We start from the raw sequence: 43835 nt of genomic DNA, 5'->3' as shown, positions 1-43835 counted from the left end.
GCAGACCAGATCCTTCACCGCCTAGCCAGTTATCTGAACAGAATTCCTGACTCAGGACACTAGCTCTGGTTGCGGTGGCGGCGGGCGGTTTCCTCGACCACGTCGAGCACGGGGTCCAGGTCGTCCGCGGGCAGGCCCATCGCCAGGTGGGAGACGAGGCCTTCGAGCACCAGCTCCAGGAACGCGGTCAGCACCTTCACGTCGACGTCGTCGCGGAGGTTGCCCGCGTCGCGCTGGCGTTGCAACCGCGCGGTGGTGGCCTGGGTGAGCTGGTGCGAGCGCTCGGCCCAGCGGGCGCGGAAGTCGGGGTCGGTGCGCAGCCGGCGCGTCACTTCCAGGCGTGTGGCCAGCGAGTGCACGGGGTGCTCGCCGCCGATGTCCTGCGGGGCCGCGAGCAGTTCGCGCATCACCTGCACGAGGCCCTGTTCGGCGACGACCTCGGCCATCCGCAGCGCGTCCTCCTCGGCGAGCGCGAGGAACAGCGATTCCTTGTCGCGAAAGTGGTGGAAGATCGCGCCCCGGGACAGCCCGGTGGCCTCCTCCAGCCTGCGCACGGTCGCGCCTTCGTAACCGTGGCGCGCGAAACAGCTCCGCGCGCCGTCCAGGATCTGGCGGCGGCGGGCGTCGAGGTGGTCCTGGCTGACCCTGGGCACGCGGAGATCGTGTCAGCCGGTGTGCGCCCTGTGCAATCCGTACGTACGTATTGGGCCTGACCTCACGCGACGGGGCGAACGGTACCGCCACGCGCCCCGGATGGACGAATCCGATCGGGGGGTGTCCGGCAAGCGCTTACCCCGTGCTCTTGCGCGGTGCGGGGATCTGGCCAACGATTAGGGAACTTCCTTCACTTTTATGAGGATCGCACGCCGCCGGACCGCCGCCGCACCCTGCACGCCCTCTTCGCTTTGGAGGCACTGTGGCTGTCCAACCCCGCTGGCGTCCCGCCCTGGCTGTAGCACTGGCGGCGACCACGATCGCGGCGATGCTGGCCGCGTCCGCGCACGCCGCGCCCACCGACTACGAGGCCGAGGACGCACTGGTCTCCCAGGGCGTCGTCGAGTCCAACCACGCCGGGTTCTCCGGACGGGGATTCGTCAACTACACCAACGTATCCGGCAGCTTCGTCGAGTGGACGGTGAACGCGGCGCAGGCGGGGACCTACGCGCTGACCCTGCGCTACGCCAACGGAACCGGCGTGAACCGTCCGGTCGACATCCGCGTCAACGGCGCGATCTCGGCGAGCGCGGTGGCTTTCCCAGGAACAGGCGCGTGGACGAACTGGCAGACGAAGTCCGTCACGGCGACGCTCACGGCCGGGCTGAACAAGATCCGCGCGACCGCGACGACGGCGGAGGGCGGCCCCAACGCGGACAAGCTCACCGTCGACGCCGCTGACGCTGAAAAGCCCACTGCGCCGGGAAATCTGCGCTCCAACGGCGCGGCGACCCCGACCGCCGTCGCGCTGGCGTGGGATGCCGCGCGCGACAACGTCGGTGTCGTGGGCTACGACGTTTACCAGCACGGCCAGCACATGAAGACGGTCACGGGGTTGTCCACGACGGTCGACGGGCTCACGCCGAACACCGAGTACCAGTGGACGGTCTTCGCGAAGGACGCCGCCGGCAACGTGTCCCCGGCGAGCAACGAGGTGGTCATCAAGACACCTCCCGCGCAGCAGGACACTGAAGCGCCGTCGGCTCCGACGAACCTCGCGCGCGGCACGGTCGGGCCGAACAGCGTTGCGCTGCAATGGAGTCCGTCGCGGGACAACATCGGCGTGACGGGCTACGAGATTCTGCGCGACGGGCAGGTCGCGGCCACGGCGACGGGAACCTCGGGCGAGGTCGGCGGGCTCAATCCCAGCACTGCCTACAGGTTCACGGTTCGCGCGCGGGACGCCGTCGGCAACAGATCCGCTGCCAGCAACGAGATCACCGTGACGACCGCTCCGCCCGGCGGCGGGGGAGGCGTGGAGCCGGGGCGCGTGACCACGATCGCGTCCAATGTGGACGTTCCGTGGGGTGTGGCGTTCCTGCCGGACGGATCGGCGTTGATCAGCGAGCGCAACAACTTCACCGTCTTCAAGCTGACGCAGAGCGGGCAGCGCACTCCGGCGGGCAAGGTGCCGAACGCGGTCACGACAGGCGGCGAGGGCGGCCTGCTCGGACTTGAGGTGTCGCCGAACTTCGCTGCCGACAAGTGGGTCTACGCCTACCACTCGTCCAACGAGGGCAACCGCGTCGTGCGGATGAAGTACGAGAACAACGCGCTCGTCCAGTCCAGCTACCAGGTTCTGCTCGGCAACATCCCGCAGAGCCGCTACCACAACGGCGGGCGGTTGCGCTTCGGGCCGGACGGCATGCTGTACGTGGCCACCGGTGACGCGCAGGCGCACCAGAACGCGCAGAACCTTGGCTCCACGGCAGGGAAGATCCTGCGGATCACGCCGGAGGGCAAGGTGCCGGGCGACAACCCGTTCGCCGGGAACCCGGTGTGGAGCTACGGCCACCGCAACGTCCAGGGCCTTGGCTTCGACTCGCGAGGTCGTTTGTGGGCGACGGAGTTCGGCAACAGCCAGATGGACGAGCTGAACCTGATCGTCAAGGGCGGCAACTACGGCTGGGCGGACTGCGAGGGCACCGCGACCGGGCTCGGCGGCGGTGGCTGCAACAAGCCCGGATTCATCCGGCCCGCAAGGACTTTCGCGCCGACGGGCTCGAACTCGCCCAGCGGTCTGACCATCGTCAACGACCACATCTTCATCGCGCAGACCACCGGGCAGCGCGTGTACCGCATGAAGATCAACGGTGACGGGGTCGAAGCGCCCAAGGCGTACTTCCAGGGCGCCTACGACCGGCTGCGCACCGTGGAGAAGTCACCGACGGGCGGGCTCTGGTTGACAACCACCACCGACAAGGACGGTGCGGCCAACAACGACCGAATCTTCCACGTCGAGCTGACCGGCTGAGCTGGTCGGCTGGGGTGTCTGACGCACGGGGGACGGCTCGGGGCTGAACGGGTGATGACGCACTGGTGAAACCCGCTGCTCCGGCCGTCCCCCGTGCGGCGGCGCCTCACTCGACGGGGTGCGGGTGTCAGGGGGCGTGTGTAGCTTCGGGAGGAGCCCAGTCACCAGGAGTGATCATCTTGACCACACGCACCGCGCCCCCGAGCGCGCAGGTCGTCAGCACGCGCGCGCACGCCGAGGCCTACATCGCCTCGATCTGTTTCAAGACAGGGCCTCCGCGTCTGGTGGGCGTCGAGCTGGAGTGGACCGTGCACCACGCCGACGACCCGCGAAGACCGCTGGAGCACGACCACCTCGTCGCCGCGCTCGGCGCCCACGCGCCAACGGAGCTCAGCGGCCCGCAACTCCCCCTGCCGAACGGTTCGCTGCTCACCGTGGAGCCCGGTGGCCAGGTCGAGGTCTCGACCGCACCGCAGCCCGAACTGAGCACCCTGATCTCCCTCGCTTCCGCCGACATCGCTTATGTCGCCGAACTCCTGCGCCAGTCCGGGCTCGTGCTCGGCGCCAACGGGACCGATCCGTTCCGGCCGCAGAAGCGCTTGCTGGACACGCCCCGCTACCGGGCGATGGAGCGCGCTTTCGAACCCATCGGGCCGCACGGCCGGATCATGATGTGCAGCACCGCGGGCCTTCAGGTCTGCCTCGACGCCGGGGAGCCGCACCGGGTTCCCGCGCGCTGGGCCGCGGTGCACGCGCTCGGTCCGGTGCTGTCGGCGGCCTTCGCGAACTCGCCGGAGCTGAGCGGCACGCACACCGGCTGGGCCTCCACCAGGATGCGCGCGGTCTCCGAGACCGATCCCGGGCGCACCTCGCCCGCGCCCGTCGGGGCCGATCCGGCGCTGCTGTGGGCGCGGCACGCGCTGGACACGCCGCTGGTGTGCTTGCGCAGACCCGGAGACGACTGGTCGCCGCCACCAGGTGTGACGCTCGGCGACTGGGCGGACGGCGCGCTCGACCCGCCGCCGACCACCGACGACATCGACTACCACCTGAGCACGATGTTCCCGCCGGTGCGGCCGCGCGGCTACATCGAGGTGCGCTACCTGGACACGCAGCGGCCGGGCGAGTGGGTGGTTCCGGTGGTGCTGCTCACGGCGCTGTTCCACAAGGAGTCCACTGTGGACGCTGTGCTGGACGTGACGGTGGACGCCGCCGACCGCTGGGAGCAGGCGGCGCGGTACGGGCTGGCCGATCCGGTGCTGGCCCAGGTCGCCGCGAAGGTCTTCGAGCTGGGCGTGCGCGCGATCCCCGCGCTGCGGCTGCCCGCCGAACTGGCCTCGCTGGTGATCGCATCCCTTGAGCGGGCGAGGGCGGGTGAACGGGCATGACGACCACGGAGCAGGAACAGCTGCGGGCGAAGGCCGCCGCCGAACTGGAACGGGCGCGGTTGCGCAGCGCGGCGCTGACCGACGTGCTGGACGACGACGAGCTGGTGCGCCAGCACTCCCCGCTGATGTCGCCGCTGATCTGGGACCTCGCGCACATCGGCAACCAGGAAGAGCTGTGGCTCGTGCGCGATGTCGGCGGCCTGCCCGCCATGCGCAGCGACATCGACGAGCTGTACGACGCCTTCAAGCACTCGCGCGCGTCGCGGCCCGCGCTGCCGCTGCTCAAGCCTGGTGAGGCGCGGCAGTACGTGGAGCAGGTGCGGCGCAAGACGATGGACGTCGTGGACCGCGTTCCCTTGCAGGGGCGCAGATTGGTCGAGAACGCCTTCGCCTTCGGCATGCTGGTGCAGCACGAGCAGCAGCACGACGAGACGATGCTGATCACGCACCAGACCCGCAAGAGCACGGCCGTGCTGCACGCGCCCGACCCTCCCAAGGCCGACGGAAACGTTCTGCCGCAGGAGGTTCTGGTGCCGGGCGGGCCGTTCACCATGGGCACGTCCACGGAGCCGTGGGCGTTGGACAACGAACGCCCAGCGCACCAGGTGCACGTTGACGCGTTCTTCATCGACACCACGCCGATCAGTTGCGGGCAGTACCGGGAGTTCATGGCCGACGGCGGCTACGAGCGCGCGGAGCTGTGGAGCGAGGCGGGCTGGGCGCACCGCAACAAGGCCAACCTGCGCGCGCCGCTGTACTGGCGCAAGGACGGGGATCGCTGGCTGCGCGACTGCTTCGGCGTGGTCGCACCGGTGCGCGACGCCGAGCCAGTTGTGCACGTCAGCTTCCACGAGGCGCAGGCGTACGCGCGATGGGCGGGCAAACGACTGCCGACGGAAGCGGAGTGGGAGAAGGCCGCGCGCTTCGACCCCTCGACCGGGCGTTCGCGCAGATTCCCTTGGGGGGATGACGATCCCGGGCCGGAGCACGCCAACCTCGGCCAGCGGCACCTGCGTCCGGCGGAGGTCGGCGCCTACCCGGCGGGCGCGTCGCCGCTGGGCGTCCGGCAGCTGATCGGCGACGTGTGGGAGTGGGTGGACACCGACCTCCACGGCTACCCGGGCTTCACCGCGTTCCCGTACCAGGAGTACTCCGAGGTCTTCTTCGGGCCGGACTACAAGATGCTGCGCGGCGGGTGCTTCGGCACGGACGCTGCGGCCTGCCGTGGCACGTTCCGCAACTGGGACTACCCGATCCGCAGGCAGATCTTCTCCGGCTTTCGTTGCGCCCGAACGCCAGGAGGTGGGGAGCTGGGGTAGCGCCATGTGCAGACACCTCGGCTATCTCGGCAGGGAAGTCCTGCTGGGCGACCTGCTGTTGCTGCCGCCGCATTCCCTGATGCGCCAGTCGTGGGCGCCGCAGGACATGCGCGGCGGCGGCACGATCAACGCGGACGGCTTCGGTGTCGGGTGGTACACCGCCACTCGACCCGAGCCGACGCGCTACCGGACCGTCCGTCCACTGTGGAGCGACGCGGCCTTCGCCTCGCTCGCCGGGACCACGAGCAGCGGTGCGGTGCTGGCCGCCGTGCGCTCGGCGACGGTCGGCATGCCCGTGGTGGAGACCGCGAACGCACCCTTCGCCGACGGCGAGTGGTTGTTCAGCCACAACGGCCGCGTCGACGGGTGGCCGGTGTCGCTGGCGGGGCTCGCCGCGCGGTTGCCGACCGTGGACCTGATCACGTTGGACGCGCCGACGGACTCGGCGGTGCTGTGGGCGCTCGTGCGAGACCGCCTGCGCGCCGGAGAGCCACCCGGGGTCGCGCTGGCCGAGGTGGTCGCCGCGGTCGACGAGGCGGCTCCGGGCTCGCGGCTGAACCTGATGCTCACCAACGGGCGGCAGCTCGCCGCGACCACGTGGGACCACGCGCTGTCGGTGCGCCACAACGCCGACGGAGTGCTGGTCTCCTCCGAGCCCATCGACGGCGAATCCGACTGGAAAGCGTTGTCGGACAAGCAACTCATCACGATTAGTGAATCCACTGTGGACATCGAGAGCCTTTAGGAGCTTCACCATGCCACAGCTCGTGCTCGACCTGCACCACACCGAGGCCGACGCCGCGCGCTCCCTGCGCGCCGACGTGCTCGCGGGCCTCGCGGCGACCCCGAAGTGGTTGCCGCCCAAGTGGTTCTACGACGCGCGGGGCAGCGCGCTGTTCGAGGAGATCACCCGGCTGCCCGAGTACTACCCGACCCGCGCCGAACGGGAGGTGCTGGAGCGCGAGGCCGACGAGATCGCCAGGGTGACCGGGGCGGAGACGCTGGTGGAGCTGGGCTCCGGCTCCTCGGAGAAGACCAGGCTGCTGCTGGACGCGCTGCACCGGCAGGGCCTGCTGAAGCGCTTCGTGCCGCTGGACGTCTCCACCAGCGCGCTGGCCATGGCCGCGTCCTCGATCGCCTCGGAGTACACCGACGTCGAGGTGCACGGGGTGGTCGGCGACTTCACCGCGCACCTCGACGCGATCCCCGCCGTGCCCAACCGCATGATCGCCTTCCTCGGCGGCACGATCGGCAACCTGGAGCCGCAGGAGCGCGCGGTGTTCCTGCGCTCGGTGCGCGAGGCCCTCGAACCGGGGGAGTGGTTGCTGCTGGGCGCGGACCTGGTGAAGGACCCCGGAGTGCTGGTGCCCGCCTACGACGACTCCGCCGGGGTGACCGCCGAGTTCAACCGCAACGTGCTGCACGTGCTCAACCGCGAGCTGGGCGCGGACTTCGAGGTGGAGCAGTTCGAGCACGTCGCGCGGTGGAACGAGGGGGCGGAGCGGATCGAGATGTGGCTGCGCGCGCGGCGGGCCATGAGCGTGACCGTCGTCGAGCTGGGGCTGCACCTGTCCTTCGCCGAGGGGGAGGAGCTGCGCACGGAGACCTCGGCGAAGTTCCGCAGGCAGGGCCTGGCCGACGAGCTGCACGCGGCCGGGCTGGCGCTGCGCCGGTTCTGGACCGACGACGCGGGCCGGTTCTCGGTGGCACTGGCGCAGGTGGTCGGGACTACCGGCGGGTAACCTGGGAAAGGTGAATCCGATTACCGCCGTGGCGCGTCGGCTCGGCCGCAAGAAGTGGTTCTCCGACCTCGGCCGGGCCGTCGTGCCCGTCGACCTCGCCGTGCAGCGCCGCACCAAGGGCAAGATCAGCCTGCTGGCGCTGCTCGGCCTGCCGTCGATGCTGCTCACCACCACGGGCCGCAAGAGCGGGCAGCCGCGCGAGGTGCCGCTGCTCCACGTGCCGCACCCGCGCGGCTTCATCGTGACCGCCTCGAACTGGGGCGGAGAGAAGCACCCGGCGTGGTCGGCGAACCTCATCGCCAACCCTGACGCGCGAGCCCTGGTCCGCGCGAAGCCCGTCGCGCTGCGGGCGGAGCTGGCCGAAGGCGAGCTGCGCGAACAGCTGTGGGCCCAGATCATCCAGCACTGGCCCGCCTACGACACTTATGCGGAGCGGGCCGGGTCGCGGCGGATCAGGGTCTTCCTGTTGACTCCCCGTGGCTGAATGCCGACAGTGAGCGCGTTGCGCGGTGGAACGACGAGGTGGGTGCGATGCCGGAGACCGAGGTCGCCGGGAGCTGGGAGCTGGCAGGAGATGAGGAGCTCAGTGCCGGCGAGCGGGTCTACCTCGCGCTGCGGGAGCGGATCGTCTCGGGGCGGTTCACCGACGGGGCCCGTCTGGTCGAGACGCGGCTGGCGAAGAGGTTCAACGTCAGCCGCACCCCCGTTCGTGAGGCGATCAAGCGCCTGACCGCCGATGGCCTCGTCGCCCCCGACGCGTTGAAGGGCCTGGTCGTCGTCGCGGTCGGGCCGGAGGAAATGGACGAGATCTTCCAGGTGCGCGCCGCGCTGGACGGGCTCGCCGCCTCCCTCGCCGCGGAGCGGATCACCGGTGACAGCCTCGCCCGCCTGCGTCACGCCAACGACCGGGTGCGAGCAGGGCTCGCCGAAGACGACCTGGCCGAGATGGTGGCGGCGAACCTGGCCTTCCACGCGGAGATCTACGCCGTCGCGGGCAACGGCGCGCTGACCCGCACCGCTGACGGGATCAACGCCTTCGTGTCGCGGACGAGCAGCCGCGCCTTCTCCTCGGTCGAGCGCGTCCGCGAGGCGCTGGAGGAGCACGAGGAGATCGTCGCGGCGCTGTCCCGGCGCGACGGCGAGCTGGCAGAGCGGCTGTCCCGCGAGCACATGCACGCTGCCCGTCGAAACGCGCGCGAGAACCAGCCGAAGCGCGTCTGAGCAAGCCTTTCGGCTTCGAAATCCCTTCCTTCCGCTGAGTGTATGCAGCTGTATACAGTCGCGGCTCCACAGCGAAGGAGGCCCGAATGACCGCCGTACCCTGCGTGGCACCGCCGGTGCCGCCGACCGCGTTGCCGCTGTTCAGCTCGGGTGTCTGCCACGGCACCCTGGGTGAGCTGTTCCAGGGGCCGGTCACGCGGAACGGGGAGCGCGCGATCGGGCTGGTGTCCTTCCCGGTCGACCGGCACTCCTGGGCGTACTTCGTCCCGGACGGTGGCACCGCCGAACCGCGCCCCGCCCTGCCGAAGGCCGCGCGCGCCGTCGAGCTGTTCCTGCGGCACTACGGCGTCCGGTTGCCCGCCGGGACCTGGAGCACCCACTCCGAGCTGGAGATCGGCGTGGGCATGGCCTCCTCCACCGCCGACGTCGTGGCCGCGCTGCGCTGCCTCTACGGCTTCACCGGCATCCGCTACGACCAGGCCGTGGTGATCGAGATCCTGTCCGCGATCGAGCGCGCCGACAGCGTGTTCCTGGACGAGTTCGCGCTCTACCTCAGCGACCGGCACGAGCTCCTCCGCCCGCTCGGCGCCGAGATCGGCTTCCACACCTGCTTCGTCTCCGACGGCACCGCTGTCGACACCGACGGGGTGACCCCGTTGCTGCTGGAGCACTACGCGGTGCGTGAGAAGTCCTATGTGGACTGCCTCGGCGAGCTGCTCGCCGGGTTCGCGGCCGGTGATCACCGGCGGATCGCGCGGGCCGCGACGCACAGCGCGGTCCTGTCCCAACAGGTGCTGCCGAAGGCCGGTTTCGACGAGGTGCTCGCCGAACGACGTCGCTTCGGCGCGGACGGTGTGTTCGTCGCGCACACCGGCTCGCTGCTCGGCTACCTCTTCCCGCGCCGACCCTCCCGCGTGCTCATGGACGAGCTGTCCTCGTTCTTCCGCTCGCTCGGCATGCAGTGCAGCTTCGCCTCGGGGGGTTTCTGCCGTGCATGAGCACATCGCCGAGGCGCTGTCCGTGCCGCGCCTGGTCCGGCTGAGCGAGAACGTCGTGCTGATCCGGTTCGAGACGATGAAGATCTACTCCGCGCTGGCCGCCGTCCGCGCGCTGCTGGACGCCGGGATCGTCCACAGAGGACAGACGCTGCTGGACAGCTCCAGCGGGATCTACGCGGTCTCCCTCGCGCTGGCCTGCCACCGCTACGGGATGCGCTGCCACATCGTCGCCTCCACCACGGTGGACGCGACCGTGCGCGCGCAGCTGGAGGTGCTGGGCGCGACCGTCGAGCAGGTTCCGCCGTCGGAGGACCTCCGGCAGGACCAGGACCGGCGGGTGGCCAGGGTCCAGGAGCTGCTCGCCGAGCGCCCTGACGTGCACTGGATGCGGCAGTACCACGACCGGATCCACTACCTCGGCTACGCGGAGGTGGCCGGGCTGGTCACCGAGGAGCTGGCGGGCGCGGGGCTCGGCGGGCGCCCGCTCGCGGTGGTCGGCGGGGTCGGTTCCGGCGCCTCCACCGGAGGGCTCGCCGGGTTCCTGCGGCGGCACGACGACTCGGTCCGGCTGGTCGGGGTTCAGCCCTTCGGCAGCGTCACCTTCGGCAGCGAGGCGCACAGCGACCCCGAGGCGATCATCGCGGGCATCGGCAGCGCGATCGAGTTCGGCAACGTCCGGCACGAGCTGTACGACCGGCTGCACTGGATCGACTTCACGCACGCCATGGCGGGATCGGTGCGGCTACTGCGCGAGCACGCGGTCTTCGCCGGGCTCTCCACCGGCGCGGCGCACCTCGTGGGCGGCTGGGAGGCCGAGCGCGACCCGGCCCGCGTGCACCTGGTGATCGCCGCCGACACCGGACACCGTTATGTGGAGCGGGTTTTCGCCCGGCACACCGAAGCGCTGGACGCGCGCGGGCTCGCTCCCGTCGAGATCGCCGATCCGGCCGGGCTGGTCATGCCGTGGTCGGCCATGTCGTGGGACCGCAGAACGTGGCAGCACGGCGCACTCACCAGCTCAGGAGCCGCACGATGACCATCGTGGTGTTGGAGTCGCTCACCTTCGGCCTGCGCAGGCTGGTCGACGCCGCGTCGGAGCTGGGCGAGCGGTTGTGCCTGCTGACACAAGATCCCGGTTTCTACCACCACGAACTGGCCTCGATCGCCGAGGACCGGCTCGACGTGGTCGTGGTCGACACCTTCGACCGGGACGCGGTGCACAAGGCCATCGCCGCGCTTCCCGGAGTGCGCGGGCTGATCAGCTCGACCGACACGTGGGCGGTCGCCGGGGCCGAACTGGCCGAGGAGTTCGGTCTCCCCGGGCTCGCGGCGGAGCGCGTTCGGCTCGCTCGCGACAAGTTCGCCGTGCGGAACCTGTTGTGGGAGAAGGGTTTGTCCTCCGGCCGTGCGGAGCGGGTCGCCGTCGCCGAGCTGGACATCGAGTGGTTGTCGCGCACGACCGGCTTGCCAGCGGTGGTCAAGGACTCCGCGGGGACGGGCAGCCGCAACGTCTGGCTCGTGCGGGATTCGTCTGACTTGTCCGTGGTGCGTGCGGAGGCGGAGGCCGCGACGTTGTCCGGCACCCTGTTCGCCGAGCCGTTCCTGCGCGGCCCGGTCTACAGCGCGGAAACGCTGACCTGGCGCGGGCACACCCGGCTGCTCGGCGTGTCCAGCCGGTTGATGAGCCCGCCGCCGAAGTTCGTCGAGTCGGTGACTGCTTTCCCCGTCGCTTTCCCGCAGCACCAACGCGCCGAGCTGTCCGCGTGGATCGGCCAGGTGCTCGCGGCGGTGGGCTACACCGATCGCTTCGCCCACGTGGAGTTCGCGATGACCGCGACCGGCCCGGAGGTCATCGAGATCAACCCCCGCATCGGCGGTGCCCAGGTTGCGGAGTCGATGTGCAGGGCGTTGGGCTACAACGTCTATCGCGCGGCCGTGCAGCTCGCGCTCGGTGAGCGGCCCGAGCTGATCGGCATCGAACTGCCCGGCGGCCCGGCCGTGGCGTTCACGCTGAGCTACCCGGAGGAAGCGGGTGTCTTCGCCGAGGTGAGCGGGCTCTCCCAGCTGGGCGAGCTGCCTGGCGCGCCGGAGTGGTTGCCCACCAAGCAACCCGGGGTGCTGATCGAGCATCTCGGTGATCACCGGGGCTGCGTCGGCATGGTGCTCGCGGAGGCCGAGACCGCCGAGCTGGCCGTGCACCGGGTCACCGCCGCCGCCGGGACGTTGCGGGTGCGCACCAGTGCGTTGTGACCCCACTGTGCGCTTTGACCCAGCAGCGAAGTTCCTGCTGGCCAGCTCGTTCCTGATCCCGCTGGGCAGTTTCATGGTGCTGCCGTTCATGTCGGTGTTCCTGCACGAGCGGCTCGGCCTCGGTCTCGGTGCGGTCGGGGTCGTGCTCGCGGTGGCGTCGCTGGTGCAGTTCTCCGGCGGCATCGTGGGCGGTGTGGTCGCGGAGCGGATCGGCGTGCGGCGCGCGATGGTGCTGGCGCTGGTGGTGCGGACCTGCGGCTTCGCCTGCCTGCTCGCCGGGTTGGCCTGGACACCGGCCGCTGTGCCCGCGTTGGTGCTCACCTGCTGCGGCGCGGCGCTCTACCTGCCCGCCAACAAGGCCTACCTGGTCGAGGGCGTCAGCGGAGAACAACGTCCGCTGTTCCTGTCGGCGAGCAACGCCGCGCTCAACGCGGGCATGGCGGCCGGGCCGTTGCTCGCGGGGCCGTTCGTGCTCAGCGTGCCCGGGACGGTCTTCGCCGTGGTCACCGGCCTGTTCCTGGCCATGACCTTCGGCCACGCGCTGCTGCCGGAGCGGCCCGCACCTCCCCGGAGCGAGGGGTCCCCGCTGGCGGGGCTGAGCCTGCTCCCGTTCTGCGCCACCGCGATGAGCTTCTACCTGTACTTCTTCCTCCAGCACTTCCTCGCCGTGTTCGCGGTGCCTCGGACCTCGCCGGAGTACTACTCGGTGGTGCTGCTGGTGAACGCCGGTCTGGTCATCGTGGTGCAACCTCTGGTCTCCGGCGTGGTGGCGCGCATGCGGTACTCCCTCGCGCTGGTGGTGGGCTTCGCCGGGTTCGCGGTCGGCATGGCTGTGCTGCCGCACGCGATCCTGCTCGGCGCCGTGCTGATCACGTTGGGCGACATCGTGTTGTTCCTCAAGAACGAGCTGGTCGCGCTGGACACCACACCGCGCTCGGCCGCCGTGGTGTTCGGCCAGCAACGGCTCGCGGCGGGGTTGGGCGCGTGCGCGAGCGGCCTGGTCGGCGGAGTGCTCTATGACAGCGTCGGCGGTACTGCGTTCTGGCTCGTCGTCGCGGCGCAGTGCGTGCTGCTCCCGCCGCTGCTCCTTTTGGCGCGACGTTTTCGGCCTAGCTCAACAGGGATCGCGGCGCCGACGAGCACCTGACTAGGTTCTGCCTCCCGCTGATCATCCGGAGGTACTCGTGCGCTTGCTGCTCGTAGTGGTCCTTGCCGTACTCGGAGTGCCCGCGTCCGCCGCCGAGCCCGCAAGCTATGCCGCCGTGCGCTTGGTGAAGGCGACGCCCAGCGCGCCGAGCACACCGGAGATCACGCTGCCCACGGGCTACACGATGGTGCCCGGCACGAAGCACCAGGTCGCGAGCCGCGCGGAGTTCTACTTCTACGTGCAAGGACCGCGCAGCACGGGCGTGGAGATCTCCGTGCGCTGGCCAGGAACTCCGATCAGCGCGGTGATCGAAGGCAAGAACCGCCTCGCGACGGTGGCGGAGCCCGAGGGCGTGCGGTTCACGGTGCCGGTGCTCGCGGCGAGCCCGAACGCGGCGAGCTGGACCGTGCAGGTGTCCAGCTACCTCAGCGGCTCGACCGCGAGCGGGCTCTACTGGCGCGTGGAGCACAACGACCCCGACCGCGTCGCCGGGCCGTGGACGTCGGTGGCTTGGCCCGCCGGGCAGGCGAAGGCCGTGGTGAACCACATGGCCGCCGCCGAGGTGGTGCTGCGTGACGCGGGGCTCATCGAGAAAGCCAAGCAGCGCGGGCACTTCTTCGCGTTGATGGGCTTCGAGACCAACAACACGCTGCACACTGACAATCCGCCGCACTGGCACCTGTCGTACTACCCGGGGCAGACCTTCGGCGCTCCCAAGGCGCACGTGCCGCACTTCTGGGTGGACAAGGTCGGCGCGAACTTCTACAACGGCATGGATGTCGTGGGCGAGGGCCGCAAGAAGTTCTATGCCGGCGACCCCGCGCCGATCCACGACGTGGAAGGACAGCTCGTCGTCACGCTCACGATCCGTGTCGATGGTGGTCTGGACGTGTTGGTGCCCAACGGTTCCAGTTACGCGGTGCTCCCCGTGGAAGGCGGTCTGACCGAGGGCGCGCAGGTGCTCCGCGACGGCCAGCCGCTGACCGTGGTTCGCGCGACCGACGACGTGCGCGGCGGCGTGCTCACGCTCCCCGGGGGCGTGCACCGCTACGACCCGCTGACGGGCTCGCTGATCTGACGGGTGGGGATGAACTCGGTGATCTCGGCCGTCGCCGCGCCACTGGTGATGAACGGGTCGCTGGCCACCGCGCGCTCCACGTCCTCGCGCGTGCCGTCCAGCACCATCAGCCCGCCGGTGCGCGGCTCCAGGCGGCCCGCGAGGCGCACGAGACCCTGCGCGAACGCGCCGTCGGGGTTCGCGTAGTGCTGCTCAAGCAACGTGTCGATCGTTTCGAGGGAGCGGTACTTCAACAGGACGAGGAACATGCCTCCAGTCAAGCTCGTGCGACGGCTCGCTGACCAAGACGAATCTGCGCGCGAGGCATAGGCTCAGACCTATGGCTCAGCTTGACGGCATCGAACTGCGGCACCTCCGTGCGTTCCTCGCGGTCGTCGAGGCGGGCACGATCACCGGCGCGGCCGAGGACCTGCGGATCGCGCAGCCGAGCCTGAGTCAGCAGATCAGCGGCTTGGAGCGCAGGGTCGGCGTGAAGCTGTTCCACCGCAACGCACGCGGGGTCCGGCTCACGCCCGCGGGCGACGCGCTCGCGGCGGCGGCGCGCAAGGCGTTCAGCGTGCTCTCGGACGGCTTGGACGCGGCGCGGTCCGTCCTGGTTGAGGTCGTTGTCGGGCTCTGTTCGGGTGTTCCTGGCGAGCTGCTGCACCGGCTGCGCGCGGAAATCGACGGGGAGGTTCGGTTCGAGCCCGCCGACTCCGCCGCGCAGCCCGGACTGCTGCGCGCGGGCGCGCTCGACTTCGGCGTGGTGAGGCTGCCGGTTCCGTTGGAGGGCTTGGAGATCACCGTGCTCGTCGAGCAGCCCTTGGGCGTCGTCGTGCACCTTTCGCACCCGTTGGCCGGAGTGTCCACTGTGGACTGGAACTCGCTCGAGGGGCAGCGTTTGCTGTGGTTCTCGGAGGATCGCGCGCCCGGCTACGCGAACGCGGTGCTGGAGCACGCGGCCTCGGCGGGGTGGAATCCCGTGCTGCACCGCGCTCCGGCTGGGCACACGTTGTTCACATATGAGTTGAGCAGTCAGCGTGATCTGGTCGCATTGCGGCCGAGCGCGGACGATTCCGAGCTGGTGTGGATTCCGTTCGCACAGAACCCGCCCGTGGAACGTTTGGCGCTCATCAGAAAAGGTTTCGCAGAATGAGGAACATGGCGCTGGCGGCGGCGACCCCGAGCACCGCGTAGCGAAGGCGAGGGCCTCTGAGGAACTTGCGCAGCGGCCCCGAAGCCGCGAATCCGGCGAGCATGAACGGAAGCAGAACCGCCGCGGCGCTCAGGTGCTCCACCCGCACCTGCCCGGCGATCAGCAGCGTCACCACCGAGGATATCGAAGCGAGCAGGAAGTAGGCGCCGAGAGTCGCGCGCACGACGGGACCCGTGGAGTGCTGGTAGAGCAACGCGATCGGTGGCCCGCCGATGGAGGACGCGGTGCCGAACGCGCCGCTTGCGGCCCCGGCAACAACCAGGCCGGGGCGAGTCGGGCTGAGCTTCAGCGAGAGCATGGACAGCCCGACGCAGACCAGCACGGACACGCCGATCACTATGTTGAACTGCGCCAACGGCAGCGAAGCAACGGCGAGCACACCGAGGACGTTGCCGGGAAGCCTGCCCACCATCGCCCAGCCGACGCCGCGCCATTCGGTGTGCTTGTGCTCGCGAACGACCGCAAGGGCGGCTTGGACGCAGGCGATCATCAGGACGGGAACGGGGACGAGCGCCGGGTCGATCAACGCCAGCAACGGCCCGGCCAGCAGGTTCAGCCCGTAGCCGATCGAGCCCTGGACCACCGCGCCGACCAGCACGATGAGCCCCGCGACCAGCAGGCCAACCGAAGACCCGCTTGCGGGGTCGAGCATTAGCGCCGACACGGGCTCTACGTTTTCACGCCGATCGCTCGCGTTCCCGGTGTCGTGGTTGATCCCACACGGAGATTCGCTGCTGGCAAACGGGTGGTTTTTCTGCCCTTAAGTGCAACTCGTCCTTTTCGGTGGGGAAATGGGGTTGGCGCGTCGAGCCCAGCGCTGATGGGCTGCGCGCGGGATCGCGCAAGGGGGCCGAAATGCACGATGCACTGTCCTTCGTGGGGCGCGGCGGCGCTGTCGCGGAGCTGACCGCGTGCCTCGATCGCGCGGCGGCCGGGCTGGGGTCGCTGGTGCTGGTCGCGGGCGAGGCCGGGATCGGCAAGACAACGCTCGTCGAGCGCTTCGCCGCCACCGCGGGCGAGCGGGACGTCCGCGTGCTGTGGGGCGGGTGCTGGCCGGGGCAGGGGCAGTCGCCGTACTGGCCGTTCGTCCAGGTGCTGCGCGGGTGCGTCGCGGATCGGGGCTGGGACTGGGTTTCCGGCCTCGTCGGCGGGGACGCGCGCTACCTCAGCCGCGTGCTCCCGGAGCGCGCGGACTCCGAGGACGCCGTGGGCGCCGGCGCGGAGGACGAGTCGACGCGCTTCCGCCTGTTCGACACGCTGACCAGGGTGCTCGTCGGCTGCGCGGGGGAGCGGCCGCTGCTGGTGGTGCTGGAGGACCTGCACTGGGCGGACGAGGGATCGTTGCGGTACCTGGAGTTCCTCGGCCACCAGCTCCGGCAGGCGGGCCTGGTGGTGATCGGCACCTATCGCGACGTCGACGCCGAGGACTCCACGCTGACCGAGCGCCTGCCGCAGCTGCGCCGGTTCGGGCCGAGGGTGGACCTCACCGGGCTCGACCGCGAGGAGGTCGGCCAGCTGATGCGCTCGATCACCCTCGCGCTGCCGCCCGCCGAACTCGTGGCCCGCGTGCACCGCAGCAGCGGCGGGAACCCGCTGTTCGCCGGTGAGGTCGCGCGGCTGCTCGGCGCGGGAGGCTCCGGCTCCGACATCCCCGCCGCCGTCGAGCACGTCATCGATCGCCGCCTCGCCCTGCTCGGTGAGGAGGAGGTGTCGCTGCTGTCCACCGCCGCGGTGCTCGGCGCGGAGTTCGACCCCGCCGAGCTGGCCGAGCTGGCGAACATCGCTCTCGCGGACGTGCGCGGTCGGCTCGCCGAGTCGTTCCGTCGCCGCGTGCTGGTCGCGGGCGACCGGCTGCGCTTCGTCCACGCGCTGCTGCGTGACGCGCTCTACCGGCGCCTCGCCGTCGCCGACCGCGAGGCGCTGCATCGCCGTGCTGGCAAGGCGATCCTCGCGCGCGCCACCGACCAGGGAGCCGTCGCGAGCCGCGTCGCACACCACTTCGCCCACGGCAACGGCCCCCACCAAGCGGTGCAGTACGACGTTCTCGCGGGCAAACACGCCATGCGCTCGCTGGCCTTCGAGGACGCCGTCCGGCACTTCGCCCGTGCTTCTTCCGCTGTCGCTGAGAGCGAAGGCGCGCAGCGCTGCGACATCCTGATGAACCTCGCGCTCGCGCAGTGGCGCTCCGGCAACGGCAAGCTCGCCGCGCAGACCTATCAGGACGCCTTCGAGCTGGCCAAGGCCATCGGCGACGTACGATCGCTCGGCCTCGCGGCGCTCGGCTGCTGTGTGCGCGACGAGCTGTGGGCGAACGAGCCCAAGCTGATCACCAACCTCGAATATGCCTTGGATGCCTTGCAGGACAAGGACTCCGCACTGCGCGCCCGACTGCTCGCACGGCTGTCGCGCGAACTCGTCCTCGTGCCCGGGACCGGTGATCGGCGCGGCGTGCTGGTCACGGAGGCCGAGGCGCTGGCTCGCGCTGCCGACGATCCCGCGACGCTGGCCGAGGTCTTGGGCACGATGCACAACGCGCACTGGACGCCGGACAACGCGGGGGACCGGCTGCGGACGGCCATCGAGATCATCGAGCTCGGCAGGCGTGCGGGTGACGAGAACCTGGCCGCCGACGGCGCGCTGTGGCGGGTGGTGTGCCTCGTCGAACTGGGCGACCGGGTCGAAGCGGAGAAAGCCCTTGTGGCGTACGGCCGCTGGGCCGAGGAGCTGCGCGCACCGCTGAGGTTGTTCTACCACCGTTGCATCGCCGCGCACTTCGCTTTCCTCGACGGGCGCTTCGCCGACTCCGAGCCGATGATCGAGGAGGCGTTGGTCCTCGGCGAGCGCGCGCACGTCGAAGCCGCCGAACACCTCTACTACCAGCACAAAACCGCGCTCGCCCTGGCCAGGGGCGACCGAGCGGAGGCTGAGGCCCAGCTCGCCGCGTACGGCAAACGGATGTCGCAGCGCCCGGAGTTCACCGCGTTCGGCCTCTGCGTCACCGCGCTCGTGCAGTCCAAGCTCGGGAAAACCGCCGAGCCCAAGGCTTTCCTGGACATGGCGATGTCGCAGAGCGCTCCCGCGATCGCGGGCCAGCCGTTGGGGATCTGCCTGCTGACCATGCTCGCCGAGATCACCTACCGCACCGGCGCCACCGAGCACGCCGAGCCGCTGTTCGACGCGCTCAGCCCGTACGACGGCTGCGTCGCGGTCGGCGCCGGGACCGTGCACGGCCTGGTGGCGCACGCGCTCGGGCTGCTCGCGGTGATGCTGTCCCGGCTGGAGGAGGCCGAGCGGTACCTCAACTTCGCTGCTGGGCAGGCTCGATCCATGCGTGCTCGGCCGCTCTTCGCCAGGATTCGCTTGGACCACGCGCATGTCCTTCGCGGCACGGCACGCGGCGCTTCGCTGGCCACCGAGGTCCGCGACGAGTGCGCCGAGCTGGGAATGGCATTGCTGCACGAGGAAGCGCTCGCGCACGTGGAGCCCTCCGGTGCTGTGCGGTCGGCTTCTCTGCGCCGCGAAGGGGAGTACTGGTCACTCCACTGTGGACAGAATGTGGTCCGGCTCAGGAACACCAAGGGGATCGGCTACCTGGTGCGGCTGCTGTCCAGTTCGGGCGAGCTGCACGTCCTCGACCTGGTAGGAGCGGAAACCGTTGCCCAGCAGGGGCTTCCCGTGCTCGACGCGACCGCGAAGGCCGCATACCGCGCGCGGTTGGACGATCTGCGGGCCGAGCGGGAGGAGGCCGAGTCCTTCAACGACCTCGCCCGTGCCGACCGCGCTCAACTGGAGATCGACGCGCTCGTCCGGGAACTGACCGGCGCCGTCGGGCTCGGTGGGCGGGAACGGCGCACCGGCTCCAGCGCCGAACGCGCCCGGCTCAACGTGACGCGCAGCCTCCGCACCATCATCGCGCGCATCGCCGAGGGCGACGCCGAACTGGGCCACCACCTCGACACCACGATCCGCACCGGCACCTACTGCGAGTACCGCCCAGGACCACGTCCGCCCGTCACCTGGACCTGGTGACGGGCGGACGAACGGCCTCAGAGCGACTGGATCAGCTGCGGACCATCTTGCGGAGCACGTACTGCATGATGCCGCCGTTGCGGTAGTAGTCCGCCTCGCCGGGGGTGTCGATGCGCACGACCGCGTCGAACTCCGCCTTCGAGCCGTCGGCCTTGGTCGCGGTCACCTTCACGGTGCGCGGGGTGGAGCCGTTGTTCAGCTCGGTCACCCCCGCGACGTCGAAGGTCTCCGTGCCGTCCAGGCCGAGCGACGCGGCGGTCTCGCCCTGCGGGAACTGGAGCGGGAGCACGCCCATGCCGATCAGGTTGGAGCGGTGGATGCGCTCGAAGGACTCGGCGATGACCACGCGCACGCCCAGCAGGCTGGTGCCCTTGGCCGCCCAGTCCCGCGAGGAACCCGAGCCGTACTCCTTGCCCGCCAGCACCACCAGCGGCACACCGGCCTCGGCGTAGGCCACCGACGCGTCGTAGATGGTGGTCTGCTCGCCGCCGGCCAGGAAGTTGCGGGTGAAGCCGCCCTGCACGTCGTCCAAGAGCAGGTTCCGGAGCCGGATGTTGGCGAAGGTGCCCCGGATCATCACCTCGTGGTTGCCGCGACGGGAACCGTAGGAGTTGAAGTCCCTGCGCTCCACGCCGTGCTCGGTGAGGTACTTGCCCGCGGGCGAGTCGGCCTTGATCGAACCGGCGGGGGAGATGTGGTCGGTGGTGACCGAGTCGCCCAGCAGCGCCAGCACGCGCGCGCCGGAGACGTCGGTGACCGGCGTGGTCTCCATGGTCATGCCCTCGAAGTACGGGGGCTTGCGCACGTAGGTGGAGTCCTGCGCCCACTCGAAGGTGTTGCCGGTCGGCGTCGGCAGCGACCTCCACCGCTCGTCACCGGCGAAGACGTCGGCGTAGTCCTTGACGAACATCTCCGAGGAGATCGAGCTGGAGATGACGTCCTGGATCTCCTGCGGCGTCGGCCAGATGTCGGCCAGCAGCACCGGCTTGCCGTCGGGGTCGGTGCCCAGCGGCTCGGTGTCCAGGTCGAGGTCCATCGTCCCGGCCAGTGCGTACGCCACCACCAGCGGCGGCGAGGCCAGGTAGTTCATCTTGATGTCGGGGCTGATCCGGCCCTCGAAGTTGCGGTTGCCCGAGAGCACCGAGACCACCGACAGGTCGTTGTCGTTGATCGCCTTCGAGATCTCCTCCGGCAGCGGGCCGGAGTTGCCGATGCAGGTGACGCAGCCGTAGCCGACCAGGTGGAAGCCGAGCTTCTCCAGGTACGGCAGCAGCTCCGCCTTCTCGTAGTAGTCCATGACGACCTTGGAGCCCGGCGCCAGGGAGGTCTTCACCCACGGCTTGCTGGTCAGGCCGCGCTCGACGGCGTTCTTGGCCAGCAGCGCCGCGCCGATCATCACCGAGGGGTTGGAGGTGTTGGTGCACGAGGTGATCGAGGCGATCGCCACGTGCCCGTGGTCCAGCGTGGTCTCGGTGCCGTCGGCGAGGGTGACCGGGACGCGCTTGCTGGTGCGGCCCTTCGCGCTCGGCAGCTGGTGCGGCTCGTCCTTGCCGTTGGAGGCGGAGATGGCCGGGGAGTCCGACGCCGGGAAGGACTCCTCGGAGGCCTCGTCGGCGTTGCCGGAGGCGGGGGCGTAGTCGCCGAGCACGCCGCGGAACTTCTCCTTGGCCTCGGCCAGCACGATCCGGTCCTGCGGCCGCTTCGGGCCCGCGATGGACGGCACCACGGTGGAGAGGTCGAGCTCGATGTGCTCGGAGAAGTCCGGCTCGGCGGCCGGGTCGTGCCAGAGGCCCTGCTCCTTGGCGTAGGCCTCGACCAGCGCCAGCTGCTCCGGGGTGCGGCCGGTGAGCTTGAGGTAGTTCACCGTCTCCTGGTCGATCGGGAAGATCGCCGCGGTGGAGCCGAACTCCGGGCTCATGTTGCCGATGGTGGCGCGGTTGGCCAGCGGCACCGCGGTCACGCCCGAGCCGTAGAACTCGACGAACTTGCCGACGACGCCGTGCTTGCGCAGCATCTCGGTGATCGTCAGCACCAGGTCGGTCGCGGTGGTGCCGGGGGGCAGCTCGCCGTGCAGCTTGAAGCCGACCACGCGCGGGATCAGCATGGAGACGGGCTGGCCGAGCATGGCCGCCTCCGCCTCGATGCCGCCGACGCCCCAGCCCAGCACGCCGATGCCGTTGACCATCGTGGTGTGGCTGTCAGTGCCGACCACGGTGTCCGGGTACGCCTGACCGTTGCGCGTCATGACCACGCGCGCCAAGTGTTCGATGTTGACCTGGTGCACGATGCCGGTGCCGGGCGGCACGACCTTGAACTCGTCGAAGGCGCTCTGGCCCCAGCGCAGGAACTGGTAGCGCTCCTTGTTGCGCTGGTACTCCAGGTCCACGTTGCGCTCGAAGGCGTCCGGGCGCGCGAAGACGTCGGCGATCACCGAGTGGTCGATGACCAGCTCGGCCGGGGCGAGCGGGTTGACCTTGGCCGGGTCGCCGCCGAGACCGGTGACGGCCTCGCGCATGGTGGCCAGGTCGACGACGCAGGGGACGCCGGTGAAGTCCTGCATGATCACCCGCGCCGGGGTGAACTGGATCTCCGTGGCCGGGTCGGCCTTCGGGTCCCATTCGCCGAGGGCGCGGACGTGGTCGGCGGTGATGTTGGCGCCGTCCTCGGTGCGGAGCAGGTTCTCCAGCAGGACCTTCAGGCTGTACGGGAGTCGCGCGGCGCCTTCGACGGCGCTCAGGCGGAAGATCTCGTACGAGGCGTCGCCGACGGCCAGTGTGCCGCGGGCACCGAAGCTGTCCTTGCTCGCAGGTGCAGTCACGTGAAACTCCATCACGGGCGGTGAGTCCGGGAACGGGGGCGAGTCTTGCGCACTCTCGCTGAGTTCGCTGGCGCACCCCTCACTTGATGAAAACAGTACGCTTGTCCTGTATTCGCGTTCAACCCGGGTCCCCAGTGGCGTCTGGCACTGTTTCTTTCTGGCACTGTTGTTCCGGTGATCGCCTTGACGGAGGTCGGCAAGCGCTACGGGCGCGGCCCGTGGGTGCTGCGCGGCGTCGACCTGTCCGTGGACCGCGCCGAGCTGGTCGTGCTGCTCGGCGTCAACGGCAGCGGCAAGTCCACGTTGATGCGCGTGCTCGCCGGGATCGTCGCCCCCACCGCGGGCGCGGTCACCGGCCGGAGCACGGTCGGTTTCGTGCCGGAGCGCTTCCCCGCCGGGCTCAAGCTCTCCGCCCGCGACTACCTCCGTCACCAGGCCGCGATCCGCGGCGCCGCCGACACCGGCATGGAGCTGCTGGAGCGCCTCGGCTTCGCCGGGAACCCCGATCGCCCCATGGCCGAGCTGTCCAAGGGCAACACCCAGCGCGTCGCCCTCGCCCAGGCCTTCGTCGCCGCCCCCGGCCTCCTGGTCCTGGACGAACCCTTCGCCGGCCTCGACGAGCACTCCCGCGCCGAACTCTGTGCCATGATCAACTCGGCCGTCGCGGAGGGCGCCTCGACCGTGGTCACCGACCACACCGGCTCCCGTTCCCGCCTCGCCTCCACCCGCACCGTCGCGGTCGCCGACGGTTCCGTCCGCCCTGTCGACACCGAGTCCACCGGCACCGGCGCGGTCGTCCTCACGTGCCCGTCCGACCTGCACGCCGAAGTGATCTCGCTCCCCGGAGTGCTCCAGTCCTCGCAAGGACCGTTGGTGCGCCTGGAAGTCCTCGGCGCGGAACTCGACTCGGTGCTCACCGCCGCGCTCGCCCTGGGCTGCTCGGTCCACGAGGTCAGCCGGAGCGCCGCATGATCGCGCTGGTCCGCTACCTCGGCGCCGAACTGATCAGCTCCCAGCGCTGGTTCCCGCCGATGGTCGTCTTCGCCGCCGTCTTCGGCATGCTCTACTCCACCGGCGCGGGCCCCGCGATCCCCGCCTACGGCGCCACCGTGCTCCTGTTGTTCCCGGTCAGCGCCTGGCTCAGCGCCGTCGTGGCCAACAGCGAAGACCCCACCACCCGCACGGTCACCATCACCGCCGCCGGAGGTTGGCGCCGCGCGGCCACCGGAGTGCTCCTGCTCGCGGCCCTGGCCAACACCCTGCTCGTCGCCCTCTCGGTCCTGGTGCCGATCCTCGTCAACCCCTCGCCCTACCCCGTCTCCACCGTCCTGATCGGCCTGGGCGCTCACGTCGTCGCGGCTTCGCTCGGCATCGCCGTCGGCCTCCTCTGCTCGCGCCCCGTGCTCGCCGGTCCGGGTTGGACGATGAGCGCCCTGATCGCCGTGATGCTCATCGCCGTGGGCTTGGGCCGCGTGCCGCCGTTGGGAGACCTCGTCGGTCAGATGTTCGTTCCGGCATCGCCTTCCGCGCTAGCCGCTTCGCTGGCTTGGCACGTTCCGCTGGCCCTTGTGGTTCTCGGTGCCGCTCAGGTGGCGATCACCCAGATCGGCGCGCGGCGCCTTTAGAACGGTGCCGGTTCGGCGATGGGTTCGAGTTCGGTGTCGTAGGTTCGCTTGGCCGGTGTGGTCCACCGATGGGTGCCGTCTTCTCGGTTCTCACACCGCCAGTTCGAGTGCGTCTTCATGGTGTGGTGATGACGGCACTTCGGCCGCAGGTTGCGGATCGTGGTGTTCGTGCCGTCGAAGGGGCAGCAATGATCAAGATCGCAGCGGTGTGACGGCTGCTGGCATCCGATCGCGGTGCACCTGGGGTAGCGGGCGTTGATCAGCTCTCGTTGTTTCGGCGACGGCCGGTAGGTGTCGCTGACTTCTTCGGCCATGCCGGTGGCGGGGTCGGTGAGGATGCGTTTCCAGATGCCGCCTGCCGCGATGTCTTGGGCGACGTTCGTGGGGATCGGCCCGTATCCGGCCAGCATGCCCGGGTCATCGGTCAGGCCGAGCAGCGCGGTGATCGGCATCGTCAGGTAGACCATCGTCTGGCCCTGCGGCGCCGGGGTATCGAGACCCAGCAACAGATCCCGAGCCACATCCGCCCGCTTCTGATCCAGCGTCCGGTCGTCCTTGGGCAGGGACTTCGCGATCCGATCGATGTGATCGAAGGCCATCGCCGTGTCATGCGCGGTCATGGTGTGACGCAGTTCGGCCATGCCGTCGTCCAGGTTGATCTTCTCGACCAACCTGCGTTTGCGCTTCTCTTCGTGACGGAGATCGGCCGCTTTGGGGTCGAGTTTGTGGATCAACGTCTGGGCACGCCGCCGGATGGAGGTGTAGGTCCGGGTGGGGGCGTAATCCAGGAGGTTCGCTTCGGCGATCGAGGTCTGGGGTTCCTTGAGGATGCGGATCTGGTCGACGATCAACAGAGCTTTGCTCTCATCGATCAACCCAGCCGACAGGGCCGCGAGCACCCGGGGGCGTTCGGTCAGCTCGGAGGCGTTGGACAGGATGCGGTCAGCGCCACGTCGGGAGATGTGTAGGGCGCAGGCGATCTCATTCTGCACAAACCGGTAATCACGATCGTCGGCGGCGACGTGGAATGTGATCAAGGCTGTGGCGAGTTCCGCTTTCGCATGACACAGAGCGGCCTGTTTCGCCTCAACCTCGACCAAGAGTTCATCGAGGGTCATGCCCCCAATAATACCCGCAAATAATAGTCGATCATGGCTCTAAAGAATGAATTCCCAGGCGCCCCACCGCCCGAAAACGCAACCCCCACAAAACGCAAGACGCCAACAAAACCGAGGCTTTACCTGGGGTGCGCGTGCCATACGCTTCCGCGAGGGCCGGGTGTTCTATCCCGTGCCCCTGTAAGGCCCAGGGGCACGCGCAAGGGGCCCCCAGGTCAAGCCGACCCCACGCTGGCACCGGCGCAGGCTGGAAGCCCAGCCGTCCCCCACCAGGAAGCCCAGCCGTCCCCCACCAGGAAGCCCAGCCGTCCCCCACCAGGAAGCCCAGCCGTCCCCCACCAGGAAGCCCAAAACCACTAAGCAGCGTCAGTAGAACGCAAAACGGGCACCTCACGCCGATCCGGCGACAACGGCGCAGGCAGTCGAGCCTGCCGATTCAACGCGTACAACAAACCCAACCCCACCACCAACAGCCCGTGCGAAGCCACCCGAGCAAAAGGCACAGTCCCCACGATCAGATCATGCGCAGAATACCCAACCAGCAACACCAAAAAGCCGGACAACACCGCGAGCAACCCGGCTACGGCACGAGTGCGCAATGCCGCCCAGAGCATCCCCACGGCAAGTCCGATGTTCCACGCGGTGCTCTCATTCGACAGGTGGCCGGACATGAGCCCGCCGTGCGCCGCGTCGACGCCGATCAACTGAGCGATGCCGAGCGCCAACTGAGTCGTGGCGACCGCGACGAGCGCCGCGCGGGTCCATCGGCCGGGCTGGCGAGGAGCAGGGGCCGCCGCGAGAACAGCGGGCACGAGGTCGGGCGGGGTCACGGCTGGTCGCACGCGCAATGACCTGGTCAGAGCGGTCGCGCGGTCCTGCCAGGCGCGGCACTCGGCGCAGCCCCGGAGGTGCGCGTCGGGGTCGACGGGCGCCGGCTCGCCGTCCATCCTCGCGGAGAGCGCTTCACGGCAGGTCGCACAGTTCACACCCTGATTGTCGGCTGAGGACGGGGGTGAGTTCCCGGCGGCCGGTGGATTACGCTTCGGCGTCGTGAGTGTGCCGGAGGGTGACGACGAGCGCGTGACGCAGTGGGCGCTGGACGCCGGGGCCGGTGACCGCGCCGCGCTCGAACGGTTCGTCCGCGCGACGCAGCGTGACGTGTGGCGTTTTGTCGCGCATCTCTCCGACGTGCGCTCCGCCGACGACCTCGCGCAGGAGACCTACCTCCGAGCCCTTGGCAGCCTGCACCGCTTCGCCGCCCGCTCGTCCGCGCGCACCTGGCTGCTGTCCATCGCACGCCGCGTGGTCGTCGACCAGGTCCGCGCCGCCGTGGTTCGCCCGCGCACGACCGGTGGGGTCGACTGGGCGGCGGAGGCCGATGCCGCGCAGTCCCGGAGCACGGCGGCCGGGTTCGAGGACGTGGTCGAGCTGAACCTGTTGCTGGACGGGCTTGCCGGGGACCGCCGCGAAGCGCTGGTGCTGACCCAGGTGCTCGGCCTGTCCTACGCCGAGGCCGCCGAGGTCTGCGACTGCCCGGTCGGCACGATCCGTTCCCGCGTGGCGCGCGCCCGCGACGACCTGCTGGAACTGACGGAGCAGCGCGACACCGGCTGAGCGTTATCGACTCGTCACCTTCGCCTGGAACTCCCGCCCGCGCCTCGCCGACCACTCGGACATGCGGATCACGCCACAGGCCGGGAAGGCCATGGGGGTCGAGGTGACCGGCTTCGACGCCGCCACCGCGAGCGACGCCGACGTCCGGACGATCGCCGACGCGGTCTACCGGCACAAGATCGTGCTGCTCAAGGAGCAGGAGCTGACCCCGCGCGAGTTCCTGGACCTGGGCGCGCGCTTCGGTGATCCCGTCACCTACTACCAGCCGATGTACCGGCACCCGGAGCTGCCGGAGATCTTCGTCTCCGCCAACGAGGGCGGCTACGGCGTGCCGAAGACCGGGAAGTTCTGGCACGCCGACTACCAGTTCATGCCGGAGCCGTTCAGCATCACGCTGATCCACCCGCAGGTCGTGCCGAGCGAGAACCGGGGCACGTACTTCATCGACATGGGCAAGGCGTACGAGCGCTTACCCGAGGACCTGCGCACGGCGATCGCGGGAACGACGAGCCTGCACAGCGCGCGGCGCTACTTCAAGATCCGGCCGAGCGACGTCTACCGGCCGATCTGGGAGGTCATGGAGGACATCGAGCGCGAGACGCCGCCCGTCGCGCAGCCGACCGTCTTCGAGCACCCCGTCACCGGCGAGTCCGTGCTGTTCATCAGCGAGGGCTTCACCTACTCCATCGAAGGCGCTGAAGACGGTGTCCTGCAACGACTTCTGCACGAGACCGGGCAGCTCGACCCGGAGTGCGCGCACCCGAACATCCACCTCCAGACCTATGAGCGCGGCGATCTGCTCATCTGGGACAACCGCAGCCTGATCCACCGCGCGCTGCACACGGCGACGCCGGAACCCACGGTTTCCCACCGCGTCACCGTGCTGGATGAGCACAAGCTCTACGCGCGGGCGCTGTAATGGGAGATCTGCTGCTGGAGCGCGTGCTCCAACCGTACAAAGTGGACTGTCGCTACCTGCTCTCCGCCGAGGCCGAGCCGAGCGGCGACAAAGCGAGCGGTGACTTCGCCATTCCCGAGTCCTGCTACATCGACGACACCGGGCACTTCAACTCGGTGGAGTTCAACATCTGCTACAACCAGCTCGTCTACTACCTCATGGCGCGGGCCGTGCGGGACAACACGATGCCCGACTTCGAGCCGTGGACGCTGGAGGACTACTGGCGCAAGCAGTTGCCGGACATCCTCATCGCCTCCTTCGAGTCGCGGTTCAAGCGGCCGATCAACGCCCGGCGGTTCACCGGAGAGGTCGCGGTCGCTGACATCCGCTACCGCGAAGCGACCCGGCCGATGTTGTTGACCCGCACCGAAGTTCGGTTCTGGGACGACGAGGGCGGCGCCGCGCAGGGCAAGGTGCTCCTGGCGATCATGGAGCCGCCGCGTGGCTGAGCGCACTCTTGGCGGAGCCCTGCGCGCGCAGGCTTCCGAGCGCACCGCGTTGCTCTGCGGGGACACCAGCCTGTCCTATGTGGAGCTTGACCGCGAAGCTGATCGCGTCGCCCGCCACCTCGACTCCGGCGAGCGAATCGCGTTCCTGGGCAAGGAATCACCGCACTACTACGAGCTGCTGTTCGGGTGCTCGCGGTCCGGTGCGGTGCTGGTGCCCATCAACTGGCGGCTCACCGCGGCCGAGGTGGAGCACATCGTCCATGACTCCGGCGCGACCGTGATCTTCGCCGATCGCAGCTGCGCCAAGGCGGTTCCGGAAATGCCGATCGTGTGGCTGGAGGACTTCGAGCACTGGAAAGCCTCCGCACCCGACGGCAAGCCCGTCGAATCGGGACCGGACGACGCGGTCGCGCAGCTCTACACCAGCGGGACCACCGGCCTGCCCAAGGGCGTCGTGCTCGGTCAGCGCGGTTTCTTCGAGGTGCGTGCCGCGCTGGAGGACAATGGGCTCGACTGGCTGGATTGGCGCGCCGACGACGTCAGCCTTGTTGGTGTTCCTGGGTTTCACATCGGCGGCCTGTGGTGGGCGGTCCAGGGGCTGACCGCCGGCATCACCAACGTGATCATGCCCGCGTTCGCTCCGGCCGAGGCCGTCCGGCTCGTGCGCGAGCACGGCGTGACGATCACGTGCGTAGTGCCCGCGATGCTGCGGTTGATGCTTGACGAAGGCCAATCACTGCAAGGACTTCGCAAGATCGTCTATGGCGGGTCGCCGATCTCCGAGACGTTGCTGGCGCGGTGCCTCGCCGAGGTCGGGTGCGAGCTGGCGCAGATCTACGGGCTCACCGAGACCGGCAACACCGCCGTCTGCCTGCCGCCGTCCGAGCACGTGCCCGGTGGTGCGCGCATGCGGGCGGCGGGACGGCCGTACCCCGGCTTCGCCGCCGAGATCCGCGACGCGCAGGGGAAGCCGCTCCCGGCGGGCGAGGTGGGCGAGGTGTGGCTGCGCAGCCCGGCGAACATGCTGGAGTACTGGCGCAATCCCACGGCCTCCGAAGAGTCCCTTGTGGACGGATGGCTGCGCACGGGCGACGCCGGGTGCGTGGACGAGGAGGGCTATGTCTTCCTCCGGGACCGCATCAAGGACATGATCATCGTAGCGGGGGAGAACGTGTACCCGGCGGAGATCGAGGGCGTGCTGGCCGGGCACCCCGCCGTCGCGGACTCGGCGGTGATCGGCGTTCCCGACGAGCGGTGGGGCGAGTCCGTGCACGCCTTCGTCGTCACGCGGGAGAAGGCCACTGCACGAGAGCTGATGACGTTCCTCCAGGGCAAGCTCGCGTCGTTCAAGCTGCCGCTGCGCTACGAGTTCGTCGAGGCTATCCCGCGCAACCCCAGCGGCAAGGTGCTCCGGCGGGTGCTGCGCGAGCAGTTCTGGGGCGACCGCGACCGGGAGATCAACTGAGATGTCGTTGACGCTGCACCAGGTTCGCGCCGACATCGCCGAATTCTTGCTGATGGAGCCGGAGGAGCTGGCCGACGACCTCAACCTGTACGACGCAGGGCTGGACTCCGTCCGGATGCTGACGATCGTGGACCGCTGGCGCGAGCACGGCGTGCACGTCGTCTTCGCCGACCTCATGGGGCGACCCACCGTCGCCGACTGGTGGTCGATGCTGTCCGTCACCGCCGAACCAGAGACGTCCGGCCAAGCGCTCACCCCGGCGCAGCAAGGGATTCGGGCCGCGCAGCTGCTCGATCCGGCCAGCCCCGCGTACAACACCGGTGAGTACGTCGAGATCCGAGGCGCGATCGACCCGGACGCGTTCGAACGTGCGATCCGCCAGGTCATGGGCGAGATCAATCAGGCTTTTGCGTTCCACAGTGGACAGTCCTCAGTGGAGGATGCGCGGAGGTGGATGCGTCGAGACCTGGCGACGGCGGTCGACCTCGACGAGGGGCCGCTCGTCGGGCACGCGCTGTTCCGGGTGGATGACGAGTTCTTCCTGTGGTATCACCGCGTTCACCACATCGTCCTCGATGGCTTCGGGGTCGCGCTCGTCGCCCGGCGCGTGGCCGAGGTCTACACCGCGCTGGCTGAAGGAGAAAAGCCCAAGCCGCACAGGTTCGGTTCGAGCGTCGTGGAGCCGACGGCGGATTCGCGGCAGTACTGGATGGACTACCTCGAAGGCTGCGCGCCGGTCGTGAGTTTCGCCGAGGGCAGCGGCCTGCCGTCGCGCGACTTCCATCGAGTTCGGGCGCGAGCGGATGCGAAGCCGGACCTCGTGGTTGCCGCCGTCGCCGCCTACCTGAGCTACGCGAGCGGAGCCGAGGAAGTCGTGCTCGGCCTGCCCGTGCTGAACCGGCCCACCACGGCGGCGCTGAGCGTGCCGACGACGGTGCTCAACGCGATTCCGTTGCGGCTGCGCGTGGACACCGACGATCTTTCGGTGCTGGCCGGGCGCGTTTCGGCGGATCTGCGGCGGAGCCTGCCGCACCAGCACTACCGCTTCGAGCAGCTCCGCCGCGACATCGGCTTGCACAGGCGGCTGTTCGGGCCGGTCGTGAACGTGATGCCGTTCGACTACGACTTCCGTTTCGCGGGCGCGCCGTGCCAGGCGCACAACCTGTCGGCGGGGCCGGTCGAGGACATCGCCGTGAACGTCTACGACCGCCGCGACGGCGACGGCATCGAGATCGTCATCGACGGCAACCCCGACCGCTACTCCCTCCAAGACCTCGAACTCCACCTTGACGGAGTCCTCGGGTTCCTTGGCGGAGAACGGTCTGTGCTCGACGGCGGCTCGCACGCCGACGTGCGTTCTGTCGCCGAGCTGATCCGGCAGCAGCCTCCGCATGCGACGGCGATCGAGTGGGGCGACCAGCGGCTGACCTACGCGGAACTCGTCGCGGCGACCGAGCGCGTGGTCCAGGTCAAGCCCGCACGGGACATCGACACCGTCGCGAAGATCGTCGGAGCTGTCCTCGCTGGCAGTGCCTACGTGCCGTTCGAAGACCCCTTGCCGGACATGGACTTCGACGACCCGGCGTACGTGATGCAGACGTCCGGATCGACCGGAGCGCCACGGCGTGTGGTCGTCGGACACGGTGCGCTCAACGCCTTCGTCGCCGCTGCCGTGGAGCGTTACGACCTCAGCACAGAAGATCGTGTTCTCCAATTCGCGCCGTTGAACTTCGACGCGAGTGTTGAGGAGATCTTCCCGATCCTGTGCGTGGGTGGCACGCTCGTCCTGCGCACGGAGGAGATGACCGAGTCCCCGCAAGCACTTCTGCGCGCGTGCGCGGAGCAGCGGATCACCATTCTTGATCTACCGACGGCGTACTGGCACGAGCTGGCGTTCGCGATGCCACCGCTGCCGCCGGAGCTGCGCCTGGTGATCATCGGCGGAGAAACCGCGTTGCCGGAGCGCGTTGAACGTTGGCACAGAGCACAACCCCACGCGAAGCTGATCAACACCTACGGTCCCACCGAAGCCACCGTTGTGGCGACGGCGGCCGAGCTCGTCGCCGGAGGCGGAGTTCCGATCGGGAAGCCGCTGCGTGGGGTGAAAGCCATCGTGGCCGACGCGACCGGAAAGCCCGTGCCGGTCGGAGTCGCGGGGGAGTTGTGGCTGTCCGGCGACGGTCTCGCGCAGGGCTATCTCGGCGAGCCGGAGCTGACCGCGGAACGTTTCCGCGACGGTGCCTACCGAACCGGAGACCGGGCGCGGGTGGGGCGGGACGGGCAGCTCCACCACCTCGGGCGCCTCGACGACGAGGTCAAGATCAGCGGGCGCCGGATCTCGCCGACCGCAGTGGAAGCGGCGTTGGTCAGGCATCCAGCCGTGCGGGAGGCGATGGTCACCGCGACCGCCCGCCCCGACGGCACGAAGGTGCTCGCCGCGAAGGTGGTGACCGACCTGCGCGACCACCTGCGCGAACAGCTCGCCGTCGTCCCGAGCGTGATCGAACTCGTCGACGCCTTGCCCCGCAATCGCTCCGGCAAGCTCGACCGGTCTGCCGACGACGGCACGGTGCTCGGGATCATGCGGCACGTGCTCGGCCGACCTGAACTGTCCACTGAGGACAACTTCTTCGAGTCCGGCGGCGAGTCGCTCCAGATGATGCAGGTGGCGAACCGTGTCGGCGCCGCGCTGGGGATCGAAGTGCCTGCCAAGCTGGTGTTCCAGCACCCCACGGCGGGCGGCCTGGCCCACGCGCTCGACGGCGGCGAAAAGCGACCGCAGGCATCGCCGGAGGACGACGCGGTGCTTGATCGTGACATCCTCCCCGGCCCAGCCGGACAGCGGACCGGACGCGTCCTGCTGACCGGCGCAACGGGCTTCGTCGGCCGCCACCTCCTCGCCGAGCTGCGTGGCACCACAGGTGTGGAGGTCATCTGCCTCGCCCGGCCGCAGTACGACCTGACGAAGCCGTGGCTCGGACTGGACGCGGCGACCTGGCAGGACCTGACCAGGGTCGACGCGATCTACCACTGCGCCGCCGAAGTCAGCCTGCTGCGCGGATACGACAGCGTCCGGGCTGCGAACGTTGAAGGCACTCGTTCACTGCTGCGCCTGGCTGCGGCTGGAGCACCGTCGCGGATCCACTACGTGTCCACTGTGTCCGTCCTCAATGGACTCAGCACCGGTTACCAGCGGAGCAAGTGGGTGGCCGAGCAGCTCGTCCTCGAAGCCGGTCGCCGTGGCCTGGACACGACGATCCACCGTCTGGGACGAGTCGCGGGGCCGACGCTCAACCCGCGCGACGTGCTGTGGCGCCTGCTGCTCAAAGGCATCCCTGCCGGAGTTCTGCCGAGGCTCCACCACGCTGAACCGTGGGTCGACGCCCGCGCTGCCGCTCGCGAGATCTTGGCCCAGCACGGCGGTGTTCACGCAGTCGCGCCGGAGAGCCGGATCGTGCTGGCCGACCTCTACGACTGGATCGCCGACTACGGCTACTCCGTTGAGGTGTGCTCGCGCGAGGAGTGGCGTGCGCGCGTGACCGACCTCGACCCCGCGACCTCCGCGCTCCTCGACCTGTGGTCCGACTCGGAGGCGACCACCCCAGAACCATCCACAGTGGACAAAGCCGCAGTGCACCGGTTGCTCGACCACTGCGTCGCCGCAGGCCTGCTTCCCGCCGTCAACTAGGAGAAACTCACATGCAGTTCAAGCGCACCGCAACGGCACTGGTGCTGCTCACCGTCGCCGGGTGTGGCACGTCCACGGGTGCGGCGCAGCAGCCCCCGGCGCCGGGCTACCCGGTGACGATCTCCAACTGCGGCAAGGACGTGACGTTCCAACGGCCGCCGAGCCGGACCGTGGTGATGAACGGCGGTTCTGTGGCCGAAGTGTCCACATTGGTCGCACTGGGCCTCGGCGACCGCGTCGTGGCCAACTCGCAGTCCTACGGCGCCTCGGACGAGCCCGGCCGTGCCGAGGCCATCGCGAAGCTGCCCACCGGCGGCATCAAGCTCAACGACCAGATGGACATCCCGCGCGAGGCGATGCTGGGCCAGCGCCCGGACTTCGTGCTCGCGACCTACTCCGGCGGCTTCGACGGCAGTCGTGGGTTTGCCACGCGCGAGGACCTGAGCGCGATCGGTGCGAACGCCTACGTGCCCGCGAAGATGTGCGGCACCGGCGGGACGCAGACCGTCGAGGACAGCTACGCGATGCTGCGCGACCTCGGCAAGGTCTACGGCGTCAGTGACCGCGCCGAGCGCTTGGTGGAGGACTCCAAGCGGCGGATCTCGCAGGTCGAAGCGCGGGTGAAGGACAAGCCCAAGCCGAAGGTGATGCTGATCATCCCCGGCATGGACATGGGCGCCGGGGACTTCAGCTCCGTTGGCGCACAAGGTATCTGGAACGACCTCATCGCGCGGGCGGGCGGGGTCAACGCCTTCGCCGACAGCGCGCCGCAGCTGTTCGCCAACCTCAGCAAGGAACAGCTCGCCGCCGCGCAGATCGATGCTGTGATCATCGTGAACTACCAGAACCCCGACCCGAACGCCTCCGCGACCAAGCTCTACGACCAGTTCCCGCAGTGGGCGGCGGCGAAGGCGAAACGGCACGTGGTGCTCTCCGACTCCATCTACTTCGGACCGAACAACGCGACCGCCGTCGAGCGCATCGCGGCGTTGCTCCACCCTGTTCAATGAGAACTGACCTCGGCGCCGCGCCGCACGTCATCGGGTTCACCGGTCTTCAAGACCCACAAACCCCCGTCCCAGCGGTCTTCAACGACGGCACACCCTCGCTGAGCGCCGGGTTCGGGGTGGTTGGCGATGATCGAGTAGGGGGTTGGGTGGTCTTGAAGACACCCCAACCCCGGCGGCACCGTGACCAGGATGCTCAGCTCAACCACTCACAGGACGGGTCACGGTGAAGACAGCCTGTGCGGTACTGCTCGTGGTGGTCATGGTCGTGGCCACCACGATCGGCTCCGTCAGCATCCCGCTCGGCGACGCGTGGGCGGTGATCACCGGTCATCTCACGGGAAACACCGCCGGTCTCGACCCTGTGTCCGACCAGATCCTGTGGCAGTACAGGGTTCCCCGCGTCGTGCTCGCCGCGCTGTGCGGAGCCGGGCTGTCGGTGGCGGGTGTCGTCCTCCAAGCCCTCGTCGCGAATCCGCTGGCCGATCCGTACGTCCTGGGCATCTCCTCCGGAGCCTCGGTCGGCGCCGTCCTCGTGCTGACCGCCGGAGTCGGCACGCTGGGCGTGTCGTCGGCCGCTTTCCTTGGTGCTGCGGCATCTGTGGCCGTCGTGTTCACCTTGGGGCAGCAACGCGGACGGCTCGTTCCGACGCGTCTCGTGCTCGTCGGCGTCGCGGTCGGCTACGTGCTCTCCGCGCTGACGAGCTACATCCAGCTCCGCGCGAACCCGAACGAGCTGAAGTCCGTGATGTTCTGGCTCCTCGGCAGTGTGGCGGGGGCGCGGTGGGAGCAGCTCGGCCTGGTCAGCGCGGTCGTGCTGATCACCGTTGCGGCGCTGATGCTCTACGGCCGTCGGCTCAACGCCCTGGTCACCGGTGAGGAGTCCGCGACCTCGCTCGGCGTGGACGTCCGGCGCGCGCGGGTCGGCCTCCTGCTGACGTCCTCGTTGCTGACCGGCACGCTGATCGCGGTGGCGGGCGGAGTCGGCTTCGTCGGCCTGATGATCCCGCACCTCGTTCGGCTGCTCGTGGGCGCGGACCACCGTCGCGTGCTACCGCTCGCGGCGCTGGGCGGAGCGCTCTACCTGGTGCTCGTCGACCTCCTCGCGCGGACCGTGGACAGCCCGAACGAGCTGCCGCTGGGCATCTTCACGGCGGCGTTCGGCGCGCCGTTCTTCCTGTGGCTGCTCCGCCGGGGCCGGACGTTGGGGGAGGCATGAGGCTCGACATCGCCGGAGTCGGCGTCACCCTCGACGGCAAGCCGATCTTGGACGACGTGAGCCTGACCGTGCCGCAGGGCTCCGTGGTCGGCCTGGTCGGCCCCAACGGCAGCGGGAAGTCGACCTTGCTGCGCACCGTCTACCGGTCGCTCCGCCCCTTGACAGGCGCCGTCAAGCTCGACGACGCCGACCTGTGGAGCATGCCGATCAGAGCCTCCGCGCGGCGCGTCGCGGCCGTTCTCCAGGAAGGCGGCACCTCCGCGCTGACCGTGGCCGAGATCGTGGAGCTGGGCCGAACTCCGCACCACGGCGTGATTTCCCGAACCACGCCTGAAGATCGCGAAGCGGTGCGTGTGGCGATGGAGCGCGCCGGCGTCACGGAGCTGGCCGAGCGGTCGATGACGTCGTTGTCGGGCGGGGAGCGGCAGCGCGTGCACCTGGCGCGTGCGCTCGCGCAGGAACCGGCGCTGCTGGTGCTCGACGAGCCGACCAATCACCTGGACATCCGCGCCCGGTTCTCACTGCTGGCAACGGTGCGCAAGCTCGGCGTGACCACGCTGGCGGTACTGCACGAACTCGACCTCGCCGTGCGCAGCTGCGACCACCTGGTCGTGCTGGACCACGGCAAGGTAGCTGCGGCGGGCGAAGTGCTCGACGCGTTGACACCAACGATCCTCCGCGAGGTCTTCGGCGTGCACGCCAAGGCCGAGCGGCACAGCGACGGGGTGGTCCGGATTACCTACGCGGCCGACCCCTTGGGAGACTTGTAGCCATGTCGCAAAGTGTGGCCACCGAACTCGAACTGATGATCGGTGGCATGACCTGCGCCGCATGTGCGAATCGCGTGCAGCGCAAGCTGAACAAGCTCGACGGCGTGACCGCGACCGTCAACTACGCGACGGAGAAGGCGGCCGTCACCGCGCCCGCCGGGACCGACCCGAGCACCTTGATCGCCACGATCGAGCAAGCCGGGTACACGGCGCGGATGGTCACCCAGGAGCCTGAACCGCGGGACCCCGTGCGCGCGCTCCGGCACCGGCTGTTCGTCGCGCTCGTGCTCTCCATCCCGCTCTGCGACCTGTCGCTGGCGTTCTGGTTGCTGCCCGGACTGCGCTTCCCCGGCTGGCAGTGGGTCTCGCTCGCCCTGGCCGCGCCCGTCGTGCTCTGGTCGGCCGCGCCGTTCCACCGCGCCGCGTTCAAGAACGCCAGGCACGGCGCCGCGTCGATGGACACGCTCGTGTCGATGGGCGTGCTCGCGGCCTTCGCCTGGTCGGTGTACTCGCTGCTGTTCACCACGGGCTCCGAGCTGCACACCGGCTTCGAGATCACCACCGAGGCGGGCGGCTCCGTCTACCTCGAAGTCGCCGCAGGGGTGACGGCGTTCCTCCTCGCCGGCCGCTACTTCGAAGCACGGGCGAAACGCAACGCCGGCAATGCTTTGCGCGCTCTGTCCACTTTGGCCGTCAAGGACGTCACCGTGCTCCGTGACGGCGTCCAGGTCGTGGTGCCGATCGCCGAACTACTTGTAGATGATCTCTTTGTCGTGAAGCCGGGTGAGCGGGTCGGCGCCGACGGAGTGGTGCACGAAGGCCGGTGCGCCGTCGACAACAGCATGGTCACCGGCGAGTCGGTCCCCGTGCCCGTCGTGCCCGGCGACGCGGTCATCGGCGGCACCGTCGCGGTCGGCGGTCGGCTCATCGTGCGCGCCACCAAGATCGGCGCTGACACGCAGCTCGCCCAGATGGCGAAGCTCGTCGAGCAGGCCCAGAACGACAAGGCCGACGTCCAGCGCCTCGCCGACCGCGTGGCCGGTGGGTTCGTGCCCGTCGTGCTCGTGCTCTCCGCGCTGACCTTCGCCGCGTGGCTGCTCTTCGGCCAGCACACCGAGGCCGCGTTCACCGCCGCGCTCGCCGTGCTGATCATCGCCTGCCCGTGCGCGCTCGGGCTGGCCACGCCGACCGCGCTGCTCGTGGCGACCGGCCGGGCCGCGCGCCTCGGCATCCTGATCAAGGGCGCCTCCGCGCTGGAGTCCACCCGCGCGGTCGACACCGTCGTGCTCGACAAGACCGGCACCGTCACCAGCGGCAGGATGACCCTCGCCGCCGTCCACCCCCGCGAGGGCGTGGACCGCGCCGACCTGCTCGCCACCGCCGGAGCCGTCGAGGACGCCTCCGAACACGCCATCGCCGCCGCGATCGTGACCGCCGCGCGCCAGGAACTGGCTTCGTTGAGCCAAGTCCAGGACTTCGTCGCACTGCCGGGCCTCGGCGCGCGCGGTGTCGTCGACGGGCGCGAGGTCGTGATCGGCCGGACCAGCCTGCTCGCCACCCCGCTGCCCGAAGAGCTGGAAACCCTTCGTCAGCAATGGGAATCCCACGGCAAGACCGTCGTCGCGGTGGAGTGGGACGGCTCCGTGGCCGGACTGCTCGCCGTCGCCGACACCGTCAAGCCCACCGCCGCTGCCGCCGTCGCCGAGCTGCGCAAGCTCGGGCTGAGGCCGGTGCTGCTGACCGGCGACAACTCCGCCACCGCGCACGCCGTCGCGCAGGAGGTCGGCATCGACGAGGTCGTCGCGGAGGTGCTGCCGCAGGGCAAGGTCGAGCTCGTCCAGCGGCTGCGCGAGCAGGGTCGCGTGGTCGCCGTGGTCGGCGACGGCGTGAACGACGCGCCCGCGCTGGCCACCGCCGACCTCGGCCTGGCGATGGGCAGCGGCACCGCCGTGGCGATCAACGCCGCCGATCTGATCCTCGTGCGCGAGGACCTGCTCGCCGTGCCCGACGCCATCCGGCTCGCCAGGCGCACCCTCGGCACGATCCGCGGGAACCTGGTGTGGGCCTTCGGCTACAACGTCGCCGCTCTGCCGCTCGCCGCCCTCGGCCTGCTCAACCCGCTGATCGCGGGCGCGGCCATGGCGCTGTCGTCGGCGTTCGTGGTGTCCAACAGCATGCGGCTGCGCAAGTTCGCCTCCGCCAACCCCTCCGTGGGCCGCCCCGAGGACGACCGCATCACCGGCTAGAGACGCGGGCGCTGATGTGCCAGGCCACCGCGTATAGGAGCAGGGCGGCCACGAACGCGGCGCCCGCGCGCTAGGCGGCTCCGGTGGCCACGCCCTCGATGAGCGTGGACCACGGAGCTGGCGCGGTGGTGACGGGGTAGGAGGTCTCGGTCCTGCCGTCGCCGTGGTCGACCGTGATCGGGCGCTCGTAGTCCACTGTGGACACTGTGCTGAACGCCTCGTAGTCCTGGTGGGCGTTCACGGCGAAGCCCAGTACGGGGAGCGCGACCAGCGCCGCGATCACGCTCCACCGCAACGCGGGCCGCAACCTGAAGACAGGCTTCGAAGAGCGCAGTCGAGCACGGTGGCGCCACAGGTACCAAGCCACGGCGACCAGGCCGACGGCCGTACTTCCGTTCTGCAGCAACGGTGACACCGTCAAGGCGTCCCACAACAGATGCGACGCGACGCCGATCAGCACGGAGACGAGCAGCCAGCCCACATGACGCGAACGAGGCTCCGGGAGGCACATTCCGGCTGGCAGCAGCGCGGTGATCGGCGCGCGCAGCAACCAGAACACGGCGACCAGCCCGAGCGCGAACGGCAGGTCGATCAGCAAGCCCCACAACGAATGCGTCTGCGTGGCGTTGGGCAGCAGCGGGCCGTACCAGTCCTGCGCGCTGGTGGAGGACACACCGAGCGCGCCGAGGAAGTACGGCAGATCCGGCACCACGGCTCCCGCGACCAGTCCCGCCGGAACGAAAGGCCCGCGCAGCAACGGGAGCACGGCTGCGGGATGCGACAACGTGAACGGCAACGCGGCCCCTTCGATCCAGGATCGGGAAGTTACCTGCCGCCCTTGGCGAGCTCCTCGATGTCCTTGGGTTCGAGGCTGCGCAGCACGGTCAGCATCAGCTCGGCGAAGGTGCGCACGGGGCTGACGTAGTGCTTGCCGCCGACCTGCGTGGTCATCACGCCCGCGTCGAAGAAGTTGCGCACGATCCGCTCGGCGAAGTCCTTGAGCTGCTGCGGCATCGGCTGCCCTGTGGTGCGCTGGAAGTTCGCCTCGGCGTCGGCGGTGAACTCCGCGACGATGTCCTTCGCGCAGGTCTTCTCGACCGGGCCCTGCTCCTGCTGCACCTCGTAGCAGTCCCCGGCCCGCCGCACCGTCCTGCGCTGCCCGTTGACCTCCACGACCGCCGACTCCAGGCCGATCCTGGTGCCGCCGTTGACGTCCTTGCGGGTGGTCTTCAGCTCCACGATCTTGGTGCCGAACTCCGTCTCACCCGCCTGGACCTCGCTGACCAGCAGCGGCCCAAGGTCGTGCAGCACACCCATCTCATCCGGCGGCAGCAGCTCGAAGGCCCGGCGCGGGTTGCCGGTGAGCAGGGCCTGGACCAGGTCCTTGACCGCGCTCTCCGCGTCGGCGGCGCCCACGGCCGGGATCGGCTCCTTCGGCCACGCGATCTCTTCCAGCGCCAGGATGTTGTCGGCGATCGTGTAGAACATGCTCGCGTACCAGGTGCCGTCGACCTTCACCGAGGCGATCCGCACCGGCCCGCCGATCTGCTGCACGAGGTCGGCCACGTCGAGGGTGATGGTGCGGCGCTCGTCGATCCGCCCGCCAGGGAAGGCGAGGTCGACGAACTTCTCCGCCAGCGGCAGCTTCGCCGTGTCGGAGGTGATGGTGATCTTGCCTTCGACCAGCTTGGACACCGCGACGTGGTCGTTGAGCTGCTCCTCGGCCTTCTCGTCGAAGCGCAGCCCCTCCGCCGTGAACTCCAGCCCGGAGATCTGGTCGGGGTTGGCGTCGGGCTTCATCACCTCCAGGCGCTTCAGCTCGTTCATCGACGCGACCGTGTAGTCCACGCTCAGCTTCGACTCGGCGGGCGCCAGGCTCGCCATCATCCCGGGGATGTCACCCCGGCTCAGCGCCTCCACCAGCCGGGTCGCCGCCGCCGTCGGTGTGTTGCCGCCGCCGGAGAACGCGAAGACCGCGGTCACCCCGGCGGCGATCAGCGCGAGCACCGCGACGATGATCCCGACGACCTTGCCGGTGCCGCGCTTGGGCGGCTGTGACAAGCCAGGCTGTGACAACCCGGGCTGGGAGAACCCCGGCTGCGAGGAGACCGTGCCGGGCGGGTAGCCCTGGCCGGGCGGGGGACCGTAGATCGCCCCCGGCGGCGGAGGGGTGAACCCCTGCTGCGGCTGGGGCTGCGGGATCGGTGTGCCCATGGGTGGCGTGGTCATGTCCGGCCCGTCCGGAGCCGGCTGGGGGACCGTCCCCTCGGCCGGATCGGGCTGGGCGGGCGAGCCCGCGTCATTTCCCGGAGTGCTCACGGTCGGTCCTCCTGCGGCTCTTTCACGTTGTGCACGGCGACCCTAGGTCGTCGCGGGAGCAAAACGGACAGCGGCCCACGTGGAGGGTCCCCGAAAGGGGGACAGGCGAAGGGCCGCCCGGAGCGTCCGGACGGCCCTTCTGCCGTGACAGAACAGCGGAGGCTCAGCCGCCGAGCTTGACCAGCTCCTCCATGGACTTGGCGTCCAGTCCGCGCAGGAAGGTCAGGAACAGCTCGGTGACCGTGCCGGTCGGGCTCAGGTAGTGCTTGCCGTTCTCCTCGACCGTGGCCACGCCGATGTCGAGGAGGTTGCGGCCGATCCCGAGGAAGGCCCGGATCGCGGCCTCGGGCAGCTCGACGCCCTCCTCCGCCGCGGCCATCTCCATCCCGGCCAGCACCTGGTCCAGGCACATGACCCGCTTGCCCTCACCGGCGTCGAGGGTGACGCAGTCGCCGTCCCTGGCCAGCGAGACCCGCGTGCCGCCGGTCTCCAGCACGATCTTGCGGGGGCTGATCCGCTTGCCGCCGGGGATGTCCTTGGTCTCGGTCTGCAGCTCGATCAGCTTGGTGTCCGAGGGGGTCTCGCCGCTGAGCTGCACCACGAGCGCGTTGCCGACGTCGTGCGCCACGGCCATCTCGGTCGGCGGCAGCAGTTCGATCACCCTGCGCGTGTTGCCGTCCACCGCGGCGGTCACCAGCTCGCGCACGGCCTGCTCCGGGCTCGCCGCGCCGACGGCCGGGATGGTCTCCTTCGGCCACGAGCGCCCGGTCATCTGCAGCACGAAGTCCGCGACCGAGTAGTAGACGCTGGGGTACCACTTGTCGCCGACCTTGACGGTGGCGACGCGGACGGGCTTGCCGGTGCGCAGCACGACGCTGGCGATGTCCACTGTGGACGTCTGCTTGGCCGACGCGCCGGGAACGCCCTCGATCAGCTTGAGGAACTTCTCGGTGTAGGGCGCCTGCGCGGGGTCCTCGGTCATCGAGACGCGGCCGCTGATCAGCTTCACGATGCTGATCCGGTCGGTGACCTTCTCCTCCGGCTCGTCGGCGAAGCCGATCTCCTGCGCGGTGAAGCCGCCGCTCATCTTCAGCGCGTCGGCGTCGGCGCGCAGCACCTCGAGGCGCTTCATCTCCGAGGCCGAGGTCATCGCCAGGTCGCGGAAGGCCTTGGCCTCCGCCGGGTGGACCCGGTCGAGCAGACCGATGGTGTCGTTCTTGTTCAGCGCCTCGACCAGACCGGTCACCGCGGCCTGGGGCGAGGAGCCCGGCGCGCCGGGGCCCTGCATCGCCACGGCCAGCGTCACGCCCCCGCCGACGAGGGCGAGCACGCCCACGACGACACCGACGATCAGACCGGTCTTGCGCTTGGGCGGCTGCTGCTGGAGCTGCGGCTCCTCCGAGATGATTCCCGGAACCTCAGGGACGGACTGTCCCTCGGTGCTGCTCACTGTTTCTCCCCTGGGTGAAAGGTCCAGGGGCGCCCACGAGTACGCCGATCGCGCCGAGCAGCGCCAGCACGGCACCGACCAGCACGGTCACCGGTCCCGTCCAGCTGATGCCGACCAAAGATCCCCCGTCGTCGGCGTGGACGGACGCGAACACCCCCACTGCGCCGGTTATCGCCGAAAAGACCAGATTCGCTACAGCCGAGACGCGAGGAAATCCCACGAGGTAACCAGCGACACACAGCGCGGCCACCGGACCGACGCCCGGCCAGACCAGCAGCAGCGCCCCGCCGACCCCCGAGTCCAGCTCGAGCAGGCGTCTGACCAGGTCAGCGGCCTCGTAGCTGTTGCGGAGCACCGAGCCGGAGTGCAGCCACGGCAGGAACGTGCCGAGGACGGTGACGACGAGGCCGAGGATGGCGAGCCCGGTACCGGCCCGCCGCAACAGGTGACGCACAGCGCGCATCCTGACACCTCGGCCCGCGCGCCAGAAGGGTGAGTCATCCCGGGGGTGCATATCGCCCTTCCGTAGCGCTCAGTACTCTTCCGGCCACTCGGTGTCCCCGGCCCTGGAGGTACGAAGACCATGCGGGTCCCGCTGACCGTCGCCGACTTCGTGGATCGAGCCGAGACCGTGTGGTCCGGCGCCACGGCCGTGGTGGACGAGCCCGACCAGCCCGCCTCGGCGGTGCCGACGACCACCTACGGCGACGTTGCGGCGCGGGTGCGGGCCTGGCAGGCGGGCTTCGACGCGCTCGGCGTCGGCGAGGGCGAGCGCGTCGCCGTCGTCAGCCACAACTCCAGCAGGCTGCTCGAACTGCTCTACGCCGTGCCCGCCAGCGGCCGCGTCTGCGTCCCGGTCAACTTCCGGCTGCGCGCCGAGGAGATCGCCTACATCGTCGAGCACTCCGGCGCGTCCACGCTGCTGGTCGACCCCGAGCTGGACGCCGACCTCGCCGGGATCACCGCGCCGCACCGCTTCGTGCTCGGCGAGCAGACCGAGACCGAGCTGATGCGCTTCGGCGTGCAGCCCCGCGCGTGGGCAGAGCCGGACGAGGACGCCACGGCGACGATCAACTACACCTCGGGCACCACCGCGCGGCCGAAGGGCGTGCAGATCACCCACCGCAACATCTGGACCAACACGATGACCTTCGGGTTACACGTGCGGGCGTGGGAGCGCGACGTCTACCTGCACACGCTGCCGATGTTCCACTGCAACGGCTGGGGCATGCCCTTCGTGCTGGCCGGGCTCGGCGCCAAGCAGGTCGTGCTGCGCAAGGTCGACGGCGCCGAGATCCTGCGCCGGGTGGAGCAGCACGGCGTGACCCTGGCCTGCGGCGCGCCCGCGGTGTGGAACATGGTGCTCGACGCCGCGCAGGACTGGCAGGGCGAGATCCCCGGGCGCGGCTCGATGCGCATCGTCTGCGCGGGCGCCCCGCCGCCCACCCGGACCATCGCGCGCATCGAGGAGGAGCTGGGCTGGGAGTTCCAGCAGCTCTACGGCCTGACCGAGACCTCGCCGACGCTGACCTTCAACCGCACCCGGCCGCAGGACGTGCACCTGCCCGCCGAGGAGCGCGCCCGCAAGCTCTCCCGCGCGGGCGCCCCGGCCATCGGCGTCCGGCTCGCGGTCTCCGACACCGGCGAGGTGCTGGCCCGCTCCAACACCGTGCTGGAGGGCTACTGGAACAACGAGGAGGCCACCGCCGCCGCGCTCGACGGCGGCTGGTTCCACACCGGGGACGGCGGCACCC

Annotated in this window: 36 protein-coding genes (1 of these 36 cut by a window edge); 26 read left to right on the top strand and 10 right to left on the bottom strand. The window is 69.7% G+C overall.

The window, feature by feature from the left end:
* Window positions 1-59 precede the first annotated feature (59 nt).
* Complete coding sequence (locus tag ABD798_RS13375; RefSeq protein WP_344874389.1) at window positions 60-653, bottom strand: TetR/AcrR family transcriptional regulator; 594 nt, start codon at window positions 651-653, stop codon at window positions 60-62.
* Window positions 654-916: 263 nt separating this feature from the next.
* On the opposite strand from ABD798_RS13375, the gene ABD798_RS13370 reads away from it, so the two are divergent.
* The 12 genes from ABD798_RS13370 (at window position 917) to ABD798_RS13315 (ending at window position 14111) form a co-directional block, all read left to right on the top strand.
* Window positions 917-2968 (top strand): PQQ-dependent sugar dehydrogenase, encoded by a 2052-nt coding sequence (locus tag ABD798_RS13370; protein WP_344874387.1) that lies wholly within the window; start codon window positions 917-919, stop codon window positions 2966-2968.
* Window positions 2969-3138: 170 nt separating this feature from the next.
* On the top strand, window positions 3139-4356 hold the full coding sequence (gene egtA / locus ABD798_RS13365) for an ergothioneine biosynthesis glutamate--cysteine ligase EgtA (protein ID WP_425549213.1): 1218 nt from the start codon (window positions 3139-3141) through the stop codon (window positions 4354-4356).
* Window positions 4353-5675, top strand: coding sequence for an ergothioneine biosynthesis protein EgtB (egtB, locus tag ABD798_RS13360; protein ID WP_344874383.1), 1323 nt, complete (start codon window positions 4353-4355; stop codon window positions 5673-5675). The genes egtA and egtB overlap by 4 nt, the downstream gene beginning before the upstream one ends.
* A gap of 4 nt (window positions 5676-5679) precedes the next feature.
* A complete protein-coding gene (gene egtC, locus ABD798_RS13355) occupies window positions 5680-6420 on the top strand; it encodes an ergothioneine biosynthesis protein EgtC (RefSeq protein WP_344874381.1) in 741 nt (246 codons plus the stop codon).
* Between the two features lie 10 nt (window positions 6421-6430).
* Window positions 6431-7417, top strand: coding sequence for an L-histidine N(alpha)-methyltransferase (gene egtD / locus ABD798_RS13350; RefSeq protein WP_344874379.1), 987 nt, complete (start codon window positions 6431-6433; stop codon window positions 7415-7417).
* Window positions 7418-7427: 10 nt separating this feature from the next.
* Window positions 7428-7901: a nitroreductase family deazaflavin-dependent oxidoreductase gene (locus tag ABD798_RS13345; protein WP_344874377.1), complete on the top strand. Its 474-nt coding sequence runs from the start codon at window positions 7428-7430 to the stop codon at window positions 7899-7901.
* Window positions 7902-7948: 47 nt separating this feature from the next.
* On the top strand, window positions 7949-8638 hold the full coding sequence (locus tag ABD798_RS13340; protein ID WP_344874375.1) for a GntR family transcriptional regulator: 690 nt from the start codon (window positions 7949-7951) through the stop codon (window positions 8636-8638).
* 86 nt (window positions 8639-8724) lie between these two features.
* Complete coding sequence (locus ABD798_RS13335) at window positions 8725-9636, top strand: GHMP family kinase ATP-binding protein (protein WP_344874373.1); 912 nt, start codon at window positions 8725-8727, stop codon at window positions 9634-9636.
* The gene (locus ABD798_RS13330; RefSeq protein ID WP_344874371.1) at window positions 9629-10672 is read left to right on the top strand and encodes a pyridoxal-phosphate dependent enzyme; all 1044 of its coding nucleotides are present in this window, start codon (window positions 9629-9631) and stop codon (window positions 10670-10672) included. The genes ABD798_RS13335 and ABD798_RS13330 overlap by 8 nt, the downstream gene beginning before the upstream one ends.
* A complete protein-coding gene (locus tag ABD798_RS13325) occupies window positions 10669-11886 on the top strand; it encodes an ATP-grasp domain-containing protein (protein WP_344874369.1) in 1218 nt (405 codons plus the stop codon). Before ABD798_RS13330 ends, ABD798_RS13325 begins: the two co-directional genes overlap by 4 nt.
* A 7-nt stretch (window positions 11887-11893) precedes the next feature.
* Window positions 11894-13033, top strand: a complete 1140-nt coding sequence (locus tag ABD798_RS13320; protein ID WP_344874367.1) for an MFS transporter — start codon at window positions 11894-11896, stop codon at window positions 13031-13033.
* A 37-nt stretch (window positions 13034-13070) separates the two neighbouring features.
* Window positions 13071-14111: a hypothetical protein gene (locus ABD798_RS13315; protein WP_344874365.1), complete on the top strand. Its 1041-nt coding sequence runs from the start codon at window positions 13071-13073 to the stop codon at window positions 14109-14111.
* On the opposite strand, the gene ABD798_RS13310 is transcribed toward ABD798_RS13315, so the two are convergent.
* Window positions 14081-14359 (bottom strand): YciI family protein, encoded by a 279-nt coding sequence (locus tag ABD798_RS13310; RefSeq protein ID WP_344874363.1) that lies wholly within the window; start codon window positions 14357-14359, stop codon window positions 14081-14083. The two genes, ABD798_RS13315 and ABD798_RS13310, sit on opposite strands and share 31 nt — an antisense overlap.
* A gap of 71 nt (window positions 14360-14430) precedes the next feature.
* On the opposite strand from ABD798_RS13310, the gene ABD798_RS13305 reads away from it, so the two are divergent.
* Window positions 14431-15246 (top strand): LysR family transcriptional regulator, encoded by an 816-nt coding sequence (locus ABD798_RS13305; RefSeq protein ID WP_344874361.1) that lies wholly within the window; start codon window positions 14431-14433, stop codon window positions 15244-15246.
* Here ABD798_RS13305 and ABD798_RS13300 read toward each other — a convergent pair.
* Window positions 15224-15958 (bottom strand): TSUP family transporter, encoded by a 735-nt coding sequence (locus ABD798_RS13300; protein ID WP_344874406.1) that lies wholly within the window; start codon window positions 15956-15958, stop codon window positions 15224-15226. The two genes, ABD798_RS13305 and ABD798_RS13300, sit on opposite strands and share 23 nt — an antisense overlap.
* 203 nt (window positions 15959-16161) lie before the next feature.
* On the opposite strand from ABD798_RS13300, the gene ABD798_RS13295 reads away from it, so the two are divergent.
* Entirely contained in the window at window positions 16162-19335 is a 3174-nt protein-coding gene (locus ABD798_RS13295; protein WP_344874359.1) for an ATP-binding protein, read from the top strand.
* A gap of 31 nt (window positions 19336-19366) precedes the next feature.
* On the opposite strand, the gene acnA is transcribed toward ABD798_RS13295, so the two are convergent.
* Window positions 19367-22153, bottom strand: a complete 2787-nt coding sequence (gene acnA / locus ABD798_RS13290; protein WP_344874356.1) for an aconitate hydratase AcnA — start codon at window positions 22151-22153, stop codon at window positions 19367-19369.
* Between the two features lie 174 nt (window positions 22154-22327).
* Here acnA and ABD798_RS13285 point away from each other — a divergent pair, with 174 nt between their 5' ends.
* Window positions 22328-23125, top strand: coding sequence for an ATP-binding cassette domain-containing protein (locus tag ABD798_RS13285; RefSeq protein WP_344874354.1), 798 nt, complete (start codon window positions 22328-22330; stop codon window positions 23123-23125).
* A complete protein-coding gene (locus ABD798_RS13280) occupies window positions 23122-23778 on the top strand; it encodes a hypothetical protein (RefSeq protein ID WP_344874352.1) in 657 nt (218 codons plus the stop codon). Before ABD798_RS13285 ends, ABD798_RS13280 begins: the two co-directional genes overlap by 4 nt.
* On the opposite strand, the gene ABD798_RS13275 is transcribed toward ABD798_RS13280, so the two are convergent.
* Both ABD798_RS13275 and ABD798_RS13270 read right to left on the bottom strand, forming a co-directional pair.
* The gene (locus ABD798_RS13275) at window positions 23775-24896 is read right to left on the bottom strand and encodes an HNH endonuclease signature motif containing protein (RefSeq protein WP_344874350.1); all 1122 of its coding nucleotides are present in this window, start codon (window positions 24894-24896) and stop codon (window positions 23775-23777) included. The two genes, ABD798_RS13280 and ABD798_RS13275, sit on opposite strands and share 4 nt — an antisense overlap.
* A 356-nt stretch (window positions 24897-25252) precedes the next feature.
* Window positions 25253-25882, bottom strand: a complete 630-nt coding sequence (locus ABD798_RS13270) for a hypothetical protein (protein ID WP_344874348.1) — start codon at window positions 25880-25882, stop codon at window positions 25253-25255.
* A 64-nt stretch (window positions 25883-25946) separates the two neighbouring features.
* Between ABD798_RS13270 and sigC the strand changes: the two genes are divergently transcribed.
* From sigC to ABD798_RS13225, 9 genes are all read left to right on the top strand, one after another.
* Window positions 25947-26510, top strand: a complete 564-nt coding sequence (sigC, locus tag ABD798_RS13265) for an RNA polymerase sigma factor SigC (RefSeq protein ID WP_344874346.1) — start codon at window positions 25947-25949, stop codon at window positions 26508-26510.
* A 61-nt stretch (window positions 26511-26571) separates the two neighbouring features.
* Complete coding sequence (gene scoE / locus ABD798_RS13260) at window positions 26572-27429, top strand: (3R)-3-[(carboxymethyl)amino]fatty acid oxygenase/decarboxylase (RefSeq protein WP_344874344.1); 858 nt, start codon at window positions 26572-26574, stop codon at window positions 27427-27429.
* Window positions 27429-27917, top strand: a complete 489-nt coding sequence (locus tag ABD798_RS13255) for an FcoT family thioesterase (protein ID WP_344874342.1) — start codon at window positions 27429-27431, stop codon at window positions 27915-27917. Before scoE ends, ABD798_RS13255 begins: the two co-directional genes overlap by 1 nt.
* Window positions 27910-29382, top strand: coding sequence for a long-chain-fatty-acid--CoA ligase (locus ABD798_RS13250; RefSeq protein ID WP_344874340.1), 1473 nt, complete (start codon window positions 27910-27912; stop codon window positions 29380-29382). Before ABD798_RS13255 ends, ABD798_RS13250 begins: the two co-directional genes overlap by 8 nt.
* Before the next feature lies 1 nt (window position 29383).
* Window positions 29384-33070, top strand: a complete 3687-nt coding sequence (locus ABD798_RS13245) for an AMP-binding protein (RefSeq protein WP_344874337.1) — start codon at window positions 29384-29386, stop codon at window positions 33068-33070.
* A gap of 11 nt (window positions 33071-33081) precedes the next feature.
* The gene (locus ABD798_RS13240) at window positions 33082-34080 is read left to right on the top strand and encodes an ABC transporter substrate-binding protein (RefSeq protein WP_344874335.1); all 999 of its coding nucleotides are present in this window, start codon (window positions 33082-33084) and stop codon (window positions 34078-34080) included.
* A gap of 223 nt (window positions 34081-34303) precedes the next feature.
* The gene (locus ABD798_RS13235; protein ID WP_344874333.1) at window positions 34304-35296 is read left to right on the top strand and encodes a FecCD family ABC transporter permease; all 993 of its coding nucleotides are present in this window, start codon (window positions 34304-34306) and stop codon (window positions 35294-35296) included.
* Window positions 35293-36066: an ABC transporter ATP-binding protein gene (locus ABD798_RS13230; RefSeq protein WP_344874331.1), complete on the top strand. Its 774-nt coding sequence runs from the start codon at window positions 35293-35295 to the stop codon at window positions 36064-36066. Before ABD798_RS13235 ends, ABD798_RS13230 begins: the two co-directional genes overlap by 4 nt.
* A 2-nt stretch (window positions 36067-36068) precedes the next feature.
* Window positions 36069-38312, top strand: coding sequence for a heavy metal translocating P-type ATPase (locus tag ABD798_RS13225; RefSeq protein WP_344874329.1), 2244 nt, complete (start codon window positions 36069-36071; stop codon window positions 38310-38312).
* A 70-nt stretch (window positions 38313-38382) separates the two neighbouring features.
* Here the strand turns inward: ABD798_RS13225 and ABD798_RS13220 are convergent, their stop codons facing one another.
* From ABD798_RS13220 to ABD798_RS13205, 4 genes are all read right to left on the bottom strand, one after another.
* Complete coding sequence (locus tag ABD798_RS13220; RefSeq protein ID WP_344874327.1) at window positions 38383-39108, bottom strand: DUF4184 family protein; 726 nt, start codon at window positions 39106-39108, stop codon at window positions 38383-38385.
* A 29-nt stretch (window positions 39109-39137) separates the two neighbouring features.
* Window positions 39138-40631, bottom strand: a complete 1494-nt coding sequence (locus ABD798_RS13215) for a flagellar basal body protein FliL (protein WP_344874325.1) — start codon at window positions 40629-40631, stop codon at window positions 39138-39140.
* Between the two features lie 163 nt (window positions 40632-40794).
* Complete coding sequence (locus ABD798_RS13210) at window positions 40795-42081, bottom strand: hypothetical protein (RefSeq protein WP_344874323.1); 1287 nt, start codon at window positions 42079-42081, stop codon at window positions 40795-40797.
* Window positions 42050-42544: a hypothetical protein gene (locus ABD798_RS13205; RefSeq protein ID WP_344874321.1), complete on the bottom strand. Its 495-nt coding sequence runs from the start codon at window positions 42542-42544 to the stop codon at window positions 42050-42052. The genes ABD798_RS13210 and ABD798_RS13205 overlap by 32 nt, the downstream gene beginning before the upstream one ends.
* Window positions 42545-42664: 120 nt before the next feature.
* Here ABD798_RS13205 and ABD798_RS13200 point away from each other — a divergent pair, with 120 nt between their 5' ends.
* A protein-coding gene (locus ABD798_RS13200; protein WP_344874319.1) for an AMP-binding protein crosses the window boundary here: on the top strand, window positions 42665-43835 show its 5' portion. Its footprint extends 368 nt past the window's final position; only the first 1171 of its 1539 coding nucleotides appear in the window; it begins with the start codon at window positions 42665-42667; the stop codon falls past the right edge of the window.

Origin of the sequence: Allokutzneria multivorans (assembly GCF_039537405.1) — a bacterium.
Taxonomy (GTDB): Bacteria; Actinomycetota; Actinomycetes; order Mycobacteriales; family Pseudonocardiaceae; genus Allokutzneria; species Allokutzneria multivorans.
Note: the sequence above shows the minus strand (reverse complement) of the source record. Positions and strands in the feature narration are given on the sequence as shown.

Bases quoted from the DNA above. Each gene is read 5' to 3' on its own strand.
- egtB (WP_344874383.1), top strand. From the start codon at position 4,353: ATGACGACCACGGAGCAGGAACAGCTGCGGGCGAAGGCCGCCGCCGAA.
- egtC (WP_344874381.1), top strand. From the start codon at position 5,680: ATGTGCAGACACCTCGGCTATCTCGGCAGGGAAGTCCTGCTGGGCGAC.
- egtD (WP_344874379.1), top strand. From the start codon at position 6,431: ATGCCACAGCTCGTGCTCGACCTGCACCACACCGAGGCCGACGCCGCG.
- ABD798_RS13340 (WP_344874375.1), top strand. From the start codon at position 7,949: ATGCCGGAGACCGAGGTCGCCGGGAGCTGGGAGCTGGCAGGAGATGAG.
- ABD798_RS13335 (WP_344874373.1), top strand. From the start codon at position 8,725: ATGACCGCCGTACCCTGCGTGGCACCGCCGGTGCCGCCGACCGCGTTG.
- ABD798_RS13325 (WP_344874369.1), top strand. From the start codon at position 10,669: ATGACCATCGTGGTGTTGGAGTCGCTCACCTTCGGCCTGCGCAGGCTG.
- ABD798_RS13310 (WP_344874363.1), bottom strand. From the start codon at position 14,359: ATGTTCCTCGTCCTGTTGAAGTACCGCTCCCTCGAAACGATCGACACG.
- ABD798_RS13305 (WP_344874361.1), top strand. From the start codon at position 14,431: ATGGCTCAGCTTGACGGCATCGAACTGCGGCACCTCCGTGCGTTCCTC.
- ABD798_RS13300 (WP_344874406.1), bottom strand. From the start codon at position 15,958: ATGCTCGACCCCGCAAGCGGGTCTTCGGTTGGCCTGCTGGTCGCGGGG.
- ABD798_RS13295 (WP_344874359.1), top strand. From the start codon at position 16,162: ATGCACGATGCACTGTCCTTCGTGGGGCGCGGCGGCGCTGTCGCGGAG.
- ABD798_RS13280 (WP_344874352.1), top strand. From the start codon at position 23,122: ATGATCGCGCTGGTCCGCTACCTCGGCGCCGAACTGATCAGCTCCCAG.
- ABD798_RS13275 (WP_344874350.1), bottom strand. From the start codon at position 24,896: ATGACCCTCGATGAACTCTTGGTCGAGGTTGAGGCGAAACAGGCCGCT.
- scoE (WP_344874344.1), top strand. From the start codon at position 26,572: ATGCGGATCACGCCACAGGCCGGGAAGGCCATGGGGGTCGAGGTGACC.
- ABD798_RS13255 (WP_344874342.1), top strand. From the start codon at position 27,429: ATGGGAGATCTGCTGCTGGAGCGCGTGCTCCAACCGTACAAAGTGGAC.
- ABD798_RS13245 (WP_344874337.1), top strand. From the start codon at position 29,384: ATGTCGTTGACGCTGCACCAGGTTCGCGCCGACATCGCCGAATTCTTG.
- ABD798_RS13240 (WP_344874335.1), top strand. From the start codon at position 33,082: ATGCAGTTCAAGCGCACCGCAACGGCACTGGTGCTGCTCACCGTCGCC.
- ABD798_RS13230 (WP_344874331.1), top strand. From the start codon at position 35,293: ATGAGGCTCGACATCGCCGGAGTCGGCGTCACCCTCGACGGCAAGCCG.
- ABD798_RS13225 (WP_344874329.1), top strand. From the start codon at position 36,069: ATGTCGCAAAGTGTGGCCACCGAACTCGAACTGATGATCGGTGGCATG.
- ABD798_RS13205 (WP_344874321.1), bottom strand. From the start codon at position 42,544: ATGCGCGCTGTGCGTCACCTGTTGCGGCGGGCCGGTACCGGGCTCGCC.